General features: G+C 36.8%; 62 protein-coding genes, 3 tRNA genes and 5 pseudogenes (2 of these 70 running past the window's edge). 40 read left to right on the plus strand and 30 right to left on the minus strand.

Annotation, left to right across the window (positions count from 1 at the left end):
* The 3 genes from ribD to Bandiella_RS05470 form a co-directional block, all read right to left on the minus strand.
* A protein-coding gene (gene ribD, locus Bandiella_RS05460; protein ID WP_323732708.1) for a bifunctional diaminohydroxyphosphoribosylaminopyrimidine deaminase/5-amino-6-(5-phosphoribosylamino)uracil reductase RibD crosses the window boundary here: on the minus strand, window positions 1-719 show its 5' portion. It extends 334 nt beyond the left edge of the window; 719 of the gene's 1,053 nt are visible here — the first part of the coding sequence; it begins with the start codon at window positions 717-719; its stop codon lies off the left edge, out of view.
* An 11-nt stretch (window positions 720-730) separates the two neighbouring features.
* Window positions 731-1,957 (minus strand): dicarboxylate/amino acid:cation symporter, encoded by a 1,227-nt coding sequence (locus Bandiella_RS05465; protein ID WP_323732709.1) that lies wholly within the window; start codon window positions 1,955-1,957, stop codon window positions 731-733.
* Between the two features lie 122 nt (window positions 1,958-2,079).
* Window positions 2,080-3,303, minus strand: coding sequence for a TolC family protein (locus Bandiella_RS05470; protein WP_323732710.1), 1,224 nt, complete (start codon window positions 3,301-3,303; stop codon window positions 2,080-2,082).
* 429 nt (window positions 3,304-3,732) lie between these two features.
* On the opposite strand from Bandiella_RS05470, the gene Bandiella_RS05475 reads away from it, so the two are divergent.
* Complete coding sequence (locus tag Bandiella_RS05475; RefSeq protein ID WP_323732711.1) at window positions 3,733-4,536, plus strand: MFS transporter; 804 nt, start codon at window positions 3,733-3,735, stop codon at window positions 4,534-4,536.
* Between the two features lie 341 nt (window positions 4,537-4,877).
* Window positions 4,878-5,756, plus strand: coding sequence for an HD domain-containing protein (locus tag Bandiella_RS05480; protein ID WP_323732712.1), 879 nt, complete (start codon window positions 4,878-4,880; stop codon window positions 5,754-5,756).
* Window positions 5,757-6,186: 430 nt separating this feature from the next.
* Here Bandiella_RS05480 and Bandiella_RS05485 read toward each other — a convergent pair.
* From Bandiella_RS05485 to murB, 3 genes are all read right to left on the minus strand, one after another.
* Window positions 6,187-6,261, minus strand: a tRNA-Thr gene (locus tag Bandiella_RS05485).
* Window positions 6,262-6,268: 7 nt separating this feature from the next.
* A tRNA-Met gene (locus Bandiella_RS05490) sits at window positions 6,269-6,345 on the minus strand.
* 297 nt (window positions 6,346-6,642) lie between these two features.
* Window positions 6,643-7,557: a UDP-N-acetylmuramate dehydrogenase gene (murB, locus tag Bandiella_RS05495; RefSeq protein ID WP_323732713.1), complete on the minus strand. Its 915-nt coding sequence runs from the start codon at window positions 7,555-7,557 to the stop codon at window positions 6,643-6,645.
* Between the two features lie 18 nt (window positions 7,558-7,575).
* On the opposite strand from murB, the gene prfB reads away from it, so the two are divergent.
* Window positions 7,576-8,695 (plus strand): peptide chain release factor 2 gene (gene prfB / locus Bandiella_RS05500; protein WP_323732714.1). Its coding sequence is split into 2 segments (ribosomal slippage): window positions 7,576-7,644 and window positions 7,646-8,695, totalling 1,119 coding nucleotides; the frame shifts between segments, so codons are not numbered across the junction.
* Between the two features lie 18 nt (window positions 8,696-8,713).
* Here the strand turns inward: prfB and Bandiella_RS05505 are convergent.
* The 3 genes from Bandiella_RS05505 to Bandiella_RS05510 all read right to left on the minus strand — a co-directional run bounded on the left by Bandiella_RS05505 (window position 8,714) and on the right by Bandiella_RS05510 (window position 10,141).
* A tRNA-Leu gene (locus tag Bandiella_RS05505) sits at window positions 8,714-8,799 on the minus strand.
* A gap of 623 nt (window positions 8,800-9,422) precedes the next feature.
* Complete coding sequence (locus Bandiella_RS07590) at window positions 9,423-9,803, minus strand: IS1 family transposase (protein ID WP_407651267.1); 381 nt, start codon at window positions 9,801-9,803, stop codon at window positions 9,423-9,425.
* Window positions 9,716-10,141 carry an IS1/IS1595 family N-terminal zinc-binding domain-containing protein gene (locus Bandiella_RS05510; protein WP_323732659.1) on the minus strand — a complete coding sequence of 142 codons (426 nt, stop codon included), beginning with the start codon at window positions 10,139-10,141 and terminating at the stop codon, window positions 9,716-9,718. Before Bandiella_RS05510 ends, Bandiella_RS07590 begins: the two co-directional genes overlap by 88 nt.
* Before the next feature lie 204 nt (window positions 10,142-10,345).
* On the opposite strand from Bandiella_RS05510, the gene Bandiella_RS05515 reads away from it, so the two are divergent.
* From Bandiella_RS05515 to traT (Bandiella_RS05570), 14 genes and pseudogenes are all read left to right on the plus strand, one after another.
* Window positions 10,346-11,677 carry a porin gene (locus Bandiella_RS05515; RefSeq protein WP_323732715.1) on the plus strand — a complete coding sequence of 444 codons (1,332 nt, stop codon included), beginning with the start codon at window positions 10,346-10,348 and terminating at the stop codon, window positions 11,675-11,677.
* Between the two features lie 112 nt (window positions 11,678-11,789).
* A complete protein-coding gene (locus tag Bandiella_RS05520) occupies window positions 11,790-12,620 on the plus strand; it encodes a hypothetical protein (protein ID WP_323732716.1) in 831 nt (276 codons plus the stop codon).
* Window positions 12,621-12,989: 369 nt separating this feature from the next.
* On the plus strand, window positions 12,990-14,096 hold the full coding sequence (hflK, locus tag Bandiella_RS05525; RefSeq protein ID WP_323732717.1) for an FtsH protease activity modulator HflK: 1,107 nt from the start codon (window positions 12,990-12,992) through the stop codon (window positions 14,094-14,096).
* A 14-nt stretch (window positions 14,097-14,110) separates the two neighbouring features.
* Complete coding sequence (hflC, locus tag Bandiella_RS05530) at window positions 14,111-14,965, plus strand: protease modulator HflC (protein WP_323732718.1); 855 nt, start codon at window positions 14,111-14,113, stop codon at window positions 14,963-14,965.
* Window positions 14,966-14,979: 14 nt separating this feature from the next.
* Window positions 14,980-16,119 (plus strand): D-alanine--D-alanine ligase family protein, encoded by a 1,140-nt coding sequence (locus Bandiella_RS05535; RefSeq protein WP_323732719.1) that lies wholly within the window; start codon window positions 14,980-14,982, stop codon window positions 16,117-16,119.
* Between the two features lie 68 nt (window positions 16,120-16,187).
* A complete protein-coding gene (locus Bandiella_RS07595; protein ID WP_407651281.1) occupies window positions 16,188-16,886 on the plus strand; it encodes a prepilin peptidase in 699 nt (232 codons plus the stop codon).
* Complete coding sequence (locus Bandiella_RS05540) at window positions 16,883-17,956, plus strand: transposase (RefSeq protein ID WP_323732720.1); 1,074 nt, start codon at window positions 16,883-16,885, stop codon at window positions 17,954-17,956. Before Bandiella_RS07595 ends, Bandiella_RS05540 begins: the two co-directional genes overlap by 4 nt.
* 20 nt (window positions 17,957-17,976) lie before the next feature.
* Window positions 17,977-18,327 carry a transposase gene (locus Bandiella_RS05545; RefSeq protein ID WP_323732514.1) on the plus strand — a complete coding sequence of 117 codons (351 nt, stop codon included), beginning with the start codon at window positions 17,977-17,979 and terminating at the stop codon, window positions 18,325-18,327.
* A gap of 252 nt (window positions 18,328-18,579) precedes the next feature.
* Entirely contained in the window at window positions 18,580-18,795 is a 216-nt protein-coding gene (locus Bandiella_RS05550; RefSeq protein WP_323732721.1) for a hypothetical protein, read from the plus strand.
* Complete coding sequence (virB9, locus tag Bandiella_RS05555; protein WP_323732722.1) at window positions 18,785-19,543, plus strand: P-type conjugative transfer protein VirB9; 759 nt, start codon at window positions 18,785-18,787, stop codon at window positions 19,541-19,543. The genes Bandiella_RS05550 and virB9 overlap by 11 nt, the downstream gene beginning before the upstream one ends.
* Before the next feature lie 14 nt (window positions 19,544-19,557).
* Window positions 19,558-20,046: pseudogene (locus Bandiella_RS07600) on the plus strand (DNA translocase FtsK 4TM domain-containing protein); the annotation flags it as partial.
* Between the two features lie 189 nt (window positions 20,047-20,235).
* Window positions 20,236-21,807: pseudogene (locus Bandiella_RS05560) on the plus strand (DNA translocase FtsK); the annotation flags it as partial.
* 517 nt (window positions 21,808-22,324) lie between these two features.
* Window positions 22,325-22,909 (plus strand): IS6 family transposase, encoded by a 585-nt coding sequence (locus tag Bandiella_RS05565; protein ID WP_323733405.1) that lies wholly within the window; start codon window positions 22,325-22,327, stop codon window positions 22,907-22,909.
* A 64-nt stretch (window positions 22,910-22,973) separates the two neighbouring features.
* Window positions 22,974-23,195 (plus strand): annotated as a pseudogene (gene traT, locus Bandiella_RS05570) (complement resistance protein TraT); the annotation flags it as partial.
* Between the two features lie 154 nt (window positions 23,196-23,349).
* Here traT (Bandiella_RS05570) and murC read toward each other — a convergent pair.
* The 10 genes from murC to Bandiella_RS05620 all read right to left on the minus strand — a co-directional run bounded on the left by murC (window position 23,350) and on the right by Bandiella_RS05620 (window position 29,625).
* Complete coding sequence (gene murC, locus Bandiella_RS05575) at window positions 23,350-24,786, minus strand: UDP-N-acetylmuramate--L-alanine ligase (RefSeq protein WP_323732724.1); 1,437 nt, start codon at window positions 24,784-24,786, stop codon at window positions 23,350-23,352.
* A complete protein-coding gene (locus Bandiella_RS05580; protein WP_323732725.1) occupies window positions 24,787-25,542 on the minus strand; it encodes an outer membrane protein assembly factor BamD in 756 nt (251 codons plus the stop codon).
* On the minus strand, window positions 25,539-26,318 hold the full coding sequence (locus Bandiella_RS05585; RefSeq protein WP_323732726.1) for a succinate dehydrogenase iron-sulfur subunit: 780 nt from the start codon (window positions 26,316-26,318) through the stop codon (window positions 25,539-25,541). Before Bandiella_RS05585 ends, Bandiella_RS05580 begins: the two co-directional genes overlap by 4 nt.
* A gap of 189 nt (window positions 26,319-26,507) precedes the next feature.
* On the minus strand, window positions 26,508-27,092 hold the full coding sequence (locus Bandiella_RS05590) for an IS6 family transposase (protein WP_323733405.1): 585 nt from the start codon (window positions 27,090-27,092) through the stop codon (window positions 26,508-26,510).
* Between the two features lie 200 nt (window positions 27,093-27,292).
* On the minus strand, window positions 27,293-27,562 hold the full coding sequence (traT, locus tag Bandiella_RS05595) for a complement resistance protein TraT (RefSeq protein ID WP_323732727.1): 270 nt from the start codon (window positions 27,560-27,562) through the stop codon (window positions 27,293-27,295).
* A gap of 11 nt (window positions 27,563-27,573) precedes the next feature.
* Window positions 27,574-27,669, minus strand: coding sequence for a GapR family DNA-binding domain-containing protein (locus Bandiella_RS05600; protein WP_323732728.1), 96 nt, complete (start codon window positions 27,667-27,669; stop codon window positions 27,574-27,576).
* Window positions 27,670-27,809: 140 nt separating this feature from the next.
* Entirely contained in the window at window positions 27,810-28,724 is a 915-nt protein-coding gene (locus tag Bandiella_RS05605; RefSeq protein ID WP_323732729.1) for an Rpn family recombination-promoting nuclease/putative transposase, read from the minus strand.
* 156 nt (window positions 28,725-28,880) lie between these two features.
* Window positions 28,881-29,204: an IS1 family transposase gene (locus Bandiella_RS05610; RefSeq protein ID WP_323732685.1), complete on the minus strand. Its 324-nt coding sequence runs from the start codon at window positions 29,202-29,204 to the stop codon at window positions 28,881-28,883.
* Window positions 29,153-29,284 (minus strand): hypothetical protein, encoded by a 132-nt coding sequence (locus Bandiella_RS05615; RefSeq protein WP_323732528.1) that lies wholly within the window; start codon window positions 29,282-29,284, stop codon window positions 29,153-29,155. Before Bandiella_RS05615 ends, Bandiella_RS05610 begins: the two co-directional genes overlap by 52 nt.
* A complete protein-coding gene (locus Bandiella_RS05620) occupies window positions 29,233-29,625 on the minus strand; it encodes a transposase-like zinc-binding domain-containing protein (protein ID WP_323732428.1) in 393 nt (130 codons plus the stop codon). Before Bandiella_RS05620 ends, Bandiella_RS05615 begins: the two co-directional genes overlap by 52 nt.
* Window positions 29,626-29,944: 319 nt before the next feature.
* Between Bandiella_RS05620 and Bandiella_RS05625 the strand changes: the two genes are divergently transcribed.
* The 10 genes from Bandiella_RS05625 (at window position 29,945) to lepA (ending at window position 38,172) form a co-directional block, all read left to right on the plus strand.
* Window positions 29,945-30,211 carry a hypothetical protein gene (locus Bandiella_RS05625; protein ID WP_323732730.1) on the plus strand — a complete coding sequence of 89 codons (267 nt, stop codon included), beginning with the start codon at window positions 29,945-29,947 and terminating at the stop codon, window positions 30,209-30,211.
* Entirely contained in the window at window positions 30,160-30,504 is a 345-nt protein-coding gene (locus tag Bandiella_RS07605; protein ID WP_407651266.1) for an IS1 family transposase, read from the plus strand. The genes Bandiella_RS05625 and Bandiella_RS07605 overlap by 52 nt, the downstream gene beginning before the upstream one ends.
* A gap of 145 nt (window positions 30,505-30,649) precedes the next feature.
* Window positions 30,650-31,282 (plus strand): superoxide dismutase, encoded by a 633-nt coding sequence (locus tag Bandiella_RS05630; protein ID WP_323732731.1) that lies wholly within the window; start codon window positions 30,650-30,652, stop codon window positions 31,280-31,282.
* 11 nt (window positions 31,283-31,293) lie between these two features.
* Window positions 31,294-32,010, plus strand: a complete 717-nt coding sequence (locus Bandiella_RS05635) for a Bax inhibitor-1/YccA family protein (protein ID WP_323732732.1) — start codon at window positions 31,294-31,296, stop codon at window positions 32,008-32,010.
* An 18-nt stretch (window positions 32,011-32,028) separates the two neighbouring features.
* Complete coding sequence (locus Bandiella_RS05640) at window positions 32,029-32,259, plus strand: GapR family DNA-binding domain-containing protein (protein ID WP_236870122.1); 231 nt, start codon at window positions 32,029-32,031, stop codon at window positions 32,257-32,259.
* An 11-nt stretch (window positions 32,260-32,270) separates the two neighbouring features.
* Entirely contained in the window at window positions 32,271-33,020 is a 750-nt protein-coding gene (locus Bandiella_RS05645; RefSeq protein ID WP_323732733.1) for a complement resistance protein TraT, read from the plus strand.
* A 69-nt stretch (window positions 33,021-33,089) separates the two neighbouring features.
* On the plus strand, window positions 33,090-33,980 hold the full coding sequence (locus tag Bandiella_RS05650; RefSeq protein ID WP_323732734.1) for an Rpn family recombination-promoting nuclease/putative transposase: 891 nt from the start codon (window positions 33,090-33,092) through the stop codon (window positions 33,978-33,980).
* Window positions 33,981-34,452: 472 nt separating this feature from the next.
* A complete protein-coding gene (locus tag Bandiella_RS05655; protein WP_323733412.1) occupies window positions 34,453-35,037 on the plus strand; it encodes an IS6 family transposase in 585 nt (194 codons plus the stop codon).
* Between the two features lie 304 nt (window positions 35,038-35,341).
* Window positions 35,342-36,367, plus strand: a complete 1,026-nt coding sequence (gene tsaD / locus Bandiella_RS05660) for a tRNA (adenosine(37)-N6)-threonylcarbamoyltransferase complex transferase subunit TsaD (protein WP_323732735.1) — start codon at window positions 35,342-35,344, stop codon at window positions 36,365-36,367.
* Window positions 36,368-36,372: 5 nt separating this feature from the next.
* The gene (gene lepA, locus Bandiella_RS05665; RefSeq protein ID WP_323732736.1) at window positions 36,373-38,172 is read left to right on the plus strand and encodes a translation elongation factor 4; all 1,800 of its coding nucleotides are present in this window, start codon (window positions 36,373-36,375) and stop codon (window positions 38,170-38,172) included.
* 60 nt (window positions 38,173-38,232) lie between these two features.
* Here lepA and rbfA read toward each other — a convergent pair whose 3' ends face one another.
* From rbfA to rpmE, 3 genes are all read right to left on the minus strand, one after another.
* The gene (gene rbfA / locus Bandiella_RS05670) at window positions 38,233-38,604 is read right to left on the minus strand and encodes a 30S ribosome-binding factor RbfA (RefSeq protein WP_323732737.1); all 372 of its coding nucleotides are present in this window, start codon (window positions 38,602-38,604) and stop codon (window positions 38,233-38,235) included.
* A gap of 3 nt (window positions 38,605-38,607) precedes the next feature.
* Window positions 38,608-38,949 (minus strand): HesB/IscA family protein, encoded by a 342-nt coding sequence (locus Bandiella_RS05675; RefSeq protein ID WP_323732738.1) that lies wholly within the window; start codon window positions 38,947-38,949, stop codon window positions 38,608-38,610.
* Between the two features lie 71 nt (window positions 38,950-39,020).
* Entirely contained in the window at window positions 39,021-39,326 is a 306-nt protein-coding gene (gene rpmE, locus Bandiella_RS05680) for a 50S ribosomal protein L31 (RefSeq protein ID WP_323732739.1), read from the minus strand.
* Window positions 39,327-39,480: 154 nt separating this feature from the next.
* Here rpmE and ssb point away from each other — a divergent pair, with 154 nt between their 5' ends.
* From ssb to Bandiella_RS05720, 8 genes are all read left to right on the plus strand, one after another.
* Complete coding sequence (gene ssb, locus Bandiella_RS05685; RefSeq protein WP_407651241.1) at window positions 39,481-39,921, plus strand: single-stranded DNA-binding protein; 441 nt, start codon at window positions 39,481-39,483, stop codon at window positions 39,919-39,921.
* A gap of 18 nt (window positions 39,922-39,939) precedes the next feature.
* Window positions 39,940-40,713: an IS1 family transposase gene (locus Bandiella_RS05690; RefSeq protein ID WP_323732740.1), complete on the plus strand. Its 774-nt coding sequence runs from the start codon at window positions 39,940-39,942 to the stop codon at window positions 40,711-40,713.
* Window positions 40,714-40,754: 41 nt separating this feature from the next.
* On the plus strand, window positions 40,755-41,222 hold the full coding sequence (locus Bandiella_RS05695; protein ID WP_323732741.1) for an RNA pyrophosphohydrolase: 468 nt from the start codon (window positions 40,755-40,757) through the stop codon (window positions 41,220-41,222).
* Window positions 41,222-42,274 (plus strand): tRNA preQ1(34) S-adenosylmethionine ribosyltransferase-isomerase QueA, encoded by a 1,053-nt coding sequence (queA, locus tag Bandiella_RS05700; RefSeq protein ID WP_323732742.1) that lies wholly within the window; start codon window positions 41,222-41,224, stop codon window positions 42,272-42,274. Before Bandiella_RS05695 ends, queA begins: the two co-directional genes overlap by 1 nt.
* 303 nt (window positions 42,275-42,577) lie before the next feature.
* Window positions 42,578-43,717 carry a sensor histidine kinase gene (locus Bandiella_RS05705; RefSeq protein ID WP_323732743.1) on the plus strand — a complete coding sequence of 380 codons (1,140 nt, stop codon included), beginning with the start codon at window positions 42,578-42,580 and terminating at the stop codon, window positions 43,715-43,717.
* A gap of 3 nt (window positions 43,718-43,720) precedes the next feature.
* Window positions 43,721-45,232 (plus strand): 2,3-bisphosphoglycerate-independent phosphoglycerate mutase, encoded by a 1,512-nt coding sequence (gene gpmI, locus Bandiella_RS05710; protein WP_323732744.1) that lies wholly within the window; start codon window positions 43,721-43,723, stop codon window positions 45,230-45,232.
* Between the two features lie 172 nt (window positions 45,233-45,404).
* Window positions 45,405-46,016, plus strand: a complete 612-nt coding sequence (locus Bandiella_RS05715; RefSeq protein WP_323732577.1) for a transposase — start codon at window positions 45,405-45,407, stop codon at window positions 46,014-46,016.
* Between the two features lie 20 nt (window positions 46,017-46,036).
* Window positions 46,037-46,321: a transposase gene (locus Bandiella_RS05720; protein ID WP_323732745.1), complete on the plus strand. Its 285-nt coding sequence runs from the start codon at window positions 46,037-46,039 to the stop codon at window positions 46,319-46,321.
* Here Bandiella_RS05720 and Bandiella_RS05725 read toward each other — a convergent pair.
* The 7 genes and pseudogenes from Bandiella_RS05725 to Bandiella_RS07610 form a co-directional block, all read right to left on the minus strand.
* Window positions 46,300-46,785 (minus strand): annotated as a pseudogene (locus tag Bandiella_RS05725) (IS6 family transposase); the annotation flags it as partial. The gene Bandiella_RS05720 and the pseudogene Bandiella_RS05725 sit on opposite strands and share 22 nt — an antisense overlap.
* 427 nt (window positions 46,786-47,212) lie before the next feature.
* A complete protein-coding gene (locus Bandiella_RS05730) occupies window positions 47,213-47,818 on the minus strand; it encodes an RsmD family RNA methyltransferase (protein ID WP_323732746.1) in 606 nt (201 codons plus the stop codon).
* Window positions 47,787-48,764: an endolytic transglycosylase MltG gene (gene mltG / locus Bandiella_RS05735; RefSeq protein ID WP_323732747.1), complete on the minus strand. Its 978-nt coding sequence runs from the start codon at window positions 48,762-48,764 to the stop codon at window positions 47,787-47,789. Before mltG ends, Bandiella_RS05730 begins: the two co-directional genes overlap by 32 nt.
* Window positions 48,761-49,363, minus strand: a complete 603-nt coding sequence (locus Bandiella_RS05740) for a ribonuclease HII (protein WP_323732748.1) — start codon at window positions 49,361-49,363, stop codon at window positions 48,761-48,763. The genes mltG and Bandiella_RS05740 overlap by 4 nt, the downstream gene beginning before the upstream one ends.
* A complete protein-coding gene (gene tkt / locus Bandiella_RS05745; RefSeq protein WP_323732749.1) occupies window positions 49,350-51,347 on the minus strand; it encodes a transketolase in 1,998 nt (665 codons plus the stop codon). Before tkt ends, Bandiella_RS05740 begins: the two co-directional genes overlap by 14 nt.
* A 16-nt stretch (window positions 51,348-51,363) precedes the next feature.
* Window positions 51,364-52,269, minus strand: a complete 906-nt coding sequence (locus Bandiella_RS05750) for a ribose-phosphate diphosphokinase (RefSeq protein ID WP_323732750.1) — start codon at window positions 52,267-52,269, stop codon at window positions 51,364-51,366.
* Entirely contained in the window at window positions 52,247-52,639 is a 393-nt protein-coding gene (locus Bandiella_RS07610) for a hypothetical protein (protein WP_407651282.1), read from the minus strand. Before Bandiella_RS07610 ends, Bandiella_RS05750 begins: the two co-directional genes overlap by 23 nt.
* Between Bandiella_RS07610 and Bandiella_RS05755 the strand changes: the two genes are divergently transcribed.
* Together Bandiella_RS05755 and Bandiella_RS05760 are read left to right on the plus strand one after the other, a co-directional pair.
* Complete coding sequence (locus Bandiella_RS05755) at window positions 52,590-52,748, plus strand: hypothetical protein (protein ID WP_323732751.1); 159 nt, start codon at window positions 52,590-52,592, stop codon at window positions 52,746-52,748. The two genes, Bandiella_RS07610 and Bandiella_RS05755, sit on opposite strands and share 50 nt — an antisense overlap.
* A gap of 229 nt (window positions 52,749-52,977) precedes the next feature.
* Window positions 52,978-53,463: pseudogene (locus tag Bandiella_RS05760) on the plus strand (IS6 family transposase); the annotation flags it as partial.
* A 36-nt stretch (window positions 53,464-53,499) separates the two neighbouring features.
* Here the strand turns inward: Bandiella_RS05760 and nuoF are convergent.
* Complete coding sequence (gene nuoF, locus Bandiella_RS05765) at window positions 53,500-54,792, minus strand: NADH-quinone oxidoreductase subunit NuoF (RefSeq protein WP_323732752.1); 1,293 nt, start codon at window positions 54,790-54,792, stop codon at window positions 53,500-53,502.
* Between the two features lie 256 nt (window positions 54,793-55,048).
* Between nuoF and Bandiella_RS05770 the strand changes: the two genes are divergently transcribed.
* From Bandiella_RS05770 to fabG, 3 genes are all read left to right on the plus strand, one after another.
* Window positions 55,049-55,812 (plus strand): IS5 family transposase gene (locus Bandiella_RS05770; RefSeq protein ID WP_323732753.1). Its coding sequence is split into 2 segments (ribosomal slippage): window positions 55,049-55,421 and window positions 55,421-55,812, totalling 765 coding nucleotides; the frame shifts between segments, so codons are not numbered across the junction.
* Between the two features lie 207 nt (window positions 55,813-56,019).
* Window positions 56,020-56,958: an ACP S-malonyltransferase gene (gene fabD, locus Bandiella_RS05775; protein WP_323732754.1), complete on the plus strand. Its 939-nt coding sequence runs from the start codon at window positions 56,020-56,022 to the stop codon at window positions 56,956-56,958.
* 11 nt (window positions 56,959-56,969) lie between these two features.
* Window positions 56,970-57,671, plus strand: the 5' portion of a protein-coding gene (gene fabG / locus Bandiella_RS05780) for a 3-oxoacyl-[acyl-carrier-protein] reductase (RefSeq protein ID WP_323732755.1). Its footprint extends 36 nt past the window's final position; the window shows 702 of its 738 coding nt (coding positions 1-702); the start codon lies at window positions 56,970-56,972; the stop codon falls past the right edge of the window.

Genomic DNA, 57,671 nt, shown 5'->3' on the forward strand with positions numbered 1-57,671 from the left:
TTGTTTGCTGTTTGCACTATTTGCGAATATTTTGGCATTCTAAAAGCTGTGTCTAGTATAATGCGTATAGGGTTATGTCTTACGTTTGGCAATCTGCAAGTGAGCAATGGGTCGTCGTCTATGACCGTTTGTATTCCGGTTAATATTGCATCATTTTGCGCCCTTAATTCATGAGCCAAGTCTCGCTGTTTTTGGCTTGTAATCCATTTGCTTTGCCTGTTTTTCAAGGCTATTTTACCATCTAAACTCATTGCTAATTTAAGAGTGACGAAAGGTACTTTATCTAAAATTCTTTTTTTAAACCCCATTATTACTTCCTCACATTCTTCTTTAAGCACGTTAACTTTGATTTCTATGCCGGTTTGCTTGAGCATTTGTATGCTTCTTCCATTTATTTCTGGATTTGGGTCTGTCGTACCTATCACAACTTTCTTAAAGCTTGATTTGATTATTTTTTCCGCACAAGAAACTTTGTCAGCTGAGCTAATACAGCATGGTTCAAGTGTGACGTAAATTATTGCTCCTTGGGAATTTTCTCTCAACATGTCAATAGCTGTGGCTTCAGCATGTGGTTTGCCACCATTTTGCGTTCTTGCTTCAGCTATTACTGTATCGTTTTTCACTATAACACATCCAACAGAAGGATTGGGAGATGTTTGCCCTAAACCAGACTTTGCAAGCTCAAGAGCTCGCTTCATGTAATACTGATCTTGATCCACGAACGCAGCAGCTATTCTGAGGTTATCTTTGAATAATACACTTTTTCGTTCAACGTACCCTCCATTTTATCCACTATAACAGTAACAGTACAATCTCCTGTGATGTTAATCATTGTTCTTAACATCTCCAAAAGCCTGTCTATCCCCATTATAATACCGATTCCCTCAAGTGGAATACCAACAGATGACAATACCATTCCCATCATCACCATGGAACCTCCTGGGAAGCCCGCAGCTCCTATTGAACCTATCGTCGCTGTCATTACCAGTATGACGTAATGATAAAAATCCAATGGAATACCAAAAATCTGAGCAAAAAATATTGAGCAAATCCCCAGATAAATAGCAGTACCATCCATGTTTATTGCAGCTCCCAGAGGTAATATAAATGACGCAGATTCTTTTGAAACACCAACTTTATTCCTTAATTCAGATATAGCTGTTGCAAGAGTGGCTTTGCTGCTTGATGTCGCAAGCGCTAATGACTGCGTATTTGACATTTTTTTATAAAAAGGCAGTGGGTTAACCCTTCCAAAAACCAATAACATTACACCTAAAAATATGTACTGTATAAACAGCGCTCCAACAACAACAGCAATAAATTTACTCAAATGAAGCATTATGTCAATTCCATACTGCGCAATCACCCATGACATTATCGCAAACACACCATAAGGGGTCAGCTGAATCACCAAATGGATCATTTTGAATATCAAATGGGTGCAGGAGGAAATGAAATTTTTCACTTCTCGCCCTTTATCACCTATTAAAATTAATGCAAATCCTGTGAAGAACGCAAAAACTACTATCTGTAATGTGTTACCTTCTGCCATTGCTTTAATAGGATTGCTTGGAATAATATTCATAAGCAAATGCTTTAAAGCATGTCCTTGTTCAGGAGAGTGTACTTGCTCACTTAAAGCTATGCTAAGACCAGCGCCTGGCTGAAAAACATTGGCAAGTGTAAGCCCTGTTGTTACGGCAAACATGGTTGTGCTCATATATAATAAAAACGCTCTCTTTCCCAACCTGCCAAAAGTATTGGCATCACTTATATTTGTTATTCCGTTTAAAATGGAAAACAAAATCAACGGCACCACAACCATCTTAATCATATTCATAAATATTGTGCCGATTGGTTCAAGGGACAATGCGTATGGCTTAAAGAACATTCCAAATAGTATCCCTAGCGCCATACCAACCATCACCTTTTGCCAAAGCTTTAACTTTATATTCATCTAACCTCTACCTTAATATTAAAACGTACTACGAAAAGCTTTTCATACGAATTGCACAATCGTTAAACCAGATTTGCACCCCCAATTCCTCAAGATGAGGCTACAATTTCTTCAATAATATATTAACTATTAATAACTTCTGGTAAGTTGCCAATTAATTTATATATCTTGAACAGCGCCAGCTTATTCTCTTCCTCTCTTCTTAATCTATTTAATACTGATGTATTATAATCTCTTTCTCTATCTATAACGCTAAATATTGTCTTCGCACCAACTTCAAATTCAAGTTGTACCCCTAAGTAAGTTTGATAATAATGTTGCTCAGATTGGAGGGCCAAATTATAAACATTTATACTGGAGGTGTATTGATCCCAAGTACTGACGGCTTCTGCCTTAATTCTTTCAACAGTGTCCCTTAGACTGTAATCAAACTTTTGCTTTTCCTTTTTTGCTTCAGATATTGCAATGTAGTCAGCACCACCATTATTGAATATAGGTATATCCATTCTGATCCCATAAGTATCTCCATCTTTTCTTAGTTGCACCCCGTTCGTTGAAAGAACTGGCCCATCCTGCCTTAGGATGTCTGCAAATAAACTAACTCTTGGCGCAAGCCTTGACGCCGCAATGTTGACTCCTTGTTTAGAGGCTCTAAGTTGCTGTCTTGCAAACAACAGCTCCGGATTTTTTTGGTTTACCAAGCTTTGGAAATCATTTAGTGTAGCTATCTTTTGATATTTGGTGGCATCTATACTTTCCATATCACTTGGCGCTTCTTCCCCAATGTAGTACAAAAATGAAGCCTCAACTTGTGCTTTTTGCACTTTATAAGACTCCAAATCACTTTTCAGCGCCGCAAGATTAGCAAGAGAGACCGACAACGATGTCTTAGTCTCTGCGCCAGATTCCACGTTCAACTCAGCCTTTTGAGCTGATTTTTCACCCATCTCAACGCTTTTCTCCTGGACCTTTACCAACTCTCTAAGCGTTAACACGCTTTGATACGACTCTATAGACTTATATATCGTATCATTTAGTTCTTTGGCATATTGTTGATAAGCAGCGTTAACCTCCGCATCAGCAGCTATTGCCTTAGCAACACTTGAGCCACCAGAAAAAATATTCTGCTCAATATTAAGAACTAACGAACCCTGAGGGTCATTTTCAGTATATGGAATCCCATCAAACTGCTTATATTTGACAAAGCTCTTTGCTAGTCGTGCATTCACGCTAGGAAGGAATTCTGCAGCGACTTTTGGTTTCTTCAGTATCGCTATCTCTAATTGCTTTTTTGAAATCTGTACTCTTTGGTTGTTTTTCAGCGATGATGCAATAGCGTCTTTCAAACTATAAGCATATATATCTGGGGCCATTAGCAAGAGCACCATACAAAATATCACGGATGACCTAATTTTCATAATAAACATTCATTTATTTCGTTTGGGACAGTATACATCAATATTCACGAAACACAAACATATTTGTATTTGTGAAGTCACCTATCTCCCATAAAATTGTTAGATCTGCAGCACCATAATCCCAGGGTTGACATTGCACTTCATGCTCAGTAGCTCAACCCTAAGCGTAAGGCTAAGCAAACTAACAATCCACAAAATAAACAAAAAGTTGACTTTGTATAAATTTTATGCGTTACTTGTCTGGCGGAAGCAAATGTGAAGTATTATTGAGAAATTAGGGTGTGTTGTGTCTACTGTTTGAGGTGGCGTAATATTGAGTGTTGAAAGGCTTCTTTTTAACATGACATAGGAAGAAATATGAGTCATAATCCAAATGCTATCAACAGAAACCAGAGAGAAGCTATAGGGATATTGTCGATAGGAACGTTCTTAGAGTACTTTGATTTAATGTTATATGTCCATATGGCTGTAGTGCTCAACGAATTATTTTTTCCAAAAGATGACCCCTTATCATATCAACTACTCACATCTTTTACGTTTGCATCCACCTTCATCATAAGTCCTATAGGAAGCTTTGTAATTGGTTGGGTTGGGGATCAAATAGGAAGGAAGTCTACGATAATGATCACAACATTTATAATGGCAGCCTCATGCGCCACCATGGCAAGCGTTGGTACTTATGCTGAGGTAGGAGTAACAGCTAGTATCACTATGATAATATGCAGAATGCTGCAGGGATTCTCATCTTTGGGCGAAGCTATGGGTGCGTCTATATATCTCACTGAGGTTCTAAAGTCACCAACAAGATATGTTGCGTGCGGAATGGTTGGAACCGCTACCAGGTTGGGCGGGTTATTGGCATTAAGCATCGCGCTACTGTCTATTTCCATGAATCTTAATTGGAGACTAGCTTTCTGGATAGGCGCAGTTATAGCTTTTGTTGGTATTTTTGCTCGAATGAGGTTGAGAGAGACTCCAGAATTTGTAGATTTTAAACGCAGAATGAAAAACAGAGCGGAGCAAAGTGGACAAGATATAGAATCCCTTTCCTTCGGTCAGGAGAAAATCAATCCAAAAACTGTCTTATATTGCATCTTGAGTGTATTGATAATGCCATTTTATATTTATGTCACATATATATATATTTGGGAAATTTCATGAAAAAGTCTCTGGGCCTGAGTTCTGCGGAAGTAGTTAGTCAAAATTTAAAAGTCTCTATCTGCACAGTTATAATGTCGTTGATTACTATATATTTTGTAAGAAAGTATCACCCATTAAAAATAACAAAAACGACTATAACTATATTCATTGCGCTTTTATTATTTGTCCCATACTGGTTAAATAACACCACAAACTTACTTTCTCTATTTTTCATACAGTTAACCATGTTCATACCGGGATGCAGTGCATTTGGAACTTTAGCAATGTCCGTATGGTTTAAACATTTTTCAGTTGCTAAACGGTTTAGAACGGCAGCCACTAGCTATGCGATAGGCAATGCTTTGGGTTTTACAATCGCTTCTTTTGGATTGGCACCATTAACTGATTACTTTGGATATTACGCTCTTTGGGTGTTGTATTGCCCGGTTATCATTGGATTTTTATACGGACTCAATCATGTAAAAAAACTGGAGATCAAGAAGGGGCGTTATTATAACTATCCAAACGAAGATGGCATCCCAGACACCGCTTTGATGGGAGAGATGGAATCTGATGATTTTGTTGAAGATAAAGAGGCATATATGGCATATAGTGCGGAATGTAAACACCAACAAAAGTTGATGAATATCATATTAAACAAAGCTAAACAGGAGAACAAAGAGCTGAACATTCCGATGATAAGAAAAGCCATTAAATTTGCTAAGAAATGGCATGCTGGACAGAATCCTCGAGACAATGGGGAACCGTTTTATTCCCACCCGTTTGCAGTTGCTGAGATTATGACAGAATTTTATTTAAAAACCGATGTAATAATAGCTGCAATACTTCATGATGTTGTGGAGGACAGTGACTGCACGGTTGAGTTGATAGAAAAAGAGTTCAATCCACGTGTTGCCCAAATTGTTTGCAGATTAACCAATAAAAAACAGGTTGAGAATGGTAAAACAATTGAAAAGCTGAGTTTAAAAGAAGTGGTGGATAAACTGCATGAAACTGGTGATCATGAAGCTTTGCTCATCAAAGAAATCGATAGGTTGCACAATTTGGAAACCATTGGGGCCAGGTCAGAGGGCAAACAAGTCAATGAGGCGCAAAACACCCAAGAATATTTAATCCCAATTGTGGCGCATGTTGGGGATGAGCTGAGCATATCTCATGCGTTTAAACTGGAAAATAAGTTATTTAAGTACTGCCGTGATATTTTGCGCAAACGAAAATAAACTTGGGGATAAATTTTACTTATTATAGATATACCTTTAGTGGGAGAAAGTATTATGGATTTGATTGTAAGCGCCAATAGAAAATCTTTCAAATTGTAAACACATTTATAATAAAAAAGGTAAATGTCAAGCCTTGGGGGAGTCGCGCGCAAATGCGAGGCTTTCCATTTGTGATTTAAAAACTCCTTTCTTTGCAACCGTTGCCCAAAATTCAGGCTATAGCTGGCTTTAAATTTGGCGAGGTATACCTCTAGTAAATCAAGGGTTGGCAAATTTATAGACGACAAAGAACTTGGAAAAGAGCTAGGAATACAAGCGATGAGTATGGGCGCGTACATATGTACGTAACAAAATGCGAAATCCGAAGTATGACGACGCCAATTTTTCAAGTTATCGGAGTATATACTCACAATTATTTGAATAGGCTTAATGGTGCCGCTAGTAGGAATCGAACCTACGACCTCTTCATTACCAATGAAGTGCACTACCACTGTGCTATAGCGGCCAAAATCTGGTAGCGAAGGAGGGACTCGAACCCCCGACCCACGGATTATGATTCCGTTGCTCTAACCAGCTGAGCTACTTCGCCTTAAAATAAAAACGTCTCTAAAAAAATAGAGAGCATTACATAATAAAATAACTTCAAAAATTGGCGCCATCGTATTCCGCCCCCCGCATTTAGTTGTGCACTTTTATACGCTCCTCATGCTCATCACTCATAGCTCTTTTGGAAGTTATCTTGTCGTCTATAAATTTTCAAACTCTTACTTTACTAGAGGCATACCTCATTATGTATTAACAACATAGGTACACAGTGTCAAATTAAATATTCATCAAATAGCAAAATAGCAAATTTTGACACCCTATATAGATAGTTTTGTTAAGATTATTCTTCCAGGCGCTCTTTTTCGCCAATAATCTTGATTTCGCTTTGCAATTCTATGCCAAATGTTTCTTGGACTCTTTTCTGTGCAAGCCGAATTAAGTGCTCTATATCAGAAGCTTTTGCCCCCCCTTCATTGATCAAAAAGTTGCAGTGTAGCTCTGAAAATTTTGCCCCCCCTTGTTTTGCCCCTCTTAATCCACATTGGTCGATAAGCTGCCAAGCTTTATGGCTAGCAGGGTTTTTAAAAGTTGACCCTCCAGTTTTTGATTTTATTGGTTGGGTTAGCTGTCGCTGCGTTTGTATCTCTCTTATCTTTCTTGATACCTCTGATGTGTCACCTTTTTTACCTTGTAATTTAGCTTCGTAAAATATCCATTCATCACCTAAATGCCTTCCTCTATAATAATAACCTATATCTTTGTTTTGAAAGGTCTCACGCGTTCCATTTGTTATATTTATTGCTTTGGTTTCAATTAGAACTGCAGCGGTATCATTACCATATGCCCCCGCATTCATCGCCAAAGCACCACCTATACTTCCAGGTATCCCAGCAAAAAATTCAAGTCCAGCTATCGAGTTTGCTGCAGCGTAATTTGCAACATTCAAGTCCAAACATGCAGCTCCAACAGTCACACAATATTGATCATCGTGCTTAGTATAGTTGAACCCCGCACCTAACCTTATCATTACGCCATTTATTCCACCATCGCGAATTAACAAATTAGAACCTATTCCCATAATGTAAATTTGGGTGTTTTTAGGTTTGTGAGACAAGAAGTGTTCTAAATCTTCGATATCTTTAGGTATAAACAAAACCGCTGCTATGCTATCAGTCTGAAACCAACACATTTTCCCAACATTAGCCTTTTTTCTGTACTTTCCTTGGATTTTTGGTAATATATCAATAATTGACACTTTTAATAAAACTTTTTTATGAATCCTGAAATCTTAAGCATCAACAATAACATAGAAAAATCATTGGAGCTACTAAGAGGTTATCTTTGACTTAGAGAAGGCGCAAAAAAGATTACAAGATTTGTTAAAAGAAGTTGAAAATCCTAACTTATGGAACGATCAAAATAAAGCAAGATTGGTACTGAAGGAAAAAAATTATCTTGAAAATAATATTGGAAAAATCGAATCAATAACAAAGGAACTACAAACTTATCTGGAGATGATTGAATTATCCGAAAAAGAACAGGATAAAGAAGTTTATAGCGAGGTTTTGCTTCAGCTAAAAAAGTTAGAACAGCTGGTGAAAAAACAGGAAGTAGAATGTTTGTTTAGCGGTGAATTGGATGAGAATGGCTGTTTTTTAGAGATTCATTCAGGGGCTGGCGGGACAGAAAGTGACGATTGGGCATCTATATTAATGCGGATGTATATGAGGTGGCTGGAGAGACATAATTTTTCTTACGAAATTATAGACAATTTGCTTGGGGATGAGGCTGGGATCAAGTCTGTAACATTTAAAGTCCAAGGGCACAATGCGTTTGGTTGGCTAAAAACCGAACGAGGTGTGCACAGATTGGTCAGAGTCTCCCCGTTTAACAGCGCTGGAAAAAGGCATACAAGTTTTGCAAGTGTTTGGGTTTATCCCAAAATTGACACAAATATTTCCATTGAAGTAAAAGAATCTGATTTAAGAATTGATACCTATCGCTCTTCTGGTGCTGGTGGACAGCACGTTAACACAACAGATAGTGCGGTTAGAATAACTCACTTACCCACAAAAATAGTTGTGCAGTGTCAGAATGATAGGTCTCAACACCGTAATAAAGAGGAATGTATGTCCATGCTGCGCTCAAAGTTATACGAAATGGAAATAAAGAAAATGGAAGACAAAGATGATCAAAAAAATTCAGAAAAAACGGATATAGGCTGGGGAAATCAAATTAGATCTTACGTTTTGCATCCATACAAGATGGTTAAAGATGTGCGAACACAATGGCAAACATCCAATACATCAGCAGTTTTGGATGGTGACATAGATGAATTTATCCATAAAGCATTGATGCAGTCTGTGGTGGGGAAGGGTTTAAAGGCCCAGTAATAACACTTTTCTAAAAAGTGGTGCCTCTGGCAGGATTTGAACCAGCACATCCGTGAAGATAGCAGATTTTGAGTCTGCCGCGTCTACCATTTCGCCACAGAGGCATACAGCGCAATAACTTTAATTTTGGCACTACTCCACGAAGAACAAAGTGTGTTAATCCAACAAGCGAAGTAGTAACAAGTTCAAAGCTATCCAGCTATAACACCTTCTATCAATTTTTTTTAAATAGGTACAGTAAAATTTACACCAATTATAAAAAAAATTAACGTTATCTATCCAAAGTATTTTAAGAATTGGCGAGGAGTTGAGTGCCGAGCATTAGGAGCGTACAAATAGTACGTAACGAAATGCGAGAGCGCAAAAATGACGACGCCAACTTTTAAAATACTTTGAGTATATATATCTTTTGATTGACGGACGACAAATTAACTTAGAATCACCAATTGACTTTCAGTATTAACCTAAGTCATTAAAATTTTATCAAGAAACAATCCTTGCACCTTTAGCGCATCCCAATGAGTAGTGGGAAGGTTTGCTTGATGATAAGGATGCGCTAAACGTACGCTCACATAATCACTTTGAATCAATATAACACATCAGATTAAGATGCGCAACCATTAATTTAACATCTTCGCGATGCCACCACTTTAAAGCGAAATTTTGCACCATGCTACCTTCAAAAGGAGCTAGGAGGCACCGTCAAGTTAAAAAAGTTGGGGAGTGTTCATAAATAGATAGAAAGAGCTAAAGCTTTGTTAAAAAATAAAACAAGGGATAATCTTAGCATTTCAGAACACTTGCTAAAGCGTTTAGTCTTGCGATTTAATCTAGCAAGCATATCCCTTAAGGAGGAATTGAAGCTCTCAACCAAACAAGTTTCAGACTTTGTCTGCAGATGTATTTGAGCAATTTTATAATGACAATAGACCTCATACCCATCTGTACACATATAACGAATTTGGTATTTTTCTCCTAGCTCACGAGCTAAATCTACGTAATTTTCTTTATCACCTGAACCTACTTTAAACGCAACAGTTTTGAATCTGTCCCTATCGACAGCAGTCCATATTCTTGTTTTATTCTCTTTTTTTTGACGTATGTATATAGCTCATCCATCTCTAATATCTCTATACGCCTCTTATCTCCCTCTATCTTTTGATTCGTCACCATCTCATCTACTACTTTCCCTGCTTGTTTGATCCAATAAAATACTGTACTTAACGGGATATTTAATATGTGAGCTATCCTCCTAATTCCGCAGTTATTTAGATACATCTTTATCACCATGCTCCTCTCTTTATTACCATATTTCCAATTCTTCCTACCATCTCCTTCTGTAAAGTTTTTATTACAACTCTTACATTTGTATCTCTGCTTTTTCCTTGCATATCCATTTTTTGATACCCCTTTCCCTTTGCAATATTTACATTCTATTTTCTCCATTTTTCCCTTTCTTTTTTTTCCTTCCCTCTCCTTATATCACATTCTTTTCTTCTTTCCTATCCCTTTTAAAACACTCCCGTTTTATTAACGGGGTAAAGATGCAAAGCGCAAATAATTACAATGATTTTATCAGAATACTTGACATTTACTTAAAAAAGTAATTATATTGTTGAATTATGTGTAACTTGATTTACAACTATTTTTATGAACAATAAAAACATGTTTTATGCGGTTTTAGCAATAGCGTTGATGCCGTCGTTTGCGCTTGCTGAACAGCAAACTACTCTTGATTCAAAGGACTCTGCTCTTAAAATTGGCGGAGAGGTGGAATCTGTGTACGGGGTTATTAACCAAGGTGAAGATTTCGCCAAAAAGCTGGGGGCGCAAGAAAAGTATAACAAAAGTAGTTTAGCAACGGGAGCATCTGTTAAGTTTAATTATGACAAAAGAAGTGACGCTGGCCTAGAATATGGCGCGTTTGTTAAACTTAATGCGAACACATCAAAAGCCATAAGCGGTAGTACTAACATCGCAAGTGAGGTAAAAGCTTATTTGCAAGGGGGTTTTGGTAAGTTTGAGATTGGTGCAACGTCGCCAGTTGGAATTGCTATGGAAGTTAATTCATACTCTTTAGCGCGTGCAACCGGTGGGCTGGATGGATATTGGCTTTTTTGGCTTAAAAATGGTGGCGTGATTTTAGAAGATAGGTTTTCTGCGAATGGTGCGTTTTTAATTGCTCCTCAACTGCCGATTGCTTTTGATGAAAGTACAAAATCTGTTAAAGTTAACTACTTTACTCCAAAAATTAACGGCTTTACTTTTGGTATAAGTTACACACCAGATTCAAGAGCGAAAGGTACAGTAAACCAAACAGCTGAAGTAATTGATAGTTCTGGTGGTGGGTATAAAAATATATGGCAACCTGCTGTAAGATATGAAACTTCATTTGACAATGGAATTGATTTTGCAACAGCTTTGATTGGTGAGTTCGGGCAAGCTAAGAAGGTGCTGTATGTAGACAGCAGTGCCGTTGCTAATCCAAATGGCGCTACCTCTAGTTTAATGGACCGTAACCGCTTGAGCGCATGGCAACTTCGTGCAAGTGTTGGTTATAATGGGTTCTCTGTTGCTGGTGCTTATGGTGACATAGGTAAATCTGGCACTATGAAGAACAGAGTGGCTGGTGTTAAGAACGATGGTCAATATTGGTCTTTAGGCTCTGGATATTCAACCGATAAATACGGAATCAGTATTAATTACATGCAGGGCAAACGTGCTGGTAACTTGGTTGAGTTAAAAGACGCTGATGGTAAGGAGCTAAATGTTGGGAACGATGAAGTGAAGGTTCTCTTCTCCGACACCGAGTATAATAAATTTGAGGCTGTTTCAATTGGCGCGGATTATCAAGTGATGCCGGGGTTTATGCCTTATGTTGAAGTGGCAAGGTTTAAATTTAAAGAGAACAATAACTTTGGGGCTAACGCAAAATTCAATAAAGGTAATGTATTCTTGGCTGGAACTAAGATCAAATTCTAGTACATAAAAAAACATGTTATCGTGTGTAGATTACCTGCTGTGTTCTTTCTCGGATGAATGCGGCGGTTTTCTACATCAATTTTGTGAGGATACTCACGTCATCAAAAACTTAGTGCAGATTGCTGAAATAGAATTCCCTGTAAGTTATTTATACGAAGAGTGCAGGAGCCAAGAAATGCTGGAGGAGGCAAATGCATATTTCAACAGTGTTTTGCAAGAAAAATTCAGAGCAAGGGGAGTAAAAAACGAAAGGCATGAAGCTCAACCTCCGGCTTGGATAAGTGAGGAAATAGCATTATCAATAATTGATAAATTTTCTACTACCAATTTCACTGCAGAAAGATTGCCTCTTCTGCAAGAGTATGAATGTGCAGCAATATTAGGTTCAACAGCTCCTAATATGGAAGAACGGATGAAGTATTTAGTTTATCTTCTTGATGACATGGATGTTAAGATATCGCATCTTTTTTTGTTAACAGGAACAAGGGAGGTGGACCCTAGTAAATATTATGATGGTTCTTTTGAGTATATTGAATCAGTTAAGGAAAAATACGGAGTTCGTGTGGTGTCAGAAAAAGAACTGATGCAAGATGTACATGACAGGATCTGTAAGCAAAATGCAATATGTGGAGAAATTGACTTTAACTTGATATTTGCACTAAAGGATTCAGGGAGAGCCACCACAATTGACACCTTGATGGAGTTTACCAAGTATCATCAAAAATACCATTGTGTAAACACGCTTTACATATCTGTTGCCCCATTTATAGTTTACCAAAACGAGATAATAGCTGAATTTTCAAATAATTACTATAAGCATAACTACGAAACTGTCGGGGGCAAAATTGATTTGAATGTTATATTCAGTAAACAAAAAATCGCCCATTATCTGGTAATGACTTTTGCAGAAGCTTTTTATGCTGCGCAACAAAGAATAACATGAGATATGGCAAATAAATTTACAGACAAACACGAAGAGCTGTAATTCCCGATGACTTGACAATTTGAAGTCGCCGCATTTTATATTTCGTTGCGTACTTTTATGCGCTTCTTGTACTTCCACTTTTTTCAAGGTATCTGTGATCGATAAAATTTTCCAATGCTTATTCGCTATGCATATCGATAATTACTTGCAAGAACCATTCATGTGCATTATATATTGGTGAATGCGCTTGTTGAATGTTCTCTTTATATTTCAACAGTTGGTTTTTAATAGCACTTAAGATGGTCGCTTTTATTGTTGCTAAACCCAACTATCAGGATATGTAGAGTGCGACTGAGTGCGGCAAAATACAATATAGTTGATTGAAGTATGTTTGAAAATCCATGGGATACCAGAAGTCAGGAAGAGAAAGGCAGCTCCCGTCAACAAGAACGCGAAAGAATTCTAAAATTTTTAAGGTCTATGGGATACCGTGGAAATAATTCACCACAAAACGGTAGTATTTTAAAGTTGGTATACCTAATTCTTGCTGTAATTGTAGTGATGTGGTTGTTGACAGGATTTTTTACGGTTGATACGGACGAAGAAGGTATTGTAATGAGGTTTGGAAAATATAATAGGTACGCAATGCCGGGGCTGAATTATAAATTACCTGATCCTATTGAAACTGTGGAAAAAATCAGTGTCACCAGGATTAAAAGGGATGTAATAGGAAAGATAACAAATCCCATCGCACAGCATTCTAAAATTAAACATTTAGATAAAGATGGAACTAAGCAGTCAGAAGCTGATTTAAGTTACCCAAAAGAAAGCCAAATGTTAACGGGCGACGAAAATATAATTGACATGCACTTTTATGTTCAATGGAGGATAGGGAGTGCCCAAAATTATCTTTTTAACATAAAAGATAATCAGGGGGATAATATCGTTAGAAATACCGCAGAAAGTGTTATGAGGCAGGTGATAGGTGAGGTTACCATATCGGAAGCATTATCCGAGAGAAGATTGGGGATAGAACAAAAGGTGAAAAAAGAGTTGCAAGAAATTCTTAACTCGTACAATTCTGGTATTGAAATCATAAGTGTTGGTATCTTATACAGCTATGTTGGCCCGGAAGTAAGAGACGCTTACCGTGATGTGCAATCTGCTAAGGCTGATAGAGAGAGGTTTATAAATCAGGCACAAGCATATAGCAATGAGATTATCCCAAAAGCAAAAGGTGAAGCAAGAGCCATAATAGAAAGTGCACTGGGGTATAAAGAGTCTGAAATAGCTAAAGCAGAAGGTGATGCACAGAAGTTTGATGAAGTGTATAAGGCGTATTCAGCTAATAAAGATATAACTAAGAAAAGGATGTACTTAGATACGATGGACAAGATATATGGTAGCACGAATAAAGTTGTGATTGATAAAGATATAGCAAAAGGTGTGCTGCCTTATCTGCCGCTTGATAAGATACAAAACAAACAAAATTGAGGTTAATTATGAAGATGAAAAATATATTTCTAATTGGCTTGGTGGTTGTTGTGATTTTTGTGGGGAACTCTTTATACGTGTTGGATCAAAGAGAAACTGCCATCATCATCCAATTTGGTAAAGTGGTTGGGGAAGAGCTTGAACCTGGTTTGAAATTCAAATTACCAATTATTCAAAACGTTAGGTTCTTTGATAAGAGAATACAAAACCTATCGTTTAATATGAGTGATAATAGTGAAGTAGTTGCCCTTGACCAGAAAACGATGAAAGTGGATGCTTATGCAAAATACAAAATCATTGATCCTAAAAAGTTTTATGAAACTGCACAAGATGAGATGAAATTTAAGGCCAGGCTTGAGTCTATCGTTGAATCTGGAATTAGGGAAGTTATGGGGCAGGTGAAATTTAAAGATATTTTAGGCGTTAAAAGGGCTGAAATACGTGAAAATGTTGTTAAATTAGTAAACGAGGATTCGAAAAAATTTGGGGTGGATGTGATTGACGTTAGGTTGATCAGGGTGAACTTACCAGACAAAACCAGAAATGCGGTTTACGAAAGAATGCGTACCGAAAGGGAAAAAGAAGCAAAGGAGATTCGTGCCATTGGTAATCAGGAAAGCGAAATAATTAAGGCAACTTCTGATAAGGAAAGGGCTGTGATTATTGCGGAGTCCAAAAAGCAGGCTGAGATAATTAAGGGGCATGGAGATGCAACCGCAATCAATATATATGCAAATGCCTATAATAAGGACAAGGATTTTTATGAATATTACAAATCTTTAGAAGTATATAAAAATTCTTTTGGGGAAAACTCGTCGTTAGTTGTGTCGTCTGAAAATAAGTTTCTGCGATACTTTAATAATCAATAAAAAGAAATGGTCCAATGGAAAGGATTCAAGTAGGCGTTTTGTTTGGTGGTAAATCTGCTGAACATGAAGTTTCTATTGTTTCTGCTTCGTCGATTATTAAAAATTTGAATTCGCAAAAATATGATATAACACCAATTTATATTGATGTTCATGGAAAGTGGCACTATTTGGAATTGATTGCTGTACAAGATCTGTCCAACGTGGTACGTGAAGTTAGAATGATTAAGGGGCGTATTTTGGAAAACAAGTGTGATATCGCGATCAGTTCTAATATTGGCAATCCCGATAAAAGACTAGATGTGATATTCCCTATCATACACGGCACTTTAGGCGAGGATGGCGCAGTCCAAGGGGTTTTTGAGCTATTGAATATACCTTATGTTGGATCAAATGTTCTGAGCTCTGCAATTACTATGGATAAGGAAATAACAAAAAAACTTCTCCAACAACATGGCATTAGTATGACGCCGTTTATTAGCATCAAAGAACACGAATATACGCCGTCAAATCAAGATGAAATTATAAAAAGAATATTCTCCGGGGTTAGCTTCCCTATGTTTGTAAAACCTGCTAATTGTGGGTCAAGCATTGGCATCAATAAAGTGAAAAATGAAGCTGAACTAAAAGGTGCAATCTCTGATGCATTCAAGTATGATCAAAAAATTCTGGTAGAACAAGGTGTCGCTGCCAGGGAAATTGAAGTTTCGGTACTTGAAAACATTGAGGATTACAGCACTCCGATCGTAAGCCATCCTGCAGAACTAATTCCAAACGATGAATTCTATAGCTATAAAGCAAAGTACATAATGGAGAATGGAGCCAGATTTGAAATTCCAGCCAATCTGCCCGCAAGCACTGCTGATTTAATCAGAAAGACTGCAGGAGAAGTGTTTAAAATTTTAGAGTGTAACTGTTTGGCTAGGGTTGATTTTTTTCTGGAGCAAGGTACCGACAGAGTGTTTTTTAACGAAATAAATACGTTGCCGGGATTTACAGAGATCAGTCTGTACCCCAAGTTATTGGGGCATTACGGGATTGGATATTCTAAGTTGCTTGATATGCTAATTGACCTGGCGCAAAACAAGCATAAGACCAGACAAAATAAAATTACAAATTCTGTTGAAATACTAAGCACAATCCAGCAGCTAAAATAACTTTTACCAGGAGCCACATGGAGTTACTTGACATATTAAATTATTTTGTTGCGTGCTATTTTGGTTTGATGTTGGGAAATTTTGCTACATCATTTTATTTCAGAATCCCAAAAAACATCCCTCTGTTGGGATTTAATTACTTCACCTCAACACCCCCTCATTGTTCATATTGCAACCATCTACTCAAACTCAAGGAGTTTGCCCCTATAATTGGCTACTGGTTGTGCAAAGGCAGGTGCAATTATTGTGGGGCGAAAATTGATGCAAACTACTTTGTGATAGAAGTATTTGCACTATTTTTATCATTGTTCTGTTACTTTCATTTTTATTTTTTGGATTGGTATCTAATTTTTATATTGTTTGGCATATCATCCCTAATTATATCGATGCTATTTTCTAAACTCCAAAAAATTGATATGAAGTTCATGCTCTTTATCTTATTCTTAGGCATTATTTATAGTACATTAATCAATTTAACTATTTATAATTGGGTTTTTAAGGCGTCTATTAGCTCCGTCATTGCGACGTTTTTGATGCATGCCAGGTATAAGTATCATTTTAGTAGTAAATATTACGATATATGCAAAATTTTGTTCACAGCTTTGATTTGGTTTGATTTAAATTCAATGATACCTTATGCTCTATTTATATTGGCGAATTATGCCTTGTTGCGGAGGTATAACTTTTCTTTCTCCAAACATGTGCACAATTATAGTTATTTTATCATGTTTTTGTTTAGTATCATTAATCATTTAGTCGTAGTATGAGGGCAATATCTGATATCGAGCTTGAAGAGGATAAATCTTATTACGATGGGTCTCTTGACTGGTATTTTAGCAAGTATGTTAAGGATTACACATACGTTAGGTATCTGTTTATAGTTGTGGTTATTTTTACTGTAGCTGCACTGTTAATTTATAAAACCTCACTGCTTACGGATGATATAAAAAAGTATCCATTTCCAATTTATTTTGAGGACGAGGTTAATTATGTTGCCAACATAAAAGGGATAGGCGATGAGGGTGAAAATGTTAATATTTCTCTTGCGAAATACATAATAGCACGATACGTCAAAAAGGTGGAGGAATTTGATGAAAACAGTAGTGACCCCAAGAATTTGGAAAAAAGACTGACTTTCATAAAAACCTTATCATCACTTAAGGTTTTTCAGCAGTACTTCCATAATGGGAGTGTTGCAAGATGGAATAAAGAAAGGTATAGTGGAGTGGATTACAGAATAAAGAAGAGAAAAATGTCATCAGCGCATCAAATAATAATGGTATGTTTGGATCAATTGGTTGGTAGTGAGCATCAATATCGCAAATTTAAGGAGCTGTTTAATTTTGGGGCAGTAGAGCAAGAGCTGAAGGGAATTGAATCTCCTGCTAATTATAAGGGATATGGTGTTTTACGTTTATTTAAATGCTTGTTGTTACAGTTTATGGAAGATTTGTCAGATCGTGAACTAGAAAGATATTTGAGTGACAGTGTTGCAGCCAAGTGGTTTTGTGATTTTGATTTAACCGAAGCCACACCTGATTATAGCGTTTTTAGTAGAATCCGCTCAAAGATAGGAACAAATTTGTTATCAAAAATCTTTGCCATTTTTAGAGATCAACTAAAATCTCAAGGATATATGAGCGAGGTATTTACTTTTGTTGATGCAAGTCACTTGATCTCCAAAGCTAATTTATGGGAAGAGCGGGATGAAGCCAGAAAACAAAAATATGAAAAACTTAACAACGAAGTCTTGCCTAAAGTCGCACATGATAAACAAGCCAAAATAGGGTGCAAGGGTGGTAGTAAATTTTGGTATGGCTATAAGAAAAACATGTAAGCGTAGATATTCAATCCGGAATGATCAACAAGGTTGCTATAACGCCTGCTAATGTTACCGATGCAAAGGGAGTTGCGCATGTTTTACCAAATAGTGGAGCAGTTTATGCTGACAAAGGGTATTGTGTTGCACCAGCAAAGAATGCAGCTAAAAGCAGAGGTATTCATTTTTGCGCCATCAAGAAAAACAATATGAAGCAAAAGAATTTTGACCTTGATCGATACTATACTTCCATAAGGGCTCCGTTTGAGAGGGTGTTTTCTCAAGATAATAAACGATTGCGATACATAGGAATTGCCAAAAATCAGTTTGCTGAATTTATGAATGCTATCTGCTTTAATTTAAAACGTTTAACGGTTCTTACTGCCTAAGCTCATAAAATCACGCTTCGCAGAATCAATAAAAAGCTAAAAATTACCATATCCCACCTCAAAGAAATCTTTTGAATTCTTGGGGAAACCAGTTTTTTGTTAATTTTTTTAGACCATGGTCCAAACTTCCTTAAATCAAACCATCACATTTATCCTTATTTTATCTTTCAACGCTCCCATAATATAGATATAAGTAAAAATTTAAACAGCCCTTTGTTGAGATTTAGGTATAAAAATAAATGCAGTGTAACGGTGGATAAAATTTTATTCCCAAACAACGTTGGGGTTCCATCTTATGCAAAAATCTATTACAGTGTAAACACAGTCCTAGATGGTGAGAGCTCTATAATAAAGAAAGAAGGAGAGGTCAGATTTTTTATGTCTGAGGTTGACAAAAACTTTATAAATTCCAAAGATAAGTTCACTTTTTTAGTAATTGACTTTAATAATAAACAGATTGAACAATAAAATAATGAAAAAACATATAAAAACTTTGCTAGCGTCTTTTGTTCTGATTTTTAGTATTTTCATGAATGCAGAGGCAACTGTGATGCCTAGGCCAATTGGGGGAGAAAATAGGATTAAGATAATCAATTATGTTCCTAATGCTGTTTTTAGATATGTTGGACATTATTACTATCAAACTATTATAGAATTTTCTTTAGAGGAAGAAATACAAACAATTACCATGGGAACACCAACCCCATGGCAGATAATACCTGCGGGTAATAGAATTTTCTTAAAACCCATAGAAAGTGATGCAACAACCAATATGACCGTCATCACTAATAAAAGAATGTATTTTTTTGAAATGCATGCGCAACATGCAACAAGCATTAATGACCAAGACCTGGCTTTTATAGTTAAATTCGTATATCCTAGCGACAACTACTCCACAATACAGCATGTTTCAAACAGTGGTGGTCCAGATTTAACAAAACCTGAGATATACAACTTTAATTACAAAATTAGCGGTAATGCAAAAAACATAGAACCTGTGCAAATTTTTGATGATGGGAGGTTCACATACTTTAAATTTAGGGAGCTTAATACGGAAATTCCTGCGATATTTTTAGTGCACTCAGACGGAACTGAGGGTATAATCAATTATCGTGTTGAAAAGGGGTATATTGTGGTTGAGAGAGTTGCACAGAAATATACTCTGCGGCATGGTAATGACGTTATATGCGTTTTTAATGAAAATCCTGTGTTATAAGATTGATGGAATTGATGACGTATTTAGTAAAATGCCTTAAGTTTCTTTTGGGGTCTTTAATTGTAGGGGGGGTGGTATTCACATTCCTTGCTGTTGTTAGCTATAACGCTTACGATCAATCCATGCTTAGCGCAACGAGCTATAGCGTGAAAATACACAATTTTTCCGGTAAGCATGGGGCTGCAATTGCCGCACCAATTCTTCAAGTTATTGGCTACTCTGTTTTTTTACCCTTACTTTTTCTTCTAGTGTATGCTTTAAAATTATTCAAAAGCCGCCAACCAAAGTTTATGACGCTTAGAGTTATTGCTTTGCTATTTGGTATAGCGACACTCTCCACCCTCCTTGCGTTTATATCAAAATATTGCATTGCAGATGGGTTAAGCTTAGGTGGAGCGATTGGTACTCATTTAAAACAATTTTTGTTGCTGCATATTGATAGCGATATTTTATTTATCTCACTTTGTTATTTATTTGCCGCTGCGGCAATTTTTTGCTTAGGTTTAACTTTAAACGAATGGAAATCAATTTTTAGGTATATTTACTATTGTGCAAAGTTTTTTGGTAAGATACTGGGCTACTTCGTGCTGAAATTGTCAAATCAAAAGAAAAAGCTAAGTATCGATGATGATCAAAAGCACATAGATAATTTTATGGATATTACACATAAATCAAAAACAGAAGATTTGATGCCACCAAAATCCACGATAAAACAAGAGCAGCAATCTATTTTACCCAGTATAGATATACTAAATAACCCACCAGTCAATGCAAGTGCCCATAATTTTTTCAATCGAAATGAGTTGAAAGAACGTCAGGAGGAATTAAAAAAAGTTCTGCGCGATTATGGCATCAAAGGTGAAATTATTAACTATAGCGTCGGGCCCGTTGTAACGCTATATGAGCTTGAGCCTGCTGCTGGGACAAAGGCTTCCAGAGTTATAGGGCTGTCGGATGATATAGCCCGTTCTATGAGTGCAATTTCAACAAGAATTGCTGTGATACCTGGAAAGAACGTACTTGGTATTGAAATACCAAATGAGCAAAGAGAGGTTATATACCTAAGAGAATTGATTGAAAGTAGGGCCTATCAAAACAATCAATTCAGCTTACCTCTTGTTCTTGGTAAGGATATCGCGGGGCAACCAGTCATAACAGATTTGGCGAAGATGCCACATCTATTAGTCGCAGGGACGACAGGTTCCGGTAAGTCTGTTGCCATCAATACAATGGTTTTGTCGTTACTTTACTCTTGTACAACAAAAAGATGCAAACTTGTTATGATTGACCCAAAAATGTTGGAATTGTCAGTATATGATGGCATTCCCCATCTGTTATCTCCTGTAGTTACAGATCCAAAAAAAGCAGTTGAAGCCTTAAAATGGGTTGTGCAGGAAATGGAAAGAAGGTACAGAGCAATGGCTTCGTTTGGGGTGAGGAATATTGCAGGTTTCAATGAATTGTTGTTAGATGCTGCTAAAGGGGGTACAACGCTTAAAAAAATAGTTCAAACGGGTTTTAACCCGGAGAATGGTGAGCCTACTTATGAGGAGATGGATTTAGGCTCTGAAGCGTTGCCATTTATTGTGGTGATTGTTGATGAAATGGCAGATTTGATGTTGGTTGCTGGTAAGGAAATCGAAGGGTATATTCAAAGAATCGCACAAATGGCGAGAGCGTCTGGAATCCATCTGATTATGGCAACGCAAAGACCATCAGTAGATGTTATTACGGGAGTAATTAAGGCGAATTTCCCAACCAGGATCAGCTTTCAGGTAACTTCTAAAATCGATAGTCGTACCATCCTAGGAGAGCAGGGGGCAGAACAACTTTTGGGTAGAGGAGATATGTTGTATATGATGCCAGGTGGTAATATCACGCGTGTACATGGTCCATTTGTTAGTGATCTTGAAGTGGAGAACGTGGTTAAAGAACTGAAGACAAATAGCAACAGCAGTTTTAATAGTAGTAGTGACATTAGCTCTACGGATCGGCAAGAAAGTGGTTATGTGATAGACTTTAACAGTAGCGTAATAGGGGAGGGGCATACGTTTTTAGGAGCGGATGATGGGCAAGAAGACCTATATCAACAAGCAGTAAAAATTGTAATAGCGGAACAAAGGCCGACCACCAGTTATATCCAAAGGCGCCTTAAAATAGGTTATAACAGAGCTGCATCTTTAATTGAGCAAATGGAACAAGATGGGATTATCACTCCACCAAATACACTTGGTAAACGGGAAGTTGTAAAGAAACAAAGCTAAAACGGCTCATCGATATAGAGTCTTGATTTACGAGAGGTATATATACTCCGATAACTTGAAAAATTGGCGTCAAAATACTTCGGACTTCGCATTTCGTCACGTACTTTTGTACGCTCCTCATGCTCATCACTCGTATTCCTCGCTCTTTTCCAAGTTCTCTGTCGTCTATAAATTTCATCAACTCTTGATTTACTAGAGGTATAGAATCTCTTCATCCTTCATATTTTTACTTTTATCTCTCCCATCTAGCTTCTTCTACCTACGCAAACTTTTTATCCTGTAATGTAATAAAAATATGACTGGCACCGTCAAGTTAAAAAAGTTGAGGTGCAAAAGGTATTGAGAGAAGAGGGAAAAAATAGTAAATTGGAGCAAAATAAAAAATAATAGAAAAACAATGGAAGAAAGAGCGAGCAGATACAGATATCCAATGGTGATAATAGGACATGCAGTTTGGTTGTACCACAGATTTAATTTGAGTTATAGAGACGTAGCAGAAGAGTTGTTATAAAGGGGTATAGAAGTAAGCCATGAAACGATAAGAGCATGGTGTATTAAATTTGGAAAAAGGTTTTTAGATATAATCAAGAAGAAGCAGAGGAAAGTAAAGGATAAATGGCATTTGGATGAGATGAGCATTAAAATTAACGGTAAATATTTTATTTTGTGGAGAGCTGTAGATGAAGATGGATATGAGATAGATGTCTTCCTACAGACCAGACGTAATAAAAAGTCTGCGATAAGGTTTTTATCAAGATTATTACAATCAAATCCAGTACCCAGAGTAATCGTGACAGATAAATTAAAAAGCTATACCAAACCTATAAAAGAAATGTGCCCTAAAACAGAGCATAGGCGCCATAAAGGATTAAATAATAGGGTTGAAAATGCACACCAACCAACACGCAGGAAAGAGAAATGCCTAATAAAATTCAAATCTCCTTCTGGGGTACAGCAAACTCTTTCTTTGATGGGAAAAATAAGGAACATATTTTCAGTAGATGTGGGCAGGTATATTAACAGTTCTAGCAAGCAAAAAGAAATGTTTTTCGAAGCTAAATCTATTTGGGATCACGCCGCTCAATCCATAGCTGCTGCATAATTTTCAAAAAGATGCTCTGTCACGCCCTTACCTCCATTAACTTGACGGTGCCGCTAAAGGATATAAAGTAGTAAATAAAAGTAAGGATGCCAATATTATGATTCAGGCTAATATTTTACAGGTAGGCAAATCTACTTTAGAAGACCCATTTGCAATATTATCTGGCGGATATGGAGCTACATTTGAAGGTATGGCAGCAGGAGCAATAATAGCTGGAGCAACTGGTGGTTCTGGAAAGGATATGTTAGGTTATGGGTTAGGTTCTGTCGCATCTGTTAATTTTTGAAATAAAAAGTAAAAATTAAGAATTTTTAACTCCCGATTTTCCGCACTTTGAAATTTTCACTTTTCACTTTTTGCACTGAATTTTCACAGATGCGACAGAACCCCCTATAATGCTGTGAAAAAATTAAGGTTAGTTATTTTGCTTCTGGATGTTTCTATGGTCGATTGAAGCAGTTATGTACTGCCGCATGCGCCATTTCGGATATACTTCCAGAACCCATAAACAAAACACTGTCTCCAGGGCGTGCATGTTTCGTTATAAGTTGCATCATTAGCTTGTCATCCGCACAATAATACGCTTCTTGTATCGACGACATTTCGTCTACAAATATTTGGCTGCTCACACCATTTATTTGAGCTTCTCCAGCGGAATACACATCCAACACTAATAAGCGATCTGCGTCTTTGAAAGAGTGTAGAAACTCGCCATATAATTCTGCAAATCTGGAATATCTATGAGGTTGGAAAACAGCTAAGATTTTACCACCATCTTGTGCAATGCGAGCTTTTGCCATCTGCAGTGTAGCTCGAACCTCATTTGGATGATGTGCATAATCATCCACAAAAGTCACTCCGTTTACCTCACCTATAATGCTGAATCTTCTTTTAACACCCGAGTTATTTAACAGTGCAGCTTTTATATCGTCCGGACTACCACCTTTAAAAAGTGCAACAGTAATTCCAGCTAGGGCATTTAAAAGATTATGTACACCAAAATTATTAAGCGCTATGTTTTTTATAACGCTAAAGTTACTTCCAATTTTTTGTTGGAATTTTTTTGATAACATTAAGTCAAATACAAAACCTTGGATACCAATTTGGATGTTAAAAGCTTTGACATCCGAAGTTTTGGAATTTATGCCATACGTGAAGTATTTGGGGTTCCCAACATAATTGGCACTAATTTGACGTAGATACTGGCAATCGTCGCAAACAACAACCATATCCTTTGCCAAAACTTTTTCTATAAAGATTTTAGACATATTGATTATGTTATCTATGCTTCGATAATAATCCAAATGTTCTTTATCTATGTTTGTAATCACACCTATGTCAGTTGGTATAACCAAAAAAGTGCAGTCAGATTCATCGGCCTCAACTATATTGATGTTGCTCTTACCCTTATGAGCATTCGAATTGATTTGGTTGATTATTCCTCCGCAAATTACTGTTGGAGAATGGTTGAGATGCTGAAGCAATGAGTATATCAAAGAAGTGGTGGATGTCTTTCCATGTGCACCGGTGATGCAGATATTATATCCGTCAAGCATCATATTGGAAAGCAGTTCAGCACGTGAAATCACTGGGATGAACTTGTTTTTTGCTGCCAGTATCTCTGGGTTATCATTCTTTATAGCTGACGACCTCACAACCAACGTACTTTGGTTGACATTGTCAGCATTGTGCCCTAAAAAAATGTGCATTCCTAATTCTTGCAGACTCTTGGTATGTTGATTATCAGATGCATCTGAACCCTGAACCACATACCCATTTTGATGCAGCAACTTGGCAAGGCCGCTCATACCTATGCCACCAATACCTATAATATGTATGATGCCAACGGGGTTAGAAACGATATTTGTTAAGTTCATTTATTTTCTTTTCGCACCATGGTTTACTAGTAAGTCGTGGGCTTTTTTATACCACATACTTTTGGGGTAATTATGACCCAACACCGATGCATACTTGGTCGCTTCTTTCTTGACACCCAAAGTAAAATAAACTTCGGTAAGCCTATACAAACATTCCGGCGCAAAGATACTGGTTTGATAGTTGTCTATTACGTTTTTAAATCTATTAATAGAAGCTATTGGTTGGTTTGTACGGAGATAAAAGCGTCCTATATCCATCTCCTTACCCGCCATCACATTATGTATATACTCCAGCTTCCACTTAGCGTCTTTAGCGTATTTTGAATGGGGGTATAAAGCAATTAGTAGACTAAAATCTTCTCCAGCTTTTATGGTTAAGTCCTGTTCTCTACCTGTGTCCATAATTTGGTTATAGTTCGACATTGCTTTGAGATAATACATATATGCAGCATCCTTGTGCATTGGGAACTGATGCAAGAAGTCTTCGATTGTCAATATAGCATCCGTGTATTGCTCCTCTGAATATAATGAATATGCCTTTAAAATTAAAGTGTCAGCATACCTGGTTGAAGCAGGATACTCATTCTCAAGTTGAGTTAATGTCTTCGCTGCACTTCTATAGTCTCCCGACTTTACTTCATTCACTCCCCTTTCGTATAATTGGCTGTCGCTTATAGCCAACTTTTTCTTATTCATTGCACCACAACCAACCAGTGCTGATAATAGCACTATAGTTAAAATTTTGTTTTTTATCATATTCTTGATACCATCATATTTTTTATTTTACTTATGGCCTTGGCAGGGTTCAGTCCCTTAGGGCATGTTTTGGTGCAGTTCATTATAGTGTGGCACCTATATAGCTTAAAATCGTCTTCTAATTCATCAAGACGCTCTTGAGTAATTTCATCCCTGCTATCGATAATCCACCTATATGCCTGCAATAATATTGCCGGCCCCAAATATTTATCACCATTCCACCAATAACTTGGACAACTAGTTGAACAACAAGCGCATAATATGCATTCGTACAACCCGTCTAACTGCTCTCGTTCTTCAGGGGATTGCAACCTCTCCTTATCTGGCGAATGTGCGGTCTTGGTTTGTAGCCAAGGTTTGACGGATTTGAGCTGAGCGTAAAACACGTTCATATCAGGAACTAAATCCTTTATAACTTTCATATGGGGAAGTGGGTAAATTTTCACATCACCTTTCACCTCGTCTATCGGTTTTAAGCATGCCAGAGTATTGGTGCCGTCAATATTCATCGCACAACTGCCGCATATTCCTTCTCTGCACGACCTTCTAAACGTTAAGCTACTATCTATCTCGTTTTTTATTTTAATTAGCGCATCAAGCACCATTGGGCCACATTGATCTAAATCTACTTCAAACCTATCCAACCTAGGGTTCTCTTCTGACTCTGGTTCGTACCTGTATATCTGAAAAACCTTAGTGTTGCCAGGCTTTTCAGTGCAAGTATGCATTTTACCCTTTTGAGGCTTCGAATTTTTTGGTAATGTAAACTCAACCATATAGAACTTACAGCTCCTATTTTCAGCTAATCTAGCATTATTCTAATTTTTTGGCAATATATACTCCGCGTCTTTTAAAAGTTGTGATTAAAAATAGCAGAGTGTTAGCCAAAGATAGATATAAAATTGCCCTGCTCGGCACCGTCAAGTTAATGGAGGTAAGGGCGTGACAGAGCATCTTTTTGAAAATTATGCAGCAGCTATGGATTGAGCGGCGTGATCCCAAATAGATTTAGCTTCGAAAAACATTTCTTTTTGCTTGCTAGAACTGTTAATATACCTGCCCACATCTACTGAAAATATGTTCCTTATTTTTCCCATCAAAGAAAGAGTTTGCTGTACCCCAGAAGGAGATTTGAATTTTATTAGGCATTTCTCTTTCCTGCGTGTTGGTTGGTGTGCATTTTCAACCCTATTATTTAATCCTTTATGGCGCCTATGCTCTGTTTTAGGGCACATTTCTTTTATAGGTTTGGTATAGCTTTTTAATTTATCTGTCACGATTACTCTGGGTACTGGATTTGATTGTAATAATCTTGATAAAAACCTTATCGCAGACTTTTTATTACGTCTGGTCTGTAGGAAGACATCTATCTCATATCCATCTTCATCTACAGCTCTCCACAAAATAAAATATTTACCGTTAATTTTAATGCTCATCTCATCCAAATGCCATTTATCCTTTACTTTCCTCTGCTTCTTCTTGATTATATCTAAAAACCTTTTTCCAAATTTAATACACCATGCTCTTATCGTTTCATGGCTTACTTCTATACCCCTTTATAACAACTCTTCTGCTACGTCTCTATAACTCAAATTAAATCTGTGGTACAACCAAACTGCATGTCCTATTATCACCATTGGATATCTGTATCTGCTCGCTCTTTCTTCCATTGTTTTTCTATTATTTTTTATTTTGCTCCAATTTACTATTTTTTCCCTCTTCTCTCAATACCTTTTGCACCTCAACTTTTTTAACTTGACGGTGCCCCTTTAGCTTCAATAGCGGATTTAATTTGAGCCTCAATATCAAGACCTTCTTTGTCTGTAGTATTTCTAATTTGAAGAATTACAGTTTTCTTATCATCGTCTATTGGGTCTAAGAAAACAGTGTCCGACATCTTAGTTTGCACCTCTAACTTACCGTGCTTAATCAGTTTTTGCGTCGTACCACAGCCAGTCAGATTAAATACTGCTAAGGATAAAAGAAAAATTATTACATACGATGAGATTTTTTTATTCATTGTTAACTCCATTATTTCATTCCAATTGTTGCTTTGTAAGTTTCTAGCTCTTCTTCCTGTCTTAGCCTCTCATCATTATCCATTTTTCTTAATTTTAAAACTGGCATCGTCAAGTCAATTTATCTTTCTAGTTATAGTTGCCAGAACAGCTTTAGATATAATTCAACCTATCTGCTTCTGGGCTTTTAATAATTCAAAACTTGACGGTGCCCAGAGCCGCCCCACCCAGACCTTTATTAAGGCTGAGCTAATTCTTCAGGTTATTGATCTCCTCAATACTAAGTCCTGTAGACTGAGATATGATCTCAGCAGAAATATTATGAGATAACATATTTTTTGCTACTTTTTTTATTGCTTCCTCTCTACCTTCCTCTCTGCCCTTTTCGATACCCTTTTCGATACCTTTTTCGATACCCCTAAGCTCAGCTTGTTCTGCAAGGCCCTCAAGATAAGCTTCTCTAGCTTTATTATCTCTAGCAATCTTCTCTGAAGCTTCATAGGCACGTAGCTCATCTTTTGTCCAGTGATGTGCTTCTAGCTCATGGTATGCTTTTGTAATTACCTCGTCACTGTTTTTGATTAATTCACCCATATCATCAGGATCATTTGCATACTTGAAAAAGTAACACCATTTATCTTCAAAGCTCTTTAATTCCTCTATCCTTTTATTAAACTTTTTGAGCTCTATGAATGTAAATGAGAAGTCTTTTAGATCTCTTTCATATGTCTTTTTATCCAATGTGTAATGGACTGATTTATACCCCTTCTTCTTTGGAAACATTTCATATTCTGTTATCGCTAAGAATATTACTTCCTTAAGATGATCATAATTATACCCCTCTTCAGCTTGAGATGAATATGCTTTTGCTGCGTAGTATTGAGCTCTTTTCTCAAATCCACCAACTTTTGCTACCTGCATCTCTACTATGTACTGTGTTCCATCCTCTTCTTCGCATAAAACATCAACTACACTCTGTTTCTTTCCTATAAGTTCAGGATGTTGCATTGGATTGAGTAGTCTTACTTTTGTAATTTCTTTCTTCCCTTCTCTTTCTATTACATCGTTTAAGAAATGCATCAAAATATCCTTGTTCTTTTCAGTTCCAAAGATCTTCTTAAATGCTATGTCATTTCTTGGGTTTAAGTATTTTACTATCGTCATAAGAGCCTACTTATATCATCACAATATTACTAGATTCTTCCTTTTTTTGCTACACAAATTAACCAACTATTAGAGTAATCCAGATATTGATCTAACTAGTCCTTTTACCAACTCAGGTTGCGCCTCAGTAAATTTTCCATTTACTTTTTCAGAGTGTTAGCCAAAGATAGATATAAAATTGCCCTGCTCACTTAGGAAATTATTGTTATCCTCAAAATGTACCCAGAGCTTAATCGTAAGATCGACAACTTCTTCAGATTTTGAAACTACCTTTGTTTTTCTGGTCATTCTTGCAATTCTGTGCCTTGTGTTTGAGTTATTGGACTCAATTGAGAGTGTATGTTGTTTGCCAACAACATGTTGATGGCGAGGTATAACCTCTGAATAAACAGACCAAGCGTCTGTGTAATAAGTGCAATTATCTCTACTTATGATTTTCCACAATTTTCTAAAGGTTGTAACGTTACGCTTACCAACCACCCAGGCAACAACTCTCTTGAGCTCCCTACTATAGGCTTTCCATATCCATAATTTGTTTTTTTGAATCTACAAAATGCCACATCTCATCTATTTCAACTTCTCTCAATTCTTCCGGCACTGTTGGTCTTGGTATCTTTTTAGCATACAGTATTATCCACTTATATACGCTAGTATGAGCTACTTTAAATAATTTCCCTAGCCATCTAAAGCTACTTTTCCCCATGCTGTACAATAACACTGCCAGAGCCTTCATCTCTGGCGAACAGCCTCTTAATTTAGTGTTTGTAAAATTACATCCACACTCTTTGCATTTATACCTTTGCATACCCCTAATATTACCATTCTTAACGTATTTACTGCTACTGCATTTTTTACACTCTGTATTCATATTTCTATTTTCTTTGTTGCTCGCTATATTCATTTTAGCATCTTATCTATCTTATGGCAACACTCCCAAATTTCTTTCACTAACTGCTTAATGGAAAAATATACAAATAATTTGGGGAGTGTTTTAAAAGGGATAGGAAAGAAGAAAAGAATGTGATATAAGGAGAGGGAAGGAAAAAAAAGAAAGGGAAAAATGGAGAAAATAGAATGTAAATATTGCAAAGGGAAAGGGGTATCAAAAAAATGGATATGCAAGGAAAAAGCAGAGATACAAATGTAAGAGTTGTAATAAAAACTTTACAGAAGGAGATGGTAGGAAGAATTGGAAATATGGTAATAAAGAGAGGAGCATGGTGATAAAGATGTATCTAAATAACTGCGGAATTAGGAGGATAGCTCACATATTAAATATCCCGTTAAGTACAGTATTTTATTGGATCAAACAAGCAGGGAAAGTAGTAGATGAGATGGTGACGAATCAAAAGATAGAGGGAGATAAGAGGCGTATAGAGATATTAGAGATGGATGAGCTATATACATACGTCAAAAAAAAGAGAATAAAACAAGAATATGGACTGCTGTCGATAGGGACAGATTCAAAACTGTTGCGTTTAAAGTAGGTTCAGGTGATAAAGAAAATTACGTAGATTTAGCTCGTGAGCTAGGAGAAAAATACCAAATTCGTTATATGTGTACAGATGGGTATGAGGTCTATTGTCATTATAAAATTGCTCAAATACATCTGCAGACAAAGTCTGAAACTTGTTTGGTTGAGAGCTTCAATTCCTCCTTAAGGGATATGCTTGCTAGATTAAATCGCAAGACTAAACGCTTTAGCAAGTGTTCTGAAATGCTAAGATTATCCCTTGTTTTATTTTTTAACAAAGCTTTAGCTCTTTCTATCTATTTATGAACACTCCCTTTGAAAGTGAACAAGGAGATATTGAATTTATAGAAACAATATCCTATTATTCAACTTATAGAGCAGATACTAAAAAGATAAATGTTATCTTCTTGGAACCTAAAGGGCTGTAACATTAAAACATAAAGAGGACATTATGAGTATAGCTGAAAGATTAGAGCAAAAAGCTAATGAAGAATTAATGATTGAAGCTCAAACACTACCTTATGAGAAAGATTTATTTGCCCCCACTTTATCAAAGGAAACATTGGATTTTCATTATGATAAACATCATCTAGGGTATGTAACAAAACTAAACAACTTAATTTCCTCAACTCAATATAAAAACAAGGTATTAGAGAGTATTATCAAAGAGTCTCACAAACTAGGAGATGAAGCTATATATAATAATGCAGCACAGATATGGAATCATGATTTCTATTGGAACTCTTTGGCTATAAAAAGTGGTATGTCAGATACTATATCTTCTTTAATCAAGCAAGACTTCAAAAGCCTAGAGAATTTCAATGACAAAGTTGTAGAAGAGGGAATGCTATTATTTGGTAGTGGATGGCTTTGGCTTGTACAGGATAAAAATACTAAAAAGCTAAGATTAATTACCACTTCAAATGCAGAAAATCCACTAACATCAGATTTAATCCCAATTTTAACAATAGACTTATGGGAGCATGCATATTATATAGATTACAGGAACGATAGAAAATCTTATTTAACAAAAATTGTTGGATACTTAAATTGGGATTTTGCAGATAAAAATTTAATTAATTAACACCTCACCTCATGACCATAAATTACATAAACACTCAAACAGAAGCCAGAAGAAATAGCTACGATTTTGGCCTTAGAAAATATTTAATCTCAGTATATCAATATATGTCTTTTGCACTTGCATTAACTGCAATTATTGCAATGGGTGCAGCTAGTTCGCAAGATTTTATGTATTTAGTACATGGCTCAGGTCTAAAATGGGTTGTAGCATTTGCTCCACTTGGGATGGTTTTTTATATGGGAAGTAGACTAATGTCTATGAGCCAAACTGCAGCGCAGACCTGTTTAATGGTATTTGCTGCACTTATGGGATTATCTTTATCATCAATATTTATAGTCTTTACTGGTGAATCTATAGCTAGAGTATTTTTTATCACTGCATCTACTTTTGGTGCTATGGGTATATATGGTCATAATACAAAGCGTGATTTATCTTCTATGGGATCATTTTTAATGATGGGGGCTGTTGGTTTACTTATATCTGGTGTTGTAAATATATTTTTAAAAAGTTCAGCTATTTATTTTATTAGCTCTGTTATAGGAGTAGTAGTTTTCACCCTGTTTACTGCTTACGATACTCAAAGAATTAAATCGCTTTATTATCAAAATCAAGGGAATGAACAAGTAGCATCTAAACTTGCTATATATGGTTCACTTACACTTTATATGGATTTTATTAATCTATTTGTTTTCTTGCTACAGTTACTTGGTGCAAAAAGAAACGATTAATCGCTTAAGGTAAATTTCATGACCAATAAAGAAGAATTATTGCAAATAATAACAAAGTTAGAAAAGCTTGAAGAAGAAAAAGAAGCTGTGTCGCAAGTAATAACAGATACTCTAGCAGAAGCAAAGATAAAAGGATATGATATCAAAATATTAAAACAAGTTTTAAAATTAAGAAAAATGGATAATGATGAGAGGCTAAGACAGGAAGAAGAGCTAGAAACTTACAAAGCAACAATTGGAATGAAATAATGGAGTTAACAATGAATAAAAAAATCTCATCGTATGTAATAATTTTTCTTTTATCCTTAGCAGTATTTAATCTGACTGGCTGTGGTACGACGCAAAAACTGATTAAGCACGGTAAGTTAGAGGTGCAAACTAAGATGTCGGACACTGTTTTCTTAGACCCAATAGACGATGATAAGAAAACTGTAATTCTTCAAATTAGAAATACTACAGACAAAGAAGGTCTTGATATTGAGGCTCAAATTAAATCCGCTATTGAAGCTAAAGGATATAAAGTAGTAAATAAAAGTAAGGATGCCAATATTATGATTCAGGCTAATATTTTACAGGTAGGCAAATCTACTTTAGAAGACCCATTTGCAATATTATCTGGTGGATATGGCGCTACATTTGAAGGTATGGCAGCAGGAGCAATGATAGTTGGAGCAACTGGTGGTTCTGGAAGGGATATGTTAGGTTATGGGTTATTAGCAGGAACTGCAAATGCTATTCTTGATGCGGCTGTTGAAGTAGTACAATACTCAATGGTAACAGATTTACAAATTAGCGAAAAAGCAACAGATAATATTGTATCAGAAACTAGTAATGCATCATTAAAACAAGGGATAAGTGGTTATAAAAAATCAGATTGGCAAGAAAAAACCAATTGGAAAAAATACCAAACAAGAATTATAAGTGTTGCTAAAAAAGTAAATGGAAAATTTACTGAGGCGCAACCTGAGTTGGTAAAAGGACTAGTTAGATCAATATCTGGATTACTCTAATAGTTGGTTAATTTGTGTAGCAAAAAAAGGAAGAATCTAGTAATATTGTGATGATATAAGTAGGCTCTTATGACGATAGTAAAATACTTAAACCCAAGAAATGACATAGCATTTAAGAAGATCTTTGGAACTGAAAAGAACAAGGATATTTTGATGCATTTCTTAAACGATGTAATAGAAAGAGAAGGGAAGAAAGAAATTACAAAAGTAAGACTACTCAATCCAATGCAACATCCTGAACTTATAGGAAAGAAACAGAGTGTAGTTGATGTTTTATGCGAAGAAGAGGATGGAACACAGTACATAGTAGAGATGCAGGTAGCAAAAGTTGGTGGATTTGAGAAAAGAGCTCAATACTACGCAGCAAAAGCATATTCATCTCAAGCTGAAGAGGGGTATAATTATGATCATCTTAAGGAAGTAATATTCTTAGCGATAACAGAATATGAAATGTTTCCAAAGAAGAAGGGGTATAAATCAGTCCATTACACATTGGATAAAAAGACATATGAAAGAGATCTAAAAGACTTCTCATTTACATTCATAGAGCTCAAAAAGTTTAATAAAAGGATAGAGGAATTAAAGAGCTTTGAAGATAAATGGTGTTACTTTTTCAAGTATGCAAATGATCCTGATGATATGGGTGAATTAATCAAAAACAGTGACGAGGTAATTACAAAAGCATACCATGAGCTAGAAGCACATCACTGGACAAAAGATGAGCTACGTGCCTATGAAGCTTCAGAGAAGATTGCTAGAGATAATAAAGCTAGAGAAGCTTATCTTGAGGGCCTTGCAGAACAAGCTGAGCTTAGGGGTATCGAAAAGGGTATTGAAAAGGGTATTGAAAAGGGTATTGAAAAAGTAGCAAAAAATATGTTATCTCATAATATTTCTGCTGAGATCATATCTCAGTCTACAGGACTTAGTATTGACGAGATCAACAACCTGAAGAATTAGCATTGCTAAACAGATATAGCATACGATTGAGAAAGCTGCTATGATATGTACAATAATACAAATAAGGTTAACATATGTCAGAAATAATATGTTGCAAATGCAGAGAAAGTAATTATTACAGATCTGGGAAAGTGAACGGGAAAGACTTTGTTCGGTAGGTTGTGTTTTTCTTTATGGAGGGCATATTGGGAGTGTTGCAAGATGGAATAAAGAAAGGTATAGTGGAGTGGATTACAGAATAAAGAAGAGAAAAATGGGCACCGTCAAGTTAAAAAAGTTGAGGTGCAAAAGGTATTGAGAGAAGAGGGAAAAAATAGTAAATTGGAGCAAAATAAAAAATAATAGAAAAACAATGGAAGAAAGAGCGAGCAGATACAGATATCCAATGGTGATAATAGGACATGCAGTTTGGTTGTACCACAGATTTAATTTGAGTTATAGAGACGTAGCAGAAGAGTTGTTATAAAGGGGTATAGAAGTAAGCCATGAAACGATAAGAGCATGGTGTATTAAATTTGGAAAAAGGTTTTTAGATATAATCAAGAAGAAGCAGAGGAAAGTAAAGGATAAATGGCATTTGGATGAGATGAGCATTAAAATTAACGGTAAATATTTTATTTTGTGGAGAGCTGTAGATGAAGATGGATATGAGATAGATGTCTTCCTACAGACCAGACGTAATAAAAAGTCTGCGATAAGGTTTTTATCAAGATTATTACAATCAAATCCAGTACCCAGAGTAATCGTGACAGATAAATTAAAAAGCTATACCAAACCTATAAAAGAAATGTGCCCTAAAACAGAGCATAGGCGCCATAAAGGATTAAATAATAGGGTTGAAAATGCACACCAACCAACACGCAGGAAAGAGAAATGCCTAATAAAATTCAAATCTCCTTCTGGGGTACAGCAAACTCTTTCTTTGATGGGAAAAATAAGGAACATATTTTCAGTAGATGTGGGCAGGTATATTAACAGTTCTAGCAAGCAAAAAGAAATGTTTTTCGAAGCTAAATCTATTTGGGATCACGCCGCTCAATCCATAGCTGCTACATAATTTTAAAAAGATGCTCTGTCACGCCCTTACCTCCATTAACTTGACGGTGCCATTTTCTTTGTTGCTCGCTATATTCATTTTAGCATCTTATCTATCTTATGGCAACACTCCCAAAATTAGAACCTCTCTGTATTTAGCCATTGCAAGAAACAGAGTCACCAATTGGGGCTCTGTACTGTGCTCGCGATGGCTATTTTCGTCTTTTTGGATTGGAGCTTTTTAGAGAAATACAAAAGAGTTATTGAATATAAAGATAAATTATATAGAATCCCTAGAATCTCAAAGCTAACTTCTACATGTATTAATGATTGTTCTTGCCATAGAAACCAGTTGCGATGAAACTGCTGTTGCGATAATGGATGAAAATCGAAATATTTTAGGAAATAAAGTTCTTTCGCAAACAAACCTTCATGAAAAATTTGGTGGCGTGGTGCCGGAAATTGCTGCAAGAAGCCATGTAGAATTTCTGCCGCAATTACTTGAAGATACGTTGGCAGAAGCAAATCTTAAGTTAAATTCTATTGATGCGATTGCAGCCACAGGAGGACCTGGGTTAATAGGAGGAGTTATGGTAGGGGTTATGTACGCCAAAACTATTGCGTCTGTTATGAAAAAGAAATTTATAGCGGTTAACCATTTGGAAGGACATGCGTTAGCTGTTAGAATTACAGAAGATGTGGAGTATCCATACCTTTTGTTACTGATATCTGGTGGGCATTGCCAGACCATTATTGCAGAAGATTTGGGTAAGTATCATGTAATAGGAAGGACTATTGATGATGCTGTTGGAGAGGCTTTTGACAAGGTAGCAAAAATGTTGGATTTGGGCTATCCAGGCGGCGTGGTTGTCGAAAGATTTGCGCAGTTTGGAGATGAAAAAAAGTATGTATTTCCCAAACCTCTAATAAAGAAAGGGGAGCATAATTTTTCTTTCTCCGGTTTAAAAACTGCCGTCAGAAACCAGATAATAAAAATGGAAAGTATAAGTGAGCAAGATAAAGCTGACATATGTGCCTCATTTCAGTATACGGTTGCAGAGATTTTAAATACCAAACTGATAGAAGCTGCTAAGTCATTTTCCTCAAAATTCCCAAATTCAAAAGATGTTGTAATATCTGGCGGGGTTGCATCAAACCTTTATATAAGGGGCAAACTGGGCATTAGCATGGATGACTTGGGATATAGGCTTTTATACCCACCAATTGATTTGTGCACCGATAATGCTGCGATGATAGCTTGGGCAGCAATTGAACGACTGGAAAGAGGGTGTAGTAGCAACTTATGTTTCAAGCCAAAATCAAGATGGCAGCTTAACGAAATTACATATTGACAGAAATGGCAGAATTAAAAAACATCAGGAATTTTTCCATAATTGCGCATATTGATCATGGAAAGTCCACTCTTGCAGACAGATTAATTGAAAAGTGCGGCAATATTGAGGCAAGAGAAATGTCAAGCCAAATACTTGACTCTATGGATATTGAACAAGAAAGGGGCATTACCATAAAAGCACAAACTGTAAAGTTATTATACAAGGCCAAAGACGGCAACGAATACGTGTTAAATTTGATTGACACCCCAGGCCACGTTGATTTTAGCTATGAAGTCAGCAGGTCTCTTGCAGCTTGTGAGGGCTCCATATTAATCGTCGATGCAAGCCAGGGAGTGGAAGCTCAGACTTTAGCCAACACGTATAAAGCTATAGAAAATAACCATGAGATTATTCTGGTATTGAATAAGGTGGATTTGCCAGCTGCAGAGCCAGAAAGAATTAAAGCACAAATTGAAGAGGTGATTGGGCTAGACACAACAAATGCAATTGAAATTTCGGCTAAAACTGGGCAGGGCATTGATAAAGTGTTGGAGGCCATAGTAAATATGCTACCCCCTCCCAAAGGTGAATTAGACAATCCACTCAAAGCAATGCTTGTAGATAGTTGGTATGATAAATACCTTGGGGTTGTAATTCTGATTAGAATAATAGACGGCAGTATTAAAAAGGGTATGGCCATTAAAATGATGGCGACCGATGCTGAGCATCTAGTGGAAAGAGTTGGCATTTTTACCCCCAAGAAGTTACCAGTAGACGGGTTGAATGCAGGGGATGTAGGGTTTATTACTGGCAACATCAGGCAGGTGTCTGATTGCAAAATCGGCGATACTATCACGGATGTTAAGAATCAATGTGACAGTGTTTTACCTGGATTCAAACCTAGCCAGCCCGTGATTTTCTGCGGGATATATCCAACTGACGCAAGTCATTACTCTGCACTAAGAGACAGTATCGCAAAATTAAAGCTGAACGATCCTAGTTTGCATTATGAGCCAGAAACATCAAAGGCCTTAGGGTTTGGGTTTAGATGTGGATTCTTAGGAATGCTGCATTTAGAAATTGTTCAGGAGCGTCTGGAAAGAGAGTACGATCTTGACTTAGTTACCACAGCTCCAAGTGTGGTTTATAAAATATATCTCAGGTCTGGAGAGATAATGGAGCTGCACAACCCAGCTGACATGCCTGATCCTACCAGAATTGAATATATGGAAGAACCATGGGTAAAAGCAACGATAATGGTCCCAGATAAATACCTGGGCACCATAATAGCACTGTGTATGGATAAAAGAGGGAGACAACAGGAATTAACCTATATGGGCGATAGGGTGATGTTGGTGTACCAACTTCCACTGAATGAAATTGTTTTCGATTTTTACGAAAAATTAAAATCATCTTCAAAAGGGTATGCAAGTTGCGATTGGGAACTGGATGATTACTTCAAAGGTGATTTGGTGAAGGTAGACATATTAATTAACGAGATGCCAGTTGACGCGCTTTGCCTGCTTATACATAGGGCTAAAGCCGAAAGTAGAGGGAGAGAGATTTGTGAACACCTGAAAGAATTAATCCCAAGACATCTGTTTGCAATTCCTATACAAGCTGCAATTGGCGGGAAGATTATTGCAAGAGAAACAATCAGCGCGCTTAGAAAAGACGTTACCGCTAAGTGTTATGGTGGGGATGTGAGCAGAAAAAGGAAATTGCTTGAGAAGCAAAAGAAAGGAAAGAAACGCATGCGTTTAGTTGGGAATGTGAATGTCCCACAAAGTACTTTTATAGCAGTATTAAAAGTGGATAAATAGTGGCAGCACAAAAGACTTGGAGTCTTATTTCGCCAACCCTTGATTTACTAGAGGTATATATTACTTAGGCAACAAATTTTGTAACACCTTCTCTATATTAACTCTGTCGTCCACGTTTTTATCGATAACAAATTTTATCTCGGGTGTAAATTTTAATGCAACCTTTGAGCTGATTCTTTTTCTATATTCTGGTGCTAAAAAATTTAGCGTTTTTGCCAATTGATCTTCTTTGCTGTTTGCCACCGGATATATGAATATGGTAGAAAGTTTTAGGTCAGCACTTGTTTTTACCTCAATAACAGTGAGGTGCAGAGACTCTAAATACGGATGATATACTTCTTTTCTTGCAAATATCATGGCAATCTCTTGCCTAATTAATTCAGACACTTTTAGCTGCCGATTGGTTGGACTTCCCTTGTATCGATATGTCATAGTTTATTTATCTATTTTATATGAGAATGAATCGCCACACCCGCACTTAGAAGCAGAGTTTGGATTGTTGATCAAAAAAGAGGAATGTCCCAACTCCTCTACGTAGTCTAACTCCGCGTTCTGTAGGTAAGTTATTGATATTTTATCCACTATCACTTTTGCCCCTTTCTTTGTAAACACCAAGTCTTCGTCTGCATAATCTTCTACGAAATCAAGTTGGTACCTAAGACCGTTACATCCACCTCCATCAACTTTAACTCTTAAAAGTTGCTTTGCAGCAGTTTTAACGCTATTCAAATGGTTAATTCTATTAGCAGCATTTTCCGATATGATAAATTTGTGCATGTTGCAATTTATTTATAGTCAATCTTATGCCAAATTACGCCGCAGGAGAAATCTTCTTACAGAGATATGCTTTAAGCAGTGGCTTCAGCTTTTTTTGTTGCGCCAAAGCTCAAACCCTTGAACTTACTATTGAATTTAGACACCTCAGTAGCTTTTGTGTTTACGTAATTTGCTTCTTTTGTCCAAGCAGGGTGGGTTTTTGGATCGATGTCCAACTTCAGGTAGTTGTTTTTATACGTGGACCTCATTGCCAGCTTGGTTCCATCAGTCATCTCAACGGTTACTTCTTTGTAATCTGGGTGCAGGGCTGCTTTAGCGCGTTGAGCCACTAATTCTGCTTTTGATTTTGCATCAAGTTTATTTGTTACTTTTGCCATGACACTTGTATTTTTTTCTTTATGATCATAGGTAGTTAATTACAGAAAAAAACAGATAAGAGCAAGTTTTTTTTGTTTGAAAGCAACTTATCTGTTTACATGCAGAACTAAACTGATATAAGTGTTGATTAAATAGAATATTAACTATGCTCAAATGGTTGGAAGCTTAAACAAAGTCACGTTGATCGGCAATGTAGGCAAAGATCCTGAGGTTAGAATAACGCAAGAAGGAAAGGAGATACTCACCTTTTCACTTGCTACTACTGAAACGTGGAAAAATAAGCATACTGGAGAACGCCGGGAAAAAACAGAGTGGCATAGAGTTGTGGTTTTTATTCCAGCCCTAGTAAATATCGTAAAAAACTATGCGGTAAAGGGGACTAGGCTATATGTTGAGGGCTCTTTACAAACTAGAGAATGGAACGACCAGAGTGGTATAAAAAAATACACCACAGAAATAGTGTTACAAACACACAACAGCTCAATTATATTACTGGGCTCCAAACCATCTTACACAGACAACCATACAGAAAATAAGAAGTTGAAGAAGGAAGAGAAAGATGCTGATGATTATGTGTGGGGAGTGTTGCCATAAGATAGATAAGATGCTAAAATGAATATAGCGAGCAACAAAGAAAATAGAAATATGAATACAGAGTGTAAAAAATGCAGTAGCAGTAAATACGTTAAGAATGGTAATATTATGGGTATGCAAAGGTATAAATGCAAAGAGTGTGTATGTAATTTTACAAGCACTAAATTAAGAGGCTGTTCGCCAGAGATGAAGGCTCTGGCAGTGTTATTGTACAGCATGGGAAAAAGTAGCTTTAGATGGCTAGGGAAATTATTTAAAGTAGCTCATACTAGCGTATATAAGTGGATAATACTGTATGCTAAAAAGATACCAAGACCAACAGTGCCGGAAGAATTGAGAGAAGTTGAAATAGATGAGATGTGGCATTTTGTAGATTCAAAAAAAAACAAATTATGGATATGGAAAGCCTATAGTAGGGAGCTCAAGAGAGTTGTTGCCTGGGTGGTTGGTAAGCGTAACGTTACAACCTTTAGAAAATTGTGGAAAATCATAAGTAGAGATAATTGCACTTATTACACAGACGCTTGGTCTGTTTATTCAGAGGTTATACCTCGCCATCAACATGTTGTTGGCAAACAACATACACTCTCAATTGAGTCCAATAACTCAAACACAAGGCACAGAATTGCAAGAATGACCAGAAAAACAAAGGTAGTTTCAAAATCTGAAGAAGTTGTCGATCTTACGATTAAGCTCTGGGTACATTTTGAGGATAACAATAATTTCCTAAGTGAGCAGGGCAATTTTATATCTATCTTATGGCAACACTCTGTATGTGTGTATAGATATTGACGATGAAATACCTTGCTAAATAACGGAGCAGAAGAAAAAATATGACAGACTCCTACAGAAGTGGAATTGGGGTTATGCTTTTCAACCAAAGAGGTGATGTTTTGATGGGTGAAAGAAGAAACGTTCAAAATGCATGGCAAATGCCTCAGGGTGGGATAGATGGGGATGAAACTCCTGAACAAGCTTTATATAGGGAGGCTCAAGAAGAAATTGGTACGACAAACTGGAAGATTTTGGCAACGTCAAAAGATTGGCTATACCACGATTTCCCAGAAGCGTCCGCTAAAGTATGGTTCAATGGGAAGTACCTGGGGCAGAAACAAAAATGGTTTTTGTTGGAGTTTTTAGGTCAGGACTCAGACATTAATGTTCAAACGGAAAAACCAGAGTTTGTCAATTGGAAATGGGTGAAAATTGATGATTTAGAGAGAATAGTAGTTGATTTTAAAAAACCGCTTTACTCATTGATTATAAGAGAGTTTAAACCATTAATACCAAAAATATTTTGATGAAATTATCCGATTTTGACTTTGCGTTACCGCAAAGCGCAATAGCGAAATATCCAAAAAACCCCAGAGGAAGTTCAAAACTACTGCATTTAAACCACCAATCGAAAATTCAAGACTACAATTTCCAACAAATTACCAGTTTATTCCAAAAGGGTGACGCATTGGTTCTGAACAATACCAAAGTAATTCCGGCATATCTTGAAGGAATTATTGCGAAACACTGCGGGGATAAAAAAGAGGTTATTGTTTACCTAAGTAAAGATTTAGGTGATGGAAAATGGCTGGGGTTTATTAAACCTGGTAAACTCGCTAAGATTGGGGAAGAGATAGTCTTCCAAGATCAGCTACTGGCAACTCTTATTGATAAAGATGTTAACACAGGAGAGGTGCGATTTGAGTTTAACATCAATGATGCGGCTTTACTCACTACAATCTGCAACATAGGGAAAATGCCAATACCTCCATATTTCAAAAGAAAACCGGAACTATCTGATAAAGTGGATTACCAAACTATATTCGCTAAATATTACGGCTCTGTTGCTGCTCCAACTGCTGGTCTTCACTTTAATGAAGAAATACTGCAGGAGCTAAAAAATAAAGGGGTAGAAATAACATATGTTACGCTTCACGTTGGCACAGGAACATTTTTGCCAGTTAAGACAAATAATATAACAGAACATAAAATGCACTGCGAAAAATTTTTAATATCGCAAGGTACTGCCGACCTTATTAACCAAAAGAAAAAGGAGAATAGAAGAATAATATGTGTTGGTACAACATCTTTAAGAGCTCTAGAGGCTGCAGCAAATTCTAAAGGAATACTAACCCCACAAATCAGCGAAACTGATATTTTTATTACTCCAGGATATAAATTCAAGGTTGCAGATGCCCTCATCACCAATTTTCATATGCCAAAATCAACACTTTTTATGCTTGTATGTGCCTTTTCCGGAATTGACTCGGTTAAAAATGCATATGCCTATGCAATAAAGCATAATTACCGTTTCTTTTCTTATGGAGACGCTTGTTGGCTAGATCGCTTAGATGCATAATCAAAAAGTTTCCAATCCTCTTAATTCAGAGCAATTAACTATAGCGCAATAGCTTTAATTTTGGTACACTGAGGCGAGGCGCAAAGTGTGGTAAATCCACATGAAGTAACGAGCGAAGTAGTAACAAGTTTAAAGCTATCCTGCTTTAGCAATATTATTTTAGAGCATTATATGCAGATAAGTCTTATTCCAAAGTCAATATACGGTAGATTCCTGCTGATGATCTTACTGCCCATTATTATTATACAAATAGTCACAATAGTAATTTTCTACGAGAGGCACTGGGAGAATGTTTCAAACAATATGAAGAATTACTTAGTATCTGAAGTTAAGACCATAGTAAACTATTACATCAAACACAAGGAACACAAACAAGTTTTAAAAGACTTAAACCAACTGGATGTAAATATACTACTACTAGAAAACTATAAGACTCATGCTAAGATTACCGATACCATTCTTGAAGAGTTTGAAGACAAACTGAAGAGAAGCATAACTTATAAACTAGAGGTGTTTTATATAAACGAAAAGTCAGAGATTAGGATGCTAATATTTTTGGCGACTAATAAAATACTAAAAATCGACGTTTCAACAAAACGGATTAAAAACCCAACAACATATATATTCGTGCTTTGGATTGTAACAACTTCAATATTATTTGGTTTGATTTCGTTGTTTTTTATGAAGAATCAGGTCAAATCAATACTCAAACTCACAAAAGCTGCGAAAGATTTTGGCCAAGGAAAAATATATCGATTTGTTCCTTCAGGAGCGATGGAAATTAGGTCTTTGGGTTTGTCTTTTCTTAAAATGCGTAAAAATATAGAAAGGCAGATAAGATATAGAACAGAATTATTAAACCACATAGCTCACGATTTGAGAACGCCAATTACAAGGATAAAGTTAAAATTGGCTTTATTAGAAAAATCTCACAATATGCAAAGCATCGATAAAGAAATCAACATCATTGAAAAAATGATCAAAAGTTATCTTGACTTTGCGAAACAAGAGGGCAACGAGAAAGGCGAAAACAGAGATTTAGTTTTGCTGATCAAAGACATTATCAGTGTTTTCAATAATAAATGCATTCATTTTGAGTCTAGCTGTGATAACTTGGAAATCCATCTCAAAGCTGTTTCTATTGAAAGAGCCCTCACCAATGTCATTGACAATGCCCTCAAACATACTAAGACACTGGTAAATATAAGTTTGTTTGGTGATGAGGAGAAGGTGATAATAGAAGTGGATGATGACGGACCTGGGATTGCAGAAAAAAATTACAAAGCTGTATTCGAGCCATTTAATAAGATAGGGTCATCTAAAGAGGGTTATGGGCTGGGATTTGCAATTGCAAAGAATATCATTAGCGCGCATGGAGGAAAAATTTCACTTGCCAAGAATGAATATGATGGGCTAAAAGTGGCAATAACGTTACCAAGATAGGGAATGACAAAAAATAAATTACTGCTTTGTATTTTAGATGGTTGGGGATGTTCCGCCAACAAGGAACATAATGCAATATATCTTGCAGATACTCCGTGTATGGATAATTTGCAGCTTTATCATCCACATAGTCTTATAAAAACAAGTGGCGAGAGTGTTGGGTTGCCAAACGGACAAATGGGGAACTCTGAAGTTGGGCACACAACAATTGGGGCAGGCAGAGTGATTTTCCAAAGTCTTCTTAGGCTTAACCAATTGACTAAAAGTCATGATGATTTGTCGAACAACCTTGCATTAAAAAAACTTATCAACAAAACTGGAAATAAAGTTTGCCACATACTTGGCATGATTTCTGATGGTGGTGTTCATTCTCATATAGATCATATCATTGCCATAGCGCAATTTTTATCACAACAAGGAGTGAAAGTTATACTACACGCTTTTACCGATGGCAGAGATACTTCACCTCAAAGCGCAATTAACTACGTGCAAAAAATATCAGAGCGCGAAATTCATATAGCATCCATCAGCGGCAGGTATTATGCAATGGACAGAGATAAAAGATTGGAACGCGTTAGCGCAGCATATAACGCAATTACTGGGCAAAGCAGCACGACTTTTGATGATGCAAAGGATTATATTGAACATAACTATGATAACAACGTAAGTGATGAATTTATTATCCCAGCTCAGCATAAAGACTATATGGGGTTTCAAGATGGAGACTCACTACTTGTAACCAATTTCAGAGCTGATAGGATAAGGCAATTACTAGAGATAATGTTGGTAGATCACGTTGCTCCCTTTAGCACTCAAAAACTCATGATTTCTTATGCTGCAGGAATGATTGAATATTCCGAAAATTTATCTAGTATAATGGGCACCATACTGCAAAACAATACAGTTCGAAATGATTTGGGCGAGCATTTATCAAATTTAGGACTAAGACAATTAAGAATCGCTGAAACTGAAAAGTACGCTCACGTTACATACTTTTTCAATTGCGGTAGAGAAAAGCAAGTGCCAGGGGAAGATTGGATGTTGATTCCATCTGCCAAAGTAAAAACATACGACTTAAACCCAGAAATGTCAGCCCATCAAATAACAGATACGTTAATAAATTTAGCACAAAACGGTAACTATGATTTTATTTGCGTTAACTACGCAAATGCTGATATGGTAGGTCATACTGGGAATCTGGAGGCAAGTATAAAAGCATGCTCAACAATTGACCAATGCGTTTCTAAACTTGTGGCTTTTTGCAAGGATAATAATTTCGATATGTTAATCACAGCGGATCATGGTAATGCTGAACAAATGATGGAGGAGAGTAGTGAACAAGCGAAAACTTCGCATACAATGAACGATGTCCCATTGATATATTTCGGTACCCAAGCTATAAAACTGAAAAATGGCGAACTATCAGATATAGCTCCAACTATACTTGATCTGTTAAAACTTCCAAAGCCACAAGAAATGGATGGTAACACACTCATCACCTTAATTCGGGATTAGATTATTATCTGGATAGCTTTTATCCATAAGCTGAAAAACAAAATGGAGTTTATCTCTCTGACAAAAGAAATGTTGGCACATGTGACGCAATAACTTTAATTTTGCCAACTTTTTAGTCATTGAGGTACATCAAGGGAGTGTTGCAAGATGGAATAAAGAAAGGTATAGTGGAGTGGATTACAGAATAAAGAAGAGAAAAATGTCATCAGCGCATCAAATAATAATGGTATGTTTGGATCAATTGGTTGGTAGTGAGCATCAATATCGCAAATTTAAGGAGCTGTTTAATTTTGGGGCAGCAGAGCAAGAGCTGAAGGGAATTGAATCTCCTGCTAATTATAAGGGATATGGTGTTTTACGTTTATTTAAATGCTTGTTGTTACAGTTTATGGAAGATTTGTCAGATCGTGAACTAGAAAGATATTTGAGTGACAGTGTTGCAGCCAAGTGGTTTTGTGATTTTGATTTAACCGAAGCCACACCTGATTATAGCGTTTTTAGTAGAATCCGCTCAAAGATAGGAACAAATTTGTTATCAAAAATCTTTGCCATTTTTAGAGATCAACTAAAATCTCAAGGATATATGAGCGAGGTATTTACTTTTGTTGATGCAAGTCACTTGATCTCCAAAGCTAATTTATGGGAAGAGCGGGATGAAGCCAGAAAACAAAAATATGAAAAACTTAACAACGAAGTCTTGCCTAAAGTCGCACATGATAAACAAGCCAAAATAGGGTGCAAGGGTGGTAGTAAATTTTGGTATGGCTATAAGAAAAACATGTAAGCGTAGATATTCAATCCGGAATGATCAACAAGGTTGCTATAACGCCTGCTAATGTTACCGATGCAAAGGGAGTTGCGCATGTTTTACCAAATAGTGGAGCAGTTTATGCTGACAAAGGGTATTGTGTTGCACCAGCAAAGAATGCAGCTAAAAGCAGAGGTATTCATTTTTGCGCCATCAAGAAAAACAATATGAAGCAAAAGAATTTTGACCTTGATCGATACTATACTTGGCACCGTCAAGTTAATGGAGGTAAGGGCGTGACAGAGCATCTTTTTGAAAATTATGCAGCAGCTATGGATTGAGCGGCGTGATCCCAAATAGATTTAGCTTCGAAAAACATTTCTTTTTGCTTGCTAGAACTGTTAATATACCTGCCCACATCTACTGAAAATATGTTCCTTATTTTTCCCATCAAAGAAAGAGTTTGCTGTACCCCAGAAGGAGATTTGAATTTTATTAGGCATTTCTCTTTCCTGCGTGTTGGTTGGTGTGCATTTTCAACCCTATTATTTAATCCTTTATGGCGCCTATGCTCTGTTTTAGGGCACATTTCTTTTATAGGTTTGGTATAGCTTTTTAATTTATCTGTCACGATTACTCTGGGTACTGGATTTGATTGTAATAATCTTGATAAAAACCTTATCGCAGACTTTTTATTACGTCTGGTCTGTAGGAAGACATCTATCTCATATCCATCTTCATCTACAGCTCTCCACAAAATAAAATATTTACCGTTAATTTTAATGCTCATCTCATCCAAATGCCATTTATCCTTTGCTTTCCTCTACTTCTTCTTGATTATATCTAAAAACCTTTTTCCAAATTTAATACACCATGCTCTTATCGTTTCATGGCTTACTTCTATACCCCTTTATAACAACTCTTCTGCTACGTCTCTATAACTCAAATTAAATCTGTGGTACAACCAAACTGCATGTCCTATTATCACCATTGGATATCTGTATCTGCTCGCTCTTTCTTCCATTGTTTTTCTATTATTTTTTATTTTGCTCCAATTTACTATTTTTTCCCTCTTCTCTCAATACCTTTTGCACCTCAACTTTTTTAACTTGACGGTGCCGTTTTTCGAAGCTAAATCTATTTGGGATCACGCCGCTCAATCCATAGCTGCTGCATAATTTTCAAAAAGATGCTCTGTCACGCCCTTACCTCCATTAACTTGACGGTGCCAATTAGCTTGTTGAATCCAATGACAAACATAAGATCATACAGTTGCTGTAATGTTTTGAAAAAGCAATTGCATAGCCATTAGGGATCAGAGACTGTATATCTTTTGCAGTCTCTATTATCACTAAAGATTTTTTATGAATTAACTGTTTTATATGCACTAATAAATGGGGGATTATATTATGATTGTAGGGTGGGTCTATATACACAAAATCAAATAACGGACAGTTATCAATTATTAATTTGCTGGCATCGGAATTAATCACCTTGTAACCCTCATCTTTACATATGCTTGTTATGTTATTTTTGGTGATGGCAAGAGAATTCTTATCATTATCCACAAAATAAACAGGAGAAAATCCACGTGACATGGCTTCTATCCCCATCGCACCTGTTCCGCAACAGACATCCAGAAAAGAGCAAGATTGAGCCTCTCTTCCATCTTTTGCTAGGCTGCTGAATATGATATTAAACACCGCTTCCCTTGTTTTCGAAGTGGTGGGTTTAATCTTTGAAGCCATTCCTTTGAGCTCACTTACTATATTACGTCCTTTGTACTTCCCTGCAATTATTTTCATTTCATTTTGATTTATCCCTCCTAACTTCGGCAATATTCTGTAAATGCTGCTTGTATCCACTGGCGAAGCGGTGACGTCCCTGAGAATCGGCAACAAAGTACATAAAATTAGTTTTTTGTGGGTGCAAAACCGCTATTATTGAAGATTTTCCTGGAAGACATATAGGAGTTGGTGGAAGCCCAGTGTGTAAATATGTATTGTAAGGAGATTTTACCTTTAAATCCTCATAGGTCACTTTTCTGTTAAACTCGCCCCCTTGTGAAATTCCATATATCACTGTTGGATCAGCTTGAAGAGCCATATTTTTCTTTAAACGGTTCAAATATACGCCAGCAATCAATGGCTTTTCATCTATAAATCTTGATTCTTTCTCCACAATTGACGCAAGGATTAAAGCTTGGAAAGGTTCTTTGAGTTCTTGAGTATGTAATATATCTCTATTTTCCCACTCCGCCATCACTATAGCCTGCATCTCTTTGTTCATTTTATCCAACATGAAGCTTATGTTAGTATCATAAAGATACTTATATGTGCTTGAGAATAGTTCTCCTTCTTTATAAGTTATTAAATCTTTGATATCGTCAACCATACCATTTTGCCTTTTCAAAAGTGCAACAACCTGATTGATGGTTATTCCCTCCGGCACTGTAACTTGATGTATAACTATTTGCCCTGAGGTAATTTTAGTTAATATTTGGTAGTTATTACTCTCTCTTGGGATCAAATACTCTCCGGCTATCACCTGTTTGCCAAAAATCTTCAGCGTCAGAGCATACATAATGAAAAAGAGTTTGTTCTGTATGACACCATTTTTTGACAAAATGTCTGCAACGCACTTTATGGAACATGGCTTTGGTATGATTATGTTATGCTCCTTTTCTGTTTTGATTGAATACAGATTAAAATATAAGTAAGAAGAAGTGAGTCCAATTGTAATCAACTTAAGGACAATAAGGTATAAAAAGATTTTCTTTATCACTGAGGTATTATATTTTTTAAAAAACTTCTCCTATGGTGGACGCAGATTCCATGCTCCCTTATAGCACGAGAGTGTTGTGCAGTGCAATAACCTTTATTTTGTTTCCATTGATATTGTGGGAACTCTTTATCTAACTGTTCCATCATTTTATCTCTTGTTACTTTTGCTACAATTGAAGCAGCAGCAATGCTAAGTGATTTGCCATCACCACCTATGATGGTTGTAATGTTGTTCATAGCAATGTCTGGGCTAATGTTCCCATCAACTAATACATGATCAAACTGGTGTTGTTGCTGTATTTTTGCAATCACCCTTCTCATAGCCAGCAAAGATGCTTGCAGGATATTTAGTTTTTCTATCTCCTCAACACTACAATATGCAGTAGCGTATATGCATTGATTGATGAGTTGACTGTATATCTTCTCTCGTTTATTTGCACTGAGTTTCTTGGAATCATTAATCTCTGTCACATCAACTTGGTCATTCAATATAACACCAGCGGCCACAACTGCTCCAGCAACACATCCTCTGCCAACTTCGTCAACACCTAAAGCAATTCCCCCCAACTTTTTTTCATAAAATAAGTTAGGCTTCATCATTCTTTAATATTTTTTTTAAAATCCTAGATACGACTTTATCAGTGATTAATCCAAAATGCTCATTTAAATCTTTCATCGGTGCTGACTGGCCGAACTTTTCTACTCCAAAAAACATCCCTTCTGGACCAATAATTTTCGACCAAGACTGTTCAATGCCTGCTTCTATAGCAACTTTTAGCGAATCGTCGTGCAGTATTGCTGTTTGATATTCAAAAGGCTGATCCCAGAATAACTCTTGGCATGGTACTGAAATAACTCTACTGAAAATCTCCTTTTCCTCCAGATTTTTTGCCACTTCCATCGCAAGCGATACTTCTGAACCGGTTGCAAAGATTGTTACAATATGCCTTTGGTTTGGTGATTGGTATAAAAGGTATGCTCCGAATTTAACCATATTTTCCCCCTTATTTACTGCCCCGGCTTTTCTGAGTTGTGGCAAGTTCTGTCTGCTTAGGCAGAGTATCGATGGTCTTTCCTTCTGCTGCAGTATTAATTCCCAGCACTCTGTAGTTTCCGTTGCATCTGCTGGCCTAAATACATTTAGATTTGGAATCGCCCTTAAAGAACTTAAATGCTCCACCGGCTGGTGTGTGGGGCCATCCTCACCAACACCAATGGAATCATGTGTGAATATTAAAATTATTGGGAGTTTCATAATAGCTGCCAGCCTAATTGCCGGCCTGCAATAGTCTGAAAAAACTAAAAATGTTCCACCATATGGGATAAACCCACTATGCACCTTGATCCCATTCATTATCGCCACCATAGCGTGCTCTCTTACCCCATAATGAATATAGTTACCAAAGAAACTTTTTTTTGAGATAATCTCCTGTGAAGAAGTTTTTGTACCATTAGAACCAGATAAATCGGCAGAACCTCCAATAAGAGCAGGAGTAATTGGGGTGATTACCTCAAGTATCCCCTGAGAGCTTTTCCTAGTTGCCTCCATACTTCCAATCTGCAAAGTTTTTGCGGCTTTTATTGCTCCTAATGCATCAGAAACATCACTTGTTCTTGCGATAAACTCTCTGTAAACTTTTCCATATTTTCTTTGCCAATTATCATATTCTGGCAAGTTTCTTTTAAAAAAACTTCTCCATAGTTCTAATACTGCACTTGGAGTTGAAAACTTAGGATAATCCCAACAAAAAACTTTTTTTACTAAGGCTATCTCTGTGTCTCCCAGGTTTTTGCCATGAGATTCCTCTGAATTTTCAAAATGTGGGGAACCATAGCCAATTTTTGTTTTGCAAGCAATGAATATTGGCTTTTCAGTTTCTTGCGCCACTTTTAGGGCATTGTAAATTGCATCAGGATTATGCCCATCAACCGACATTACGTTCCAATTATACGAAGCTACCCTGGCAAGCGTCATATCTGATATAGCAAGTGAGGTGGGGCCATCAATTGAAATTTTATTATCATCAAACAACACTATTAGGTTGTTTAACCCTAAATGTCCAGCAAGGGACATAGTCTCATGAGTAATACCTTCCATAAGGCACCCATCACCAACTACAACATATATTTTATGATCTATAGCAGTGCCCAATTGCTGACTCAATTTTCTTTCTGAGATGGCCATGCCTACCGCAGTAGCCATTCCCTGCCCCAGAGGACCTGTGGTTGTCTCCACACCCAAATTGTGATCATACTCTGGATGCCCAGGAGTAATCGAACCAAACTGTCTGAAGCGTTTTAGCTCCTCTATCGTGTATTGTTCGTACCCAAGAAGGTGCAGAAGGCCATACAGCAATGCTGATCCATGCCCAGCCGATAACACGAATCTGTCCCTGTTTGGCCAGCTGGCATCTTTTGGATTGAACTTTATGAAATACCTAAAAAGCACCGTTGCAACATCTGCAAATCCCATTGGCATACCGGGATGCCCAGATTTTGCCTCCTCTACCATTTCTATTGCCAATATCCGCAAGGCTGTTGATAGTTTGTGGTGATCCTCTTGTTGAGTTGAATTACTTAGCATATTTCCCAGCACTTTTTTAAAAATATGAATTTATACAATTGATAATCGAGTCTGATATATCCACCGTGTTTATAGTTGAAGTATATATCTTGTTAGAATCAATTTGTATAGTATTTGATACGCTTAATTTACTAAGACGTGATGCGATGTCTTTTAATTTGTCCATATCACAAGCTCCAAGCAGGTTATGTGTGATGATTGTTTCCACACTCTTAGCTCCAGCTGATTCTAATATATCAATCGCATTGATAATAGTCTGCCCACTTCCTATTATATCATCAAGTAATATACAGTGCTTATTTTGAACAGCACCCATGATACCATTTATCGAAACGTTATTCTCTTTGTCTCGCTGTTTATATAGCACAGCAAGCGGAACTTTTAGAAAATTACTAACGCTTGTGCTTCTTATTTTCCCCCCGATATCTGGGGAGACAACCACAGCATCAGCTGCCACAATACTCTCAAGTCGACTGTGAAAGACCTCAAGCATTGTGATATTTTTAACAGGGATTCTAAAAAAACCCTCCATCTGGCTGGAATGCAGATCTATTGTGATCAACGTATCAAGCCCCGCAGCTTCTAGCAGCGAAGCTATACATGATGCAGAGATAAAATCAGCATCCTCAGTTTTGTGATCCATTCTACTGTATATAAAATATGGAATAATAACATGGATTCTTTTCGCCCCGCGTCTTTTGACAGCATTGATTAGAAATAACAGCTGCAAAAGTTTTTCATTTGGGTTTGGGAATAATTGGTGGGTGATCAAGACTGCCTTTTGATATAAATCATCATGGATTTTAATGCTTACCTCTCCATCTGAAAATTTGTTAATCTTCATATCGACGGCATCCAAATCTATTTTTGATAAAATTTTTGTAACTAGATGCTTTGTATTATTGCAGCTTAATATTTTCATTTTTATAATCTTTAATAAATTTTATCAACTTTAGTGGGTGAAAAAATAAAGTCGAGACCGAAAAAAACTCAGCTCCTGCCTCGCTATATGCTAATATATCTGCAACAGACTGTATCCCTCCTCCCCCTATTATTTGAATTGAATCACCAAAAACTCTATTTACCCTTTTAACTAAACGCAAGTAATGTTCTCTAATGACCTCACCTGAAGCACCCCCGTTCTTAGTAGGAAAAGAGTTGAAGAGATGGAAATATTTGACGCCACATCTCTGATAGTGCTCTATTATGGATATGTGATTTTTGGATGGTGGTACTTTGATTATGATTTCTAATTCTAAACTCTTTAATTCGCTGATCTCGTCTTCTGACAGAAGAAGTACTTTCGCGTTGGGGCGGCACCGTCAAGTTAAAAAAGTTGAGGTGCAAAAGGTATTGAGAGAAGAGGGAAAAAATAGTAAATTGGAGCAAAATAAAAAATAATAGAAAAACAATGGAAGAAAGAGCGAGCAGATACAGATATCCAATGGTGATAATAGGACATGCAGTTTGGTTGTACCACAGATTTAATTTGAGTTATAGAGACGTAGCAGAAGAGTTGTTATAAAGGGGTATAGAAGTAAGCCATGAAACGATAAGAGCATGGTGTATTAAATTTGGAAAAAGGTTTTTAGATATAATCAAGAAGAAGTAGAGGAAAGCAAAGGATAAATGGCATTTGGATGAGATGAGCATTAAAATTAACGGTAAATATTTTATTTTGTGGAGAGCTGTAGATGAAGATGGATATGAGATAGATGTCTTCCTACAGACCAGACGTAATAAAAAGTCTGCGATAAGGTTTTTATCAAGATTATTACAATCAAATCCAGTACCCAGAGTAATCGTGACAGATAAATTAAAAAGCTATACCAAACCTATAAAAGAAATGTGCCCTAAAACAGAGCATAGGCGCCATAAAGGATTAAATAATAGGGTTGAAAATGCACACCAACCAACACGCAGGAAAGAGAAATGCCTAATAAAATTCAAATCTCCTTCTGGGGTACAGCAAACTCTTTCTTTGATGGGAAAAATAAGGAACATATTTTCAGTAGATGTGGGCAGGTATATTAACAGTTCTAGCAAGCAAAAAGAAATGTTTTTCGAAGCTAAATCTATTTGGGATCACGCCGCTCAATCCATAGCTGCTGCATAATTTTCAAAAAGATGCTCTGTCACGCCCTTACCTCCATTAACTTGACGGTGCCCCAGCTTTTTGAAAATTTTTTATTCTTGCCTCTAGCTCCCCTCTAAAATGTCTCACTAACCCTTGAATAGGCCAAGCAGCAGCATCACCCAGTGCACATATGGTATGTCCCTCGATTTGTTTTGTAAGCTCGATTATTGAATCAATCTCGCATATTTGTGCATCACCACGCACCAATCTTTTCATTATTCTATATAACCAGCCAGTTCCCTCTCTGCAAGGTGTGCACTGGCCACAGGACTCGTGCATATAAAATTTAGAAAGGTTAGCAACTGCCTCTACGATATCTGTGGATTTATCCATAACAATCACTCCAGCAGTCCCTAAAGCGGAATTTGCTTCTCTCAGACTGTCAAAGTCCATCAACACATTCTCGCAAATGCTTTTTGGAATCAATGGGACAGAAGAACCGCCAGGGATAACTGCAAGTAAATTATCCCACCCTCCTCTAACACCACCTGCATGTTTTTCAATTAGTTCCTTTAGTGGAATGGACATTGACTCTTCAACGTTGCATGGCTTGTTAACATGCCCTGATATACAATAAACTTTTGTTCCAGTATTTTTAGACCTACCTATGGATGCGAACCAATCCGCCCCACGTTTTAAAATATCGGGGACAACAGCTATAGTCTCTACGTTGTTTACGGTGGTTGGGCAACCCCATACACCAACAGCTGCTGGGAAGGCAGGTGGCTTTAACCTTGGCATTCCTTTTCGTCCTTCAAGACTGTTAAGTAGAGCCGTTTCTTCACCACATATATATGCCCCAGCTCCTCTGTGGAGATACACATCAAAGTCAACCCCTGTATCAAGTATGTTACTACCAAGAAACCCAAGCTCATACGCTTCATCTATTGCTTTCTGCAACACTTGTGACTCATGATAGTACTCCCCGCGAATATATATATAAGCAGCCCTTGCACGTATGGCAAAACCTGCAATTAAGCTCCCTTCTACTATCCTATGTGGCTCATAGCGTATAATATCACGATCTTTACAAGTACCAGGCTCACTCTCATCCGCATTCACAACTAGATATGACGGTCTGCCATCTTTGCTAATTTTTGGCATAAAAGACCATTTCGTCCCTGTTGAAAATCCAGCCCCGCCTCTTCCCCTTAGATCTGATTTTTTTACCTCTTCTATTATATCATCTTGTGACTTTTGTAGGTTTTCTTTTAGGTTGTGCCAAATACCTCTTTTTATTGAAGATTTGATATCACAGGGCATTTTCCCATCTAAATTTGTAAAAATTCTATCTTCACTTTTTAACATAAAATAATATTTTTTATTGCGCTTATTTAACTTTTAGCCGTATATACTCTGCTAACTTCAAAAATTTGCGTCGTCATATTTCGGACTGAGGCATTTCGTTATGTACATCTTCGTCAATTTCAAAAATAGCTTGAGTATATATTAGCACTGTATGCAAATAACAAAAGCATAATTTTCAAGACACTTGCATAATCTAGATAGTGTCGTCATGAGATTTGTGATATAATATGAAAGAAAAGATAAATCAGGAGTAAAAATGGATTTAGGGCTACATAGGCATGATATAACAGATAATATGTGGGATTTGATAAAGGATCATTTACCAGGAAGGGAAGGTACGTGGGGAGGTTTGGCACATAATAACAGAAGATTCATTAACGCAGTATTTTGGATATTAAGAACAGGTTCTCCCTGGAGAGATTTGCCTTCAGAATATGGAGGATGGAAAAATACACATAAAAGATTTTGCAGATGGAGAGACAAAAGGATATGGGAGGCTTTATTGGAGATATTTGTGAAAGAACCTGATATGGAATGGTTAATGATAGACGCAAGTCATAGTAAAGTGCATCCACATGCTTCAGGTGCAAAAGGCGGCAATCAAGATATGAGTCGTACAAAAGGGGGCTCAATACAAAGATTCACCTTGCCTTGGATTCACATGGTATGCCACTCAAAGTTATTATCACAAAAGGCTCAGAAGCTGATTGCAAGCAGGCTGTTAATCTTATTGAAGAGATGAAAGCTGAGTACTTACTAGCCGACAGAGGGTACGATGCTAATTACATAATTGACCATGCCCAAGAATTGGGCATGAGCGTTGTTATTCCTCCTAAAAAGAACAGAATCACCCAGAGAAAATACGATAAAGATTTATACAAAATAAGGCATATTGTAGAAAACACCTTTCTTCATCTTAAAAGATGGAGGGGAATTGCAACCAGATATGCTAAAAATTCAGCTTCTTTTCTTGCCGCAATTCAGATTAGATGCTTATCTCTTTGGCTTAAAATCTCATGACGACATTATCTAAATTTACGTTAAGATTTCGTTAACAAAAAACTTGCTGTTATGAGGTGAGTTTTATTCTCCGACCCACAAAGCAATTGTTCAACAAGACTGCAACCAATTTTATACGGCTATATCAATGTGAATTCTAAAAATTAATCTAGTATATTTTAGCAGAGTGGTTTAGAATTCATCCTTTGAAATATTTCTTTGATAAAGATGAAAACAGCTTTTTTATTTCCAGGCCAGGGCTCTCAACAAATTGGAATGGGAAAAGAGATTTATGAAAATTTTCCTAAAGCAAAAGAGGTATACGACATTGTGAACGATGCGTTGAACCAAAAGTTGAGCGACATAATTTTTTATGGTGATGAAGAAGAGCTCAAGATTACTAGCAACACTCAACCAGCTATAATGGCCACTTCTATTGCGCTACTTACCATGTTATGTGATTTTGCCCATAAAAAGATGGAGGATCTATGTTGTATTGCTGCTGGACATTCACTTGGTGAGTACAGCGCATTGTGCGGGGCAGATTCTTTGACGTTAAGTGATACAGCAAAAATTCTACGAGCAAGGGGCAATGCGATGCAAAAGGCAGTGCCTGTTGGGGTTGGAGCCATGTATGCGTTGATTGGTGGAGACGAAGTCAAGGCCCAATCAATATGCGAAGCACTATCAGCTTATGGAATTTGTGAAATAGCTAATGATAATGGTGCAGGACAAATTATACTAAGCGGCAGCGCCAAAGCTTTTGAAACAATAGATTCAATTATAAAAGATTGTAATATAAGAAGAGCGGTAAAACTTCAGGTAAGCGCTCCATTCCATTCGAGTCTTATGAAAGAAGCGACTGCAATAATGGCAAAGGGATTAGATTTATATGATTTTCGCGACACCAAAGTAGAAATTATAGCTAACTATTCTGCCGATGTGTATAAGTCGAGTAATGAAATTAGGCCATTGCTCATTAAGCAGATTGAGGGTAAGGTAAGGTGGCGCGAGACTATTGCCAAGATGTATCATGATATTGGGGTTAGAAGATTTGTTGAAATTGGGCCTGGCAAGGTTCTTTCCAATCTTGTAAAGCACCAATATGCCGATGCACAGGTGTATAGTTTGCAAAACATTCAAGACATTGAAAACTACTTAAGATAGGAGGCTGTTATATGTTTAAGTTGCAAAACAAATTAGCACTAGTCACCGGAGCAACCGGTGGCATAGGTCAAGCAATTGTAAAGACGCTTTGTGCACAGGGTGCTAAAGTCGCCGCGATTGGAAGAAATCAGGAAAGCCTACAAAATTTACAAAAGGAATTGGGTGACAGCCTACATCCTATGGTTTGTGATTTTACTGATGAACTACAGCTTAGTTCTTTAATAGAGGGTGTTGAAAAAGAATTTGGAGCTTTGGATATTTTAGTATGTAATGCTGGGGTGACAAAAGATAGCTTAGCTATAAGGCTTAAGAATGAAGATTGGGATCGTGTGATTAACCTTAATTTAACAACAACTTTTAAGTTAAACCGAGAAGCTATAAAATCGATGCTGAAAAGAAAATATGGCAAGATTGTGAACATCTCTTCTGTGATAGGATTAACAGGCAATGCGGGTCAATCTAATTATGCAGCAAGTAAAGCCGGGATGATTGGAATGACAAAATCATTAGCGTTAGAAGTTGCAGCACGTGGTATAACGTTAAATTGTGTTGCACCTGGGTATATAGATACACCAATGACTCAAGTATTAAGCGAAGAAATAAAAACCTCAATTATAAATCACATCCCAATCAGAAGGATTGGAACACCTCAAGATATAGCCAATGCGGTGTTGTTTTTGGCAGCAGATGAAAGTTCATACATCACTGGGCAT

The organism is Candidatus Bandiella woodruffii (assembly GCF_034359465.1).
Taxonomy (GTDB): Bacteria; Pseudomonadota; Alphaproteobacteria; order Rickettsiales; family Midichloriaceae; genus NDG2.

Bases quoted from the DNA above. Each gene is read 5' to 3' on its own strand.
- Bandiella_RS05695 (WP_323732741.1), top strand. From the start codon at position 40,755: ATGACAGACTCCTACAGAAGTGGAATTGGGGTTATGCTTTTCAACCAA.
- hflK (WP_323732717.1), top strand. From the start codon at position 12,990: ATGTTTGAAAATCCATGGGATACCAGAAGTCAGGAAGAGAAAGGCAGC.
- Bandiella_RS05705 (WP_323732743.1), top strand. From the start codon at position 42,578: ATGAAGAATTACTTAGTATCTGAAGTTAAGACCATAGTAAACTATTAC.
- Bandiella_RS05585 (WP_323732726.1), bottom strand. From the start codon at position 26,318: ATGGTTGAGTTTACATTACCAAAAAATTCGAAGCCTCAAAAGGGTAAA.
- Bandiella_RS05740 (WP_323732748.1), bottom strand. From the start codon at position 49,363: ATGATGAAGCCTAACTTATTTTATGAAAAAAAGTTGGGGGGAATTGCT.
- Bandiella_RS05515 (WP_323732715.1), top strand. From the start codon at position 10,346: ATGAACAATAAAAACATGTTTTATGCGGTTTTAGCAATAGCGTTGATG.
- tkt (WP_323732749.1), bottom strand. From the start codon at position 51,347: ATGCTAAGTAATTCAACTCAACAAGAGGATCACCACAAACTATCAACA.
- queA (WP_323732742.1), top strand. From the start codon at position 41,222: ATGAAATTATCCGATTTTGACTTTGCGTTACCGCAAAGCGCAATAGCG.
- hflC (WP_323732718.1), top strand. From the start codon at position 14,111: ATGAAAAATATATTTCTAATTGGCTTGGTGGTTGTTGTGATTTTTGTG.
- Bandiella_RS05645 (WP_323732733.1), top strand. From the start codon at position 32,271: ATGAATAAAAAAATCTCATCGTATGTAATAATTTTTCTTTTATCCTTA.
- gpmI (WP_323732744.1), top strand. From the start codon at position 43,721: ATGACAAAAAATAAATTACTGCTTTGTATTTTAGATGGTTGGGGATGT.
- tsaD (WP_323732735.1), top strand. From the start codon at position 35,342: ATGATTGTTCTTGCCATAGAAACCAGTTGCGATGAAACTGCTGTTGCG.
- Bandiella_RS05635 (WP_323732732.1), top strand. From the start codon at position 31,294: ATGACCATAAATTACATAAACACTCAAACAGAAGCCAGAAGAAATAGC.
- fabD (WP_323732754.1), top strand. From the start codon at position 56,020: ATGAAAACAGCTTTTTTATTTCCAGGCCAGGGCTCTCAACAAATTGGA.
- Bandiella_RS05475 (WP_323732711.1), top strand. From the start codon at position 3,733: ATGAGTCATAATCCAAATGCTATCAACAGAAACCAGAGAGAAGCTATA.
- Bandiella_RS05755 (WP_323732751.1), top strand. From the start codon at position 52,590: ATGATTTCTAATTCTAAACTCTTTAATTCGCTGATCTCGTCTTCTGAC.
- Bandiella_RS05465 (WP_323732709.1), bottom strand. From the start codon at position 1,957: ATGAATATAAAGTTAAAGCTTTGGCAAAAGGTGATGGTTGGTATGGCG.
- Bandiella_RS05580 (WP_323732725.1), bottom strand. From the start codon at position 25,542: ATGATAAAAAACAAAATTTTAACTATAGTGCTATTATCAGCACTGGTT.
- lepA (WP_323732736.1), top strand. From the start codon at position 36,373: ATGGCAGAATTAAAAAACATCAGGAATTTTTCCATAATTGCGCATATT.
- murC (WP_323732724.1), bottom strand. From the start codon at position 24,786: ATGAACTTAACAAATATCGTTTCTAACCCCGTTGGCATCATACATATT.
- Bandiella_RS05600 (WP_323732728.1), bottom strand. From the start codon at position 27,669: ATGCCAGTTTTAAAATTAAGAAAAATGGATAATGATGAGAGGCTAAGA.
- Bandiella_RS05605 (WP_323732729.1), bottom strand. From the start codon at position 28,724: ATGACGATAGTAAAATACTTAAACCCAAGAAATGACATAGCATTTAAG.
- rpmE (WP_323732739.1), bottom strand. From the start codon at position 39,326: ATGGCAAAAGTAACAAATAAACTTGATGCAAAATCAAAAGCAGAATTA.
- Bandiella_RS05630 (WP_323732731.1), top strand. From the start codon at position 30,650: ATGAGTATAGCTGAAAGATTAGAGCAAAAAGCTAATGAAGAATTAATG.
- Bandiella_RS05675 (WP_323732738.1), bottom strand. From the start codon at position 38,949: ATGCACAAATTTATCATATCGGAAAATGCTGCTAATAGAATTAACCAT.
- Bandiella_RS05640 (WP_236870122.1), top strand. From the start codon at position 32,029: ATGACCAATAAAGAAGAATTATTGCAAATAATAACAAAGTTAGAAAAG.
- Bandiella_RS05510 (WP_323732659.1), bottom strand. From the start codon at position 10,141: ATGGAGAAAATAGAATGTAAATATTGCAAAGGGAAAGGGGTATCAAAA.
- Bandiella_RS05750 (WP_323732750.1), bottom strand. From the start codon at position 52,269: ATGAAAATATTAAGCTGCAATAATACAAAGCATCTAGTTACAAAAATT.
- Bandiella_RS05620 (WP_323732428.1), bottom strand. From the start codon at position 29,625: ATGAATATAGCGAGCAACAAAGAAAATAGAAATATGAATACAGAGTGT.
- Bandiella_RS05690 (WP_323732740.1), top strand. From the start codon at position 39,940: ATGAATATAGCGAGCAACAAAGAAAATAGAAATATGAATACAGAGTGT.
- Bandiella_RS05720 (WP_323732745.1), top strand. From the start codon at position 46,037: ATGATCAACAAGGTTGCTATAACGCCTGCTAATGTTACCGATGCAAAG.
- Bandiella_RS05540 (WP_323732720.1), top strand. From the start codon at position 16,883: ATGAGGGCAATATCTGATATCGAGCTTGAAGAGGATAAATCTTATTAC.
- ssb (WP_407651241.1), top strand. From the start codon at position 39,481: ATGGTTGGAAGCTTAAACAAAGTCACGTTGATCGGCAATGTAGGCAAA.
- Bandiella_RS05545 (WP_323732514.1), top strand. From the start codon at position 17,977: ATGATCAACAAGGTTGCTATAACGCCTGCTAATGTTACCGATGCAAAG.
- Bandiella_RS05650 (WP_323732734.1), top strand. From the start codon at position 33,090: ATGACGATAGTAAAATACTTAAACCCAAGAAATGACATAGCATTTAAG.
- rbfA (WP_323732737.1), bottom strand. From the start codon at position 38,604: ATGACATATCGATACAAGGGAAGTCCAACCAATCGGCAGCTAAAAGTG.
- nuoF (WP_323732752.1), bottom strand. From the start codon at position 54,792: ATGTTAAAAAGTGAAGATAGAATTTTTACAAATTTAGATGGGAAAATG.
- Bandiella_RS07595 (WP_407651281.1), top strand. From the start codon at position 16,188: ATGTTGGGAAATTTTGCTACATCATTTTATTTCAGAATCCCAAAAAAC.
- Bandiella_RS05535 (WP_323732719.1), top strand. From the start codon at position 14,980: ATGGAAAGGATTCAAGTAGGCGTTTTGTTTGGTGGTAAATCTGCTGAA.
- traT (WP_323732727.1), bottom strand. From the start codon at position 27,562: ATGAATAAAAAAATCTCATCGTATGTAATAATTTTTCTTTTATCCTTA.